Consider the following 55,042-nt stretch of genomic DNA (forward strand, 5'->3'; position numbering starts at 1 on the left):
GTTCGAACACCGCCATGAAGTCGCTGACGGTCTCAACCCTGGCGTTGGGGAACACCGATTTGTAGAAGGCGACGGCCTCCGGCACGTTGTTGTCGAACCAGAGAAACGGCGTGATGGAGGTCATGAACGGATATCCTTTTGCCTCGGGCGGGCGCGCGGCGGCGCGCCGATGTTCCAAGGACGAGGCAGGAGACAACGATCCGACATTGGCGGCGGGATTTTCTTGTAGCCCGGATGAGCGATAGCGACACCCGGGGCCGGCAGCTGCCCCGCATTTCGCTATCGCTCATGCGAGCTACGGGGTCCACGAAAACCCATTAACCTGTCGGAATCCATTCATTCCATTCGTCCTCCGAACGCAGAACGCGATCAACCCCGGAGCCCCTACATGCCCACCATCGCCGCCTTCGCAAGCTCACCCGACCGTGGCCGCGGACAAGCTCGCGACATGCGGGTGCGCTGGGCGCTCGAGGAGGTCAGCCAGCCCTACGACGTGCGTCTGGTTTCGTTCGAGGACATGAAGGCGCCCGCGCATCTCTCCCTGCATCCGTTCGGGCAGATTCCGACCTATGAGGACGGCGATCTCGCCTTGTTCGAGTCCGGCGCGATCGTGCTCCATATTGCCGAGCGCCATGCCGGGCTGCTGCCGACCGATCCGAACGCCCGGGCGCGCGCGATCGCGTGGATGTTTGCCGCGCTGAGCACGCTGGAGCCGCCGATCGTCGAGCTCGGGATGGCCATGCTGTTCGAGCGCGACAAGAGCTGGTACGCGGAGCGGCTGCCCATGCTCAGGGATCGCGTCCGTGTCAGGCTCGGCGAATTGTCCCGCCGCCTTGGCGAAGCCGACTGGCTCGACGGCGCGTTCAGCGCCGGCGATCTGATGATGGTGACGGTGCTGCGCCGGTTGAACGCGTCGGGCCTGCTGGACGACTATCCAGATATCGCCGCCTATGTCGCCCGCGGCGAAGCGCGGCCGGCCTTCAGGCGCGCTTTCGACGCTCAACTGGCGGTTTTCATCGCCGCATCGAAGAGCTGATAGCGTAGTTGGTAGGATGGGTAGAGCAAAGCGAAACCCATCAACTGGAGCAGCAGGGCGCGCCCGTTCGACCGCACCGAACACCACGCTGCCCGACCGCAAACCGGGCGATGGGTTTCGCTACGCTCTACCCATCCTACACACTAGAGATCGAAATTGGTCGGCAGCATCACCACGTCGCGAATTGTCATGCCGCGCGGCCGCGTCAACATGAACATCACGACCTCGGCAACTTCGCTGGCCTCCAGCAGGCTTCCCGAGTCCCGGGCTTCCTTCAGCTTCTCCGGCGGCCAGTCCGCGAGCAGGGCGCTGACGACCGGGCCTGGCGAGATCGAGCCGACTCGGATGCCGTGCTTGAAGACCTGGCGCCGCACCGTCTGGACGAAGCAATTGACCGCCCATTTGGACGACGCATAGACCGGCTCCCACGGCGTCGGAAAATGCGCCGCCAGCGAACTGGTGACGATGATGTCGCCGGTCCGGCGCGCGATCATGTGCGGCAGCACGTCGTGCACGTTTTTCATCACGACGTTGACATTCAGGTTCAGCATCCGGTCGATCGCCATGGTGTCGGCATCGACCAGATCGCCACCGACATACGTGCCGGCATTCGCATGCAGGATGTCGAGCTGACCGGCCTGCTCCAGAACGCGCGGCAGCAGCGTTGCGCAGTCTTTTGGGTCGAGCAGGTCGACCAGCAGCGGCATCACTGCGTCGCCGTGCTTGTCGCAGAGCGCCTTCAGCGCGGCCTCGTCGCGATCGACCATCACCACGCGCGCGCCCGCGGCCAGCATCGCCTCGGTGCTGGCCAATCCGATGCCCGACGCAGCCCCGGTCACGGCTGCAACCTTGCCTTCCAAGTCTCTCGCCATAGGGTCACCGTCGCTGACGTCACGGGGATGCGGAGTATAACAATCCCGGGTGGCGTTGTCGGGGCAAACCCGCGACGATGCCGATCGTCCGCCGAGGGAGGCGGCGCGCAAAGCGCGAGACTGTTGCAAGGGCGTCACTGCGGCGATACGACTTCAGCTTGAGGAGCGTGTCCCATGCTGACCCTCTATTCCTATCCAGAACTGTTCGGCGTCGCCGACAACAACGGTTACGGCCTCAAGGTCTATGCCTTCCTAAAGCTCGCCGGCGTGCCGTTCGTGCACGAGCATGTGTTCGATGCCGCCGCCGCGCCGCGCGGGCAGCTGCCCTATGTCGTCGACGACGGCGAGACCATCGGCGACAGCGAGACCATCATCGCGCACGCGATCGCGAAATATCGCCTGGGCATCGATGCGGCGCTATCAGCCGAGCAGCGGCGAACCAACCATTTCGTCACGCGCATGCTGGATGACCTCTACTGGGTGATGTCGTATTCGCGCTGGAAGGACGAACGTTATTACCCGGCGTTCCGCGACGCCTTCATGGCGCAGCACAAGCAGATCGACGCGGCGGGGTTCGAGAAGGCCAAGGCCTACAACGCGCAGCGCTATCACTACCAGGGCATCGGCCGCTACACGCCCGAGCAGGCCTACGCGCGGGGCCTCGCCGATCTGCAAGTGCTGGCGGAGATCGTGCCGGCGGCCGGCTTCGTCCACGGCGCGACGCCTGCCAGCATCGATGCCGGCATCTACGGCTTCATCGCCAACATCTATTACTTCCCCATCCCGACGCCGCTGAAGGCGTTCGTCGATGCGCAGACCAATCTCGTCGCGCATTGCGAGCGGATTCATGAAGCGGTAACGCCACGACCACAGACCTCATCCTGAGGAGATCGCGAAGCGATCGTCTCGAAGGATGGCTGCGGGCGACGCGGGCCTGCATGGTTCGAGACGGCGCTTGCGCGCCTCCTCACCATGAGGGTCTAACACGGCCAGGGTGGGCAACGACTTACGCGCCTTTGCCCACCTCACGCACAAGCCCCTACCGCATCGTGATCGCGAGCCCGCTGAGATCCGCGTTCGCCATCAAGCCGACCTGCGTGCCGGACAGCTCGAGCACGGCGCCCTTTTGGTTGGTCAGGACGATTGCACGCGCGCCGCGGCCCACTGCGATGCCGGCACCGGCGGCGCCGTAGACGCCGGCGATGTCGGAGGGCCGGTTGATGTTGGAGACGCGGCCGCGCAGCACGGTCTTGGAGCCGCCGAACACGAGGCCGTAGTCGAGCCCGCCGGTCGAGAGCGAATAGGCGCGACCGCGGAAGTTCATCACGCCAGAGCCGCCGGAGCCGCCGATGATCCAGCCCGCCTTGTAGATCGTCAGCACCACGGTGCCGCCGTCGGCCAGCGCCGAGGTCGAGAGCCCGGCCAGGGCGGCAATGCCGAGCAGCGCGGCGCGGAAGGTGGATGCGATCTTCATTTGTGGCTCCGGGGGCTATGTTCTGGGGAGGGAAACGAATCAGACGCGGCGAATGTATCCGATGCATCGCGGCGGCAACATGATGGGGTGGGCGTGAATCGCGGTCTGTAGCACACGCTCGACTGTCATCGTCCGGCTTGACCGGACGATCCAGTACTCCGAGACGGTTGTGATTCAATCGATGGGCCGCGGCGTACTGGATGCCCCGCCTTCGCGGGGCATGACGGCGGAGTTGGGCGCGATAAGACGCTCACCCGCCATCATGCCAATTCTGCCCCTGTTTTGCCCGACGGAGCAAGCGATAATTTTGCTTTTCCCGAAGCCAAAAAAACATCAATAATTCCCGCTGGATGCCTACTGTGCATGGGGTTGTTTTCGCGTTTTTTGTTGGAGGCGCCCCGGCCTGCCGCTACGCTTGCGCATCCAGCCGTCGATCCGAGGTGATCCATGCCGATCCAGCATTTCGCGCCCCCGCCGCACGTCAAGGCGCCGCCGCTGTCCTTTGCCACGCGCGCCGGCGATCTCCTGTTCGTCTCCGGCATTCCCGGCTTCGACGCCAATGGCGCGCTGCCTGACGGCTTCGAGGCGCAGTTCGCCAACGTGGTCGTCAACATCAAGCGCGTGCTGGAACAGGCCGGCGCTGGTGTCCGCGATCTCGTCAAGGTCAACGTGCTCCTGACCCGCGCCGCCGACGTCGCCGCCATGAACGCGCTCTATGCCGGCGCCTTCGGCCCGCCGCCCTACCCCGCCCGCACCACCTGCGTGGTCCAGGCGCTGCCCGATCCGAAGATGCTGATCGAGATCGAGGCGGTGGCCTCGCTGGCCAAAGGATAGACGAGGGATAACAGCGGGATACCAAGGGTCGTGCGAACGGCCGACAAACGGCTGACATATCCGTGAACGGCCGCCGCCCCGCTTGCCAGCCGCGCAGATTTGCCGCACCAGTTTCCTTCTCACGTTCCCATCAGGAGATATTTCATGCGTCGCGTTCTCGCCCTCTGTGCCGTTGCCGGCATCGCCACCTCCGTGTTCGCCGTGCCCGCCTCAGCGGCGGTCGGCTATTACGTGATCCGCTGGGACAACACCGGCATCTGCCAGGTCTGGAACGAGGACCTGAAGTACAAGCCGTTCCAGTGGGGCGTCTCGACCTACAAGGTCGTCAGCAAGCCGCTCCCGACCTTCACGGCCGCCTCGGAGCTCCAGATCAAGCTGCGCGCGGAGCGCCGCTGCACGCTCTAAGCCTTACGCGACAGATCATATTTTGAGGGCGGGTCGCGCAAGCGGTCCGCCCTTTTCTTTTGCAGCCACGGCCTCGGTTCCAGCCGCAAACGCGCGCGCGCACTTTGAACCTGACCGGCGAGTGGAACTACTCACATTTTGGCCGGCCACAGCCCTCCGACCACGCCCAAGTGTCAGCGCCATTGTGGCTGGTAAGAATTCGATCGGCGGACGACAAGGATCGGGCAAGGAAGCGATGCTAGCGTCCCTGCCCGATCTCTTTTTTGCCTCGCGACTTTGGAGCAGATCGATGCGTGCAACGACGACAGCAACGATTCTCGCCGCATCGCTCCTGCTTGCCGCAACGGCGCGTGCACAGGCCCCGCAATCCTTCCGCGTGATCTCGCCGGTCTTCGGCCAGCTCGTCAGCTTCACGATGCCGTCGAACTTTTCCGTGGTGGTCGAGAACACCGGGGACGGCCACTACATCCGCGAGGCCGTGCTGAAGGGCGAGACGCCCGAGCGCTGGACCGAGATGATCACGGTCACAGGCGAGAAGGGCATGACGCTGACGCCAGCCGCATCGCCCGACAAGTTCGCAGGCTCGATCGCGGGCGGCTTCAAATCGGCCTGTCCCGACAGCTTTGCGGCGAAGCCCTTCGGCGCCATGACATTCGGCCGCTTTGAAGGTTTCGCCGCCGTGATCGGCTGCGGCCGCGTCGACAGTGGCCCGACCCGCCACAGCGAGACCGCGCTGCTGATCACGCTGAAGGGCACCACGGACTATTACACCATCCAGTGGGCCGAACGCGGCCCCGAAAGCGACGAGCCGCCGGTGAATGACGACCGCTGGCAGGCCCGTTTGCGCGCGCTCAGCCCGATCGAGCTCTGCCCGATCGTACCGGGCGAAGCCGCGCCCTATCCGAGCTGCGTCAACAAGAGCTGAGCGGTTGCGATCTCACGCGTCCTTGTGCGCGCCGGGATGGATCAGGAGGTCGCGCGCGGCGGCGAGGTCGATGAACGCTTCCGCGCTGCCGCCCCGGTCGGGGTGCATGCCCTTGGCGGCGCGGCGATAGGCCTGGTTGATGTCCTCGCAGGTGAGCTGCACGGCGAGCGGCAGGCCGAGCACCTTGCGGGCGCGATCCTCGCTGGACAGTTTTTTCGGCATGGCGTTGCGGCGGCCGAAGCGCGGCGCGGTCAGGTCGTGAACGACATCGAGGACCACGCCGATGCGACGCCGGGCCGCCAGCGTGACGCTGTGATCGTCATTGTCCACGGCCTGGCGCAGCACCGGGAGCGCCTGCTCGGCCGCCTGGCGCAGCATGGTATCGGTGCTCATCCGCACGATCTCGGCCACGAGCCGGCCCGCCTCGGCCCAATCGTCGCCGTCCGCCGACCGCAGGCGCTCGAGTGCGAGTTTCCAGGATTCAAGCCGTTCCATCATGCGCGCAACGTTTAGCAATGAGGATCAGTATGCCAAGGCCGCCGTTTCCGACCCCTTAATTTCGGGTTAGCCTTTCATGAAACTTAGAAGCGAAAACGGGAGGAAATTGTCGTGGCATTCTCGCTAACCATATCGCCGTCGTCGGGTCACCCCGCCCGACACCGCCAAGCGACCCGGCACCGGTCAGTTGAACTGGTACGCGAGACCGAATGTCGCCACGTGGGTGCGCAGCGTGACGTCGAAAGTGTCGGTGGTGTTGGCTGGCGCGAAGGTCGACGTTCGGCTGATGGCGTAAGTCGACGTGCCGAGATCGGCGAAGCGGTATTCGGCGCGCGCCAGCCAGTGATGGCCGAGCGCCGTCTCTAGCCCACCGCCGAGGGTCCAGCCCAGTTTCGTCGTGGAGTTCGCGATCACGGACGGCGTGAGACTGAACGTGCGCCGACAGGGAGCGCTGCCGCAGGTCGAGGTCAGCTCGTCATGCTGCCAAATGGCGCCGCCGCTCGCGAACAGCAGCGTTTCCGGGGTCACCAGAAATCCAAACCGGACGCGCAGGCTCGCGTCCCATGTCGTCTTCAGCACAAGGGAATCGGCGCTCTCGTGGAAGGTGCCAAACGCCGGCGACACCGGGTATCCGCTCAGCGTGACGGTCCGGTCGGCAAAGCCGGCGTCGCCCTCGAGGCCGGCCACCCAGTTGGGAGCGAATTGCCAGTTGACGCCGGCATAGGGACTGGCGCGGAAGGCTGTGCCGTTGAACGGCACGGTGTTCTTCTCGAGCGGGATCAGTGCAATGCCAAACAGTTCCGACGTTGCCGCCGTATCCACCTGCTGCGCGCGGGCGCCGAAACCAAGACCAAGATAGGGGCCGGTCCATGACATCGCGATCGGAGGCGCCTTGGCAATCGGCGCTGTCTGCGCTCCCGCCACGATCGGGTCGCCAAACTTGTAGGCCACGCCGAACGAGGCGGTGTGAGTCTGCATCTTGAGATCGAAATTATCGGCGGTCGGATTGAAGCCCGAAGCGGGCATGGCGGTTCGAGCAATGGTGAACGGTGCAGCGCCAAAATCGGCATAGCGATATTCAGCGCGCGCGAACCAGTTGCCGCCGAGGGTAGTCTCGATGCCGCCGCCGACGGTCCAGCCGGCCTGAACGCGCGAAGCGGAAATCACGGCGGGCGAAAAGCCGAGGCCGAGACAACCGGTGCTGATGCAGCTCGAACTGATCTCGCTGCGTTGCCAGGCGACGCCACCGGTCGCATAGGCCAGGGTGGCGGGTGTGAGCAGGAAGCCAAGACGGGCACGCAGGCTGGCGTCCCAATCGGTCTTCGCGGTCAGGCTGTCGGTCGGCAAGGCAAAACGGAGAAAGCCGGGCGAGAAAGCCAGCGACTGGCGCGTGGTAGATTGATCGGCGAAGCCGACATCGCCTTCGAGACCCGCAATCCATTGCGGCGCCAATTGCCAGTTGAAGCCGGTAAAGGCACTGGTGCGGGCGCCGAGCCCGTCGAAGGACGCGCTTGTCGGCCGGCCGTCCGCCAGATTCTGCGGGGCGCCGGCGACCGTCTCCGACGTCGTCGTGGCGTCGGCGCGCGAAGCACGGAAGCCAAGTGCAAGACCGGCATAGAAGCCGCCCCAACTCGACGCCGCCGCCGATGGGGCCTTGTAGGCGGGCGCGGTCCCGATATCGGCAGCCAGGACAGGCCCCGCCACCGCCACTGCGATCAACGCCGCACTTCCGCAAATCACTTTCTTCATGCGCCCAATTTCCTCGTCGACACACGGAATCGCCGCTGCGAGACGAGATGTGAGGCCAACGGCTCCAAACTTCTTGGACACAGGCGACGACGAATTGGACAAGTACGAACTGGCGATCTTCGTGCCGGGCCGTGGCATCTTTGCCACATGCGCCGGGAGGCGCTGCGACGCCGCGATTGCATAAGTCGTGAGCGCTGCGCGACGTTTCCGTCGCTTGCGCTTTCAATTAGGCTTGCCGCCAACGCTTAGAACAAACGTCAGGGAAACGCCCATGCCTCTCCTCCAAGACCATATCGCCGTCGTCACAGGCGCCGGTTCCGGCATCGGCCGGGCCATCGCTTCCGGCTACGCCCGCGAGGGCGCGCGGATCGTGCTGCTCGACGTCAACGCCGACACGGTCGCGGAAGCCGCGCAGGAGATCCGGAAAGCAGGCGGCAAGGCCGAGAGCTTTGCGCTCGACGTGACCAAGCGTGAGGACTGCTTTGCGCTCGCCACGCAGGTCGCCGACAAGGTCGGACAGGTCTCGATCCTCGTCAACAATGCCGGCATCACCCGCCGCAACGCCTTCACCGCGGACACCGAGACGGTGGCGAAGGACTGGAACGACATCATCTCGCTCAACCTCAACGGCGTCTTCAACATGACGCAGGCGTTCCTCAGCCCCTTGCGCACCAGCAAAGGCCGCATCGTCAATATCGGCTCGATCCAGTCCTTCGTGCATCTGCGCACGCCGAGCTCGGCGGCCTACACCACCTCGAAGCACGGCGTGCTCGGCTTCACCAAGGCGCTCGCGGTCGAACTCGGCAAGGAGGGTGTGCGCGTCAACGCGATCGGGCCGGGCTTCATCGAGACCAACATCAACGCCAATGTGCGCGCGACCAATCCGGCGCTGGTGCAGGCCTTCGTCGATCACACCCCGCTGGCACGCACCGGCAAGCCCGAGGACATCGTGGGTCCCGCGATCTTCCTTGCGTCGGATATGTCAGCCTACGTCACCGGAACGATCGTGATGGTAGACGGCGGATACCGGACGGTGTGAGTGCGGGGCAGTCATCTATCGACATAGACGGTGTCATCGTCGGCGAAGGCGGACGATCAAGTACGCCGCGGCTTCTCGTGGGACGTCAGGCATCTCTGGAATACTGGATGCCCCGCCTTCGCGGGCCATGACAGCGAATTTGTCGAGCGAGATCGGCCCGCATCGCTATGCATCTCGTGCCAATCGCGGCGGCTTCGGGGTATTCCTGAGGTCAATTGGTGCGATCGCCCGCGATTAACCTTTCGTTAACCAAACCCGCCCACCGTAGATCTACGGCTTGGGGATCATTGGTTCTCGATCCGCTTCCAAAGACGGAAGCGGGCGTTGATCGGGAGGTGTGTTGATGACCACTGTTCATGTCGCTGCGTCCGAACCGGGCGCGCAATTCCTTGCTCCGAACCAGATCGTTCCGCTGCTGATCGGCGCGACCGTCGACGAGGTCGAGCGCGAGCTCGTGCTCCAGACGCTCGCACGCTGCGACGGCAACCGGACACGCGCGTCGCGCGTGCTCGGCCTGTCGGTGCGCACGCTGCGCAACAAGATCAGGATCTATGCGGCCTCCGGCATCGAGGTGCCCGCGTATCACGACTAGGGCGTGACGACGCGAGGACGATCCGTGCCGCCGAATGGTGTTGATCAAGCCCTGCGCGATGCCCGTGCGGAATTGCTGCTGTCGTCAAACGCCGCTAAGTAGCTTGCTTCCGCGAGAGGGAGCAGTGGCGTGGCAGACGAACAAAAGCGGCAAGGACCTCAGGGACCGCGCGGACGGCAGGGCGAACCGGGGCGGCCGGGACCGCAGGGTCATCCGGGCAAGCGGGGACCGGACGGCGGGCGCGGCAAGCCGGGACCTCAGGGCAAGCCTGGAGCGGCCGGAAAGGCCGGACCGCAGGGCAAGGTTGGCCTGCCGGGCAAGCCGGGCGAGGCCGGAGCGCGAGGAGCAGCAGGACCGCAGGGCCCCATCGGCCCGCAAGGCCCACGCGGCGAAGCCGGTCCCCCCGGCCAATTGCCCTCGATCGAACAAGTGTTGCCATGGCTCGATCAGCTTTTCGATGCCTGGGACGAACGCCGCCGCCAGCGCGAGCGTGAAGCTGCCGAGCGCGAGGCGCTGGAGGCCGCCGTGCAGGAGACCGACGAGGCGACCCTCGATGACGAGGACGACGGCAGCGAAGGCGACGATCACCGGAAAAAGAAGAAAAAGAAGAAGCACGGCCACAAGGAGTAGCGGTTACCTCGGTGCCCCGGACGCGGCGCAGCACGTAGTGATGCGCTGCTGAGCCGGGGCCCATGTTGCCGAGCGATGTGCGGCCGCAATTCCTGGGTCCGGGCTCTGCGGCGTTGCACCGCGTCCGGGACACGAGCCCGGATCAGGAAGCCCTCGACGCATCGTCTCTGCGCGGCAGCATGCCCATGCGCTCGAACTGCCAGCGCATGGCCCGGTACCAGAGATAACCGACTGCCGCGCCGCACAAGGCGAGGATCGCGACGTCCGCGCTCGAGAACGAGCCGCTCCACCACATCATCCACGCGGTCCATAGCAGCGTGAAGACGATGGCACCTGCTTTCAGGGGAAGAAGGGGGTGGCTCATGGTGGTTCTCCGGGTTGTCAAAACCCCGGCGAACAGCATCGCGCATTGAGACCGCTTTCACCGTGAGCCAGATCACGGAAGGGACGTTCGAGACGCCTAACCGAAACGCAGCCGCGAGCGTTCCTTCGCCTTTTCCGCCTCGACCTCACGGTCACGTGCCGGCGCGTGGGTATGCAGCGAGGTCAGCAGTTTTCGCGCGGCCTCCGAGACCTCCGCCACTGCGCGGTCGAAGGCCGCCTCATTGGCCTGCGACGGCTTGTTGAAGCCGGACAATTTTCGCACGAACTGGATCGCACTGGCATGGATCTCATCCTCCGTCGCCGGCGGCTCGAAGTTGAACAGCGTCCTGATGTTGCGGCACATGCAGTCTCTCCCGATGTTTCCCTCAAAGACGATCGGCGACAGCGAAATCCTACATCCTTCCGGACAGTTCTGCTAAGTTCCGTGCAACGCGGCCGAATACGAGCCGCATGGGGAGAGGAACATGAAAGCTTCTTGCGCGGCGCTGTCAGCCATCCTGTTGTCCGTCTCGTTGTCGGCCATCTCGACATCCGCATTGGCGGCCGACTACCCGGCGCCCAAGCAGGGCGACTGGATCGCCAGGGATTTCAAGTTCCACACCGGCGAGACCATGCCGGAGCTGAAGCTGCACTACACCACCATCGGCGAGCCCAGCGGCCAGCCGGTGCTGGTGCTGCACGGCACCGGCGGCTCGGGCGCGAGCATGCTATCGGCCGCCTTTGCCGGCGAGCTGTTCGGCGCGGGGGAGCCGCTCGATGCCTCCAAATATTACATCATCATCCCCGACAATATCGGCCATGGCAAATCGTCAAAGCCGTCCGACGGGATGAAGACGAGCTTCCCGAAATACGATTACGACGACATGGTCGAGGCGCAGTATCGCCTGGTGACGGAAGGGCTCGGGATCAAGCACCTGCGGCTCGTCATCGGCAATTCGATGGGCGGCATGCATACCTGGCTGTGGGGCGAGAAATATCCGAAGGCGATGGACGCGCTGATCCCGATGGCCTCGCAGCCGACGGAGATGGCGTCGCGCAACTGGATGCTGCGGCGGATCATGCTCGACACCATCCGCAGCGATCCCGACTACAATGGCGGCAACTACACCAGCCAGCCGCGCATGATGAAATACGCCATCACCGCCTATGGCATCGCGAGCATCGGCGGAACGCTGGCCTATCAAGCGCAGGCCCCGACCGCGGCCAAGGCCGACAAGATCGTCGACGAGCGGCTGGCCATGCCGATCTCGGCAGATGCCAACGACTTCGTCTACCAGTGGGAATCCTCGCATGACTACAATGCAGGCGAGACGCTGGAGAGAATCGAAGCGCCGCTGATCAATTCCGCCGACGACGAGCGCAACCCGCCCGAGACCGGCATCACCGACGCTGCGATGAAGCGGGTCAAGAACGGGCGTCTCTATCTGATCCAGGCAAGCACCGAGACGCGCGGCCACGGCACCACCGGCAATGCGAAATTCTACAGCGAGCAGGTCCAGCAGTTTCTCCAAACCGCGCCGCAGCGAACGATGTAGGATTGCCAAGCTCGCCGCCATATCGCGATGCATCATATGCGGCGTCCCGGCGCCGCATATTATTTGAGCATGCATTGCGCTGACAGCTCGGGCTTAATCCCCTCAACGTTACGAATCGAGGCGCGGGAAATCGCGCGCCGATGGCACGACACGCGATGAGGAGGATCGCATGTACAGGCTCGCATTTTGCGTTTGGCTGGCCGCGACGATAGCGCTGACGGGCGTCGCCTTCGCGTTCGACAACGGTCAGTATGACAACGTTCCGCCGGACATCCGCGCCTGGTTCAAGAGCGTGATGGCGCCGAATGGCGTTCCCTGCTGCGACATCTCCGACGGCCATCGCACCGAATACGACGTGCGCGACGGCGCCTATTGGGTGCCGATCGAGGGGCAGTGGATGGTGGTGCCGGATCGCGCCATCATCCGCGATAGCGGCAATCCGGTCGGCCAGGCCGTGGTGTGGTACGTCCACCACCGCGGCACCATCATCATCAGCTGCTTCGTGCCGGCGGATGCGGTGTAGCGCGCGATAGCGCCTCGGCGCCACGCATGCTAGTTCGGCCGATGGCTCCTGCAAACGACAGAACGCGCGCTGTGATGCGCTTTATGCTGGCGGCGTTTTACATCGCGGCTGGCATCGCGCATCTTCGGGTTCCCGACAAGCTGCTTGCGATCGCGCCGGCCTGGGTTCCGTTTGCAACGCAGGTCATCCTCATCACTGGCGTCTGCGAGCTGGCAGGCGCGATTGCACTGGTAACAAAGCCGCTGCGCTGGTGGGCGGGCGTCGCGCTCGCGCTCTATGCGCTTTGCGTATGGCCGGCAAACATCAAGCATGCCCTAGAGGGCATCGACCTTCCGCCCCTCCCCAACAGCTGGCTCTACCACGGACCGCGGCTGGCGCTTCAGCCGGTCCTGATCTGGTGGGCCCTCTACTGTGCTGGCGTGATCGACTGGCCGTGGCGGCGCGACAAGGGGGATAGCGATCGGGCCGAGAGATGATATTCTCAGGCATCCAATCAGGGAGACCTTCGTGACCGATCTTTGCGCCGAAGACCTCGCCACCCTCTATGCCCAGCCGAGCCCGCGCGTGATCGCGAAAGCGCGCCCCGCGATCGATACGCATGCGAAGAAATTCATCGAGATGTCGCCGTTCTGCGTGCTCGCGACATCGGGAGCGGACGGCAGCGTCGATGCATCACCGCGCGGCGGCGGCATCGGCTTCGTCCACGTCGCCGGCCCCAACCAGCTGCTGATGCCTGATCGCTCCGGCAACAACCGGATCGACAGTTTTCGCAATGTCGTCGAGGGCTCGGGCTTCGTGCATCTGCTGTTCTTCGTCCCCGGCATTGACGAGACGCTACGCGTCGGCGGCCGCGGCACGCTGTCGGCCGATCCGGATTTGCTCGCCGCGATGGTGGAATTCGGCAAGCCCCCGCGCGCGGTGCTGAACATCGCCGTCAGCGAAGTCTATTTCCACTGCGGCAAGGCGCTGATGCGCTCGAAGCTGTGGTCGCCCGAGAAAGTGCAGCGCTCGGTGATGCCTAGCATCGTCGAGGTGGTCTACGAGCAGACCGGCCTTGGGGAGCCGCAGAGTCAGGCGATCGTGGAAGAGCTCTACAAGACGCAGTTGTAGCTGACGTCTGCTCTGTCGACCCGGCCCCTCGTGCGCAATTGCGCACGAGGCCGGGACGAAACGGGAGTGTTGGCGGCGCTAACGCGCCAAATTAATGTCCCTCGCCCTCGAGGCCGCCGACGTGCTTCTGGGTGTAGAGCTCGAGGCCGATCCGGCCGATCAGGTCGAGCTGGGTCTCGAGGAAGTCGATGTGGTGCTCCTCGTCGCTCATCAGCTTCTCGAACAGATCGCGCGTGACGTAATCCTTGACGCCGTGGCAGTAGGTCGCCGCTTCCTGGTAGAGCGCCCGCGCGCTCATCTCGGCGGCGAGGTCGCACTCGATGATCTCCTTGACGTTCTGACCGATGCGCAAGGGATCGAGCACCTGCATGTTCGGGAAGCCGTCGAAGAACAGGATGCGCGCGGTGAGCTTGTCAGCGTGCTCCATCTCCTCGATGGACTCCTTGCGCCAGACCTTGGCCATGTCGAGGAGGCCCCAATTGTCGAGGAAACGATAGTGCAGCCAGTACTGGTTGATCGCAGTCAGCTCGTGACGCAGTGACTTGTTGAGATAGTCGATGACTTTTGCGTCGCCTTGCATGATGCACTCCAGATTTTGCGTCCAAATCGGACCTAACCGATTTTAGAATGCTTCTAAGTCAGTTTAAACACGAGGGCAACCGGCTACGGGGACGCAGCCGGGAAAAGCTCAGGCGAGGTTGCGGAAGTTTTCAGCAGGCCGCGAGAGCAAACTGGACGGGCTCGGCCGTCTCGTCATTGGCGGCCACAGTGTGGTTGTGCGGGCAGCCGGAGCAGCAGGACTGGGCACACGGGCCTAGCGCTTCGTCGATGATGGTCTTGATCGTCCGCGCGCAGCGGCCGCATTCGGCGCTACAGCCGAGACATCCATAGACCTGCTTGGCATGGCGCACGGCGTCGTCGGACTCGGCGACGGCGGCGCGGATGTCGTCATCGCTCAGCACGTTACAGGAACAAACGATCATGGAAGCGGCAGGCCCTTGGGTGATGCGCCATCATCGATATTTAAGCGGCCGGCCGGATGCAAAAGGAAAAAGCAGAATTTGAAGCTATTCCAAACTGGCCCGGGAACAGCCTAGAACGGCTCTAAAATAAGGTGTTGCGCTGGCTCAGGATCGCGCGGGACCTAATCGCCCCCACCACCATCGCCTCCGCCTCCGCAATCCCCGCCACTACTACCGCCATCGCTGCTGGAACAGCTGCCGCCGTCGGTCGAGCTCCCGGAACTGTCGCTGGAAAACCAGCTCCCTGGCGAGAAGCCGTCACTCGTGACCGTGGAGCTGTCACCGCCGCCGGCTCCGGCGCGGGAGCGCCGCTGGCCCCGGTTCTGCAGATGGACAATCCAGCCGTAGCCGATCGCGAAGACGATCCCAGCAGCAATCAATGCATTCATCATCGCGTTGCCCATCCTCGCCTCCCTGGCGACCGCGGTCGATACCAATTGGTCGTCACCGGCAAAGATGCCGTTCATTGATCATTCGAACGAAGTATGGAACTCTGTTACGAAAGAGTTCCGCGTGATTGTGCGAAAGGTCAAGCCAATGAAGAAGTCGCTCCTGGCGGTTGCTGCCGTCGCCATCCTGGCCCTGACGGCCGGTACACCAGCTCATGCGCAGCGCGGTGTCGCCGCAGGCGTGGCGGCCGGGATCGTTGGTGGCGCCATTGTCGGCGGTGCGCTGGCCTCCCCGTATTATTACGGACCTGGTCCCGGCTACGCACCGGGCTATGGCCCAGGTTACTACCCGCCACGCTATTACGCGCCTGGTCCGGGCTACGTCGCTGACGACTATTACGGAGACGGCTGCGTCTGGCAGAAGCAGCGCTTCTGGGACGGTTACGGCTGGCGCGTCCGTCGCGTCAGAGTCTGTGGCTGAGGCGCGCCAAGCCGGCTCATTCCGGATGCGCCGTTCATCTCGGGGCCTGAAAAAGACCGCTTTTTCTCGTCACAGCTCCGTGTGCGTTTACCGTGGATTGACCATTTGCGCGCTTCCTAGCTGCAAGGTCACTTCCATCAGCGTGTGCGTGAACCTTTGAAACCCGGGCGCCTCTAACAAGGGGAGCCCATCTCCCAGGAGAGCCAAGAGCATGAAGAAGACTTTAGTTGCCGCCCTCACGGTTGCGACGGTCGCCGGTTCGCTGGTCACCGCCACTCCGTCCGCGAAGGCCCATGACGGCGTCGGCGCCGGCATCGCAGCCGGCCTGATCGGCGGCGCCATCGTCGGCGGCGCCATCGCATCGAGCCGTCCGGCCTATGGTGGTCCGGTTTACGTCGCCGAGCCCCCGCCGCCCCCCTGCTACTGGCAGCGCCAGCGCTATTGGGATGGCTACGGCTGGGCCGTCCGCCCGGTTCGCGTTTGCTACTGATCTGATCGCATGGCGCTCATAAGCGCCGCGATCGAAGCCCGGCCGAGTCTCTCGGCCGGGCTTTTTCTTTTGACGCGCTATCGCGCCGCCTGGATCGAACGCAACACCTCTTCGCTCGGCCAGCAATCGACCTTCAAGCCCGCCGACTTCTGGTAGGTGCCGAGCGCAGCGCGCGTCTGCATGCCGGCCTTGCCGTCGATCTTGTCCTTGTAGAGCCCGGCGCGCGTCAGCCCACGCTGCATCGCCTCGACGTCCTTGGTACGCAGCTGCTTCGAGGCGGACCACGGCGTCGCGAACGACAGCGGGCTCGTCATGCGATCACTGAGATGGCCGACGAACAGCACGTAGAGGTCGGAGAAATTGTATTCCTTGATGACGAAGTAGTTCTTCGTGGTCAGGAAGGACGGGCCGTAGATGCCTTCCGGTTGCAGCAGCGAGGCCGGCTGCGCCTGCTCGGCGGCACTGAGCTTTTGTCCACGCACCGGCGCAAAGCCCTCGCGCAGCCATTGGCCGATCGGCTTCGTCACCTCGGGCACACCGCTGGTGCAATCGACCTTGGCCGGCGCCTGCACCTCGTAGGCCCAGCGCAGGCCGCTCTGCCAGCCCTTGTTGACGAGCTGCTGCGCGGCCGAGGCCAGCGCATCCGGCACCGAATGCCAGATGTCGATGCGGCCGTCATGGTCGAAATCGACGCCGTGCTTGTAATATTCGGAGGGCAGGAACTGCGTGAGCCCGGTCGCGCCGGCCCAGGACGAGCGCATGTCCTTGCGTGTCACCACGCCGTCGCCGAGAATTTTCAGCGAGAGGATGAACTCGTTGCGATAGGTGTCCTTGCGGCGGCCGACATAGGCCTGCGTCGCCAGCACGCGTACGAGATCGTAAGGCAGCGTGTAGCGGCCATAGTCGGTCTCGCGGCCCCAGATCGCCAGCATCACGGTGGCGGGCACGCCGGAATTTTTCTCGATCTCAGTCAATGCGGGCCGATATTTTTGCAGCAGCCGCTGCCCCTCGCCCGCAAGCCGCGCGATCGAGGCTTCCCTGACGTAGTCGGCCGGCACCTGCACGAACTCGGCCTGCGACGGCGCACCCGTTGCGGGCCGTCCCGGCAGGATCAGATCGGGCAGCTTGTAATCAGGCTCGAGCCCGCGCGTCTGTTGCTCAAACGTCGCGCGCGACACGCCGGCGGCCTGCGCTTCCGGCCATAGCGAGGCGATGAACTGCGTGAAGGCGGCATCGGTGGCGCGGGCGGGCGACAGGCCGCAGGTGATAGTAATCACCGCAGCTATGAGCGCTCGCCGCATCATGCCGAGGTCACCGCGTCAGCTTCTTGTACTTCACGCGGTGCGGAATGATGCTGTCCTGGCCGAGCCGGCGCATCTTGTCCTTCTCGTAATCCTGGAAGTTGCCTTCGAACCATTCCACATGGCTGTCGCCTTCGAAGGCCAGGATGTGGGTCGCGATACGATCGAGGAACCAGCGATCATGGCTGATGATGACGGCGCAGCCGGCGAAATCCTCCAACGCCTCTTCGAGCGCGCGCAGCGTGTCGACGTCGAGGTCGTTGGTCGGTTCGTCTAGCAGCAGTACGTTGGCGCCGGACTTCAGCATTTTTGCGAGATGCACGCGGTTGCGCTCGCCGCCGGAGAGCGCACCGACCTTCTTTTGCTGGTCGGCCCCCTTGAAGTTGAACGACGAGCAATAGCCGCGTGAATTGACTTCCCGCTTGCCCAGCAGGATCAGTTCGTTGCCGCCGGAGATCTCCTCCCACACGTTCTTGCTGCCATCGAGCGCGTCGCGCGACTGGTCGACATAACCGAGATGAACGCTCTCGCCGACCGTGATGGTGCCCTTGTCCGGCTGTTCCTGCTTGGTGATCATCTTGAACAGCGTGGTCTTGCCGGCGCCGTTGGCGCCGATCACACCGACGATGCCGCCGGGCGGCAGCTTGAAAGTCAGATCGTCGATCAGCATGCGATCGCCGAAACCTTTGCTGAGGGCCTCGAAGTCGACGACGTTCTGACCGAGGCGCTCGGCCACCGGAATCGTAATCTGCGCGGTCTGGGTCTGCTTTTCGCCCGCCTGTTTCAGCAGATCTTCATAGCGCTGATAGCGCGCCTTGGATTTGGCCTGGCGGGCTTTCGGCGAGGACGCGATCCATTCCTGCTCGCGGGCCAGCGTCTTCTGATGCGCAGCGTCCTCGCGGCCCTCCTGCTCGAGCCGCTTCTGCTTCTGCTGCAGCCAGGACGAGTAATTACCCTCGTAGGGAATCCCCTTGCCGCGATCGAGCTCGAGAATCCAGCTCGTGACGTTGTCGAGGAAGTAGCGGTCATGGGTGACGATCAGGATCGCGCCGGGATAGTTGCGCAAATGACCTTCCAGCCACGACACCGACTCGGCGTCGAGATGGTTGGTCGGCTCGTCCAGCAGCAGAAGCTCGGGCTGGTCGAGCAGCAGCTTGCATAGCGCGACGCGGCGGCGCTCACCGCCGGAGAGTTTCGACACGTCGGCATCGTCGGGCGGGCAGCGCAGCGCGTCCATCGCCTGGTCGACCTTGCTGTCGAGATCCCAGAGGCCCTGGGCCTCGATCTCGTCCTGCAGCTTGGTCATCTCGTCGGCAGTCTCCTCGGAGTAGTTCATCGCCAGCTCGTTGTAGCGATCGAGGATGGCCTTCTGCTTGGCGACGCCCAGCATGACGTTCTCGCGCACGGAGAGCGTGGGATCGAGATGCGGCTCCTGCTCGAGATAACCAACGCGGGCGCCCTGGGCGACCCAGGCCTCGCCGTTGTACTCCTTGTCGAGGCCGGCCATGATCTTGAGCAGCGTCGACTTGCCCGAGCCGTTGACACCGAGCACGCCGATCTTGGCGTCCGGATAGAACGACAGATGGATGTTATCGAGCACCTTGCGGGTCGGGTAGCTCTTGGTCAGGCCCTGCATAAAGTAGATGAACTGGCGCGCCATCGGTCCCGAATACCTTCGATTTGAGGAAATTTGCTTGCCGCCGATGTAGCGATCCCGCCCCCAAAGGGCAATGTTTTCCCTCCGTTCACCACGGATGAATACGGTGCGGATACCATCCGGCCGCCGATCCGGACAATTGAAACCATCTTTTAATAAATCAGGCCAAAGCTCGGTTTCGCGCGGAAACAGCGCCACCCGCTCAGAATGAACGGGAGCACAGCGAGACAGCGTCATGGCCATGATCGAGACCCACTCCATCGCCGTTCCTGCCAGTGCCGGGAACACGTCCGGACTCGTGTCCGAGGTCCGGGGCTTCTGGAAGCGCTTCTTCGCCACCGCCTTCAACCCCTACCGGCCCGAGCTGCATTACATGCGCGGCCCCGGCCCCGCCTGGCGCGCCAAGCACGGCATGAATGCGCCGTTCCGGCTCAAGCCCCGCGACCTCTGAGCCCTTATCGCCTATCGGATTTTTGAAGACGCGAACGGCTTGCGCACGGTCGGGATTGCGCGCAACCATGGCTTGGTTCCACCTCTCGCCATGGATGAACGCTGATGACGCGGCTGCGCTGTGCAATTCTCGACGACTATTTCAACCTCGCCCTTGATGTCGCCGACTGGCCGAAACTCTCCGACCGTATCGACGTCACCGTGTTCAGCCATCCCTTCGCTTCGGAGCAGGCCGCGGCCAGCGCGCTCGCCGATTTCGAGATCGTCTGCGCGATGCGCGAGCGCACCGCGTTCCCGAAGAGCCTGTTCGAGAGCCTGCCGAAGCTGAAGCTGCTGCTGACATCAGGCATGCGCAACGCCTCGATCGACATGGAGGCCGCGAAGGCGCGCGGCGTCACGATCGGCGGCACGCAATATTCGCGCGATCCGACCGCGCCGCTCACAATGGGCCTGATCCTGGAGCTGACCCGCGGCATCGGCCGCGAGAACGCGCGCATGCATGCGGGCGAGCCCTGGCAGAGCTTTGCCGGCGTCGAGATCGAGGGGCTGACGCTCGGCGTCGTCGGGCTCGGCAAGCTCGGCAGCAAGATGGCGGGCATTGCGAAAGCGTTCGGAATGAACGTGATCGCCTGGAGCCCGAATTTGACGCCGGAGAAGTGCAAGGAGGCCGGCGTGGGCTATGCCACCAAGGAAGAGCTGTTTGCCAAGGCCGACATCGTCACCATCCACGTGGTGCTGAGCGACCGCTCGCGCGGGCTGGTTGGCCGCGAAGATCTCGCGCGGATGAAGCCGACGGCTTTTCTCGTCAACACCGCGCGGGGGCCGATCGTGGACGAGCAGGCGCTGCTTGAAGCGTTGCAGCAGAGGAAGATCGCGGGCGCCGGCTTGGATGTGTTCGCGGTCGAGCCGTTGCCGGTCGACCATCCCTTCCGCAAGCTCGACAATCTCGTGCTGACGCCGCATCTCGGCTACGCCACCGAGGACGGCTTGCGCATCCATTACGGGCAGATGGTCGATGCGATCGATGCCTTCACCAGCGGTGGCGAGCTGCCGCGGAAGCTGGCCTGAAACGGAAAGGGCGTGCCGTCGGCACGCCCTTTCGCAATCTGAAACTTTCGCAATCAGCGTTTTCGCGAAGCGCCTAGCGCACGGTGACCGGTGCGGGCAGCGGCGGCACGACGGTCGGCTGTGTGCCCGGGACAGGACCAGCCTGCGCAGCCATCGGGGCCGGACCGGCGGCACCGGGCATGGGTGCAGCGGATGCGGTGGCCGTTCCCGGCGGCGGGCCGCCCGGCATCACCACCACACGGGTGCCGACCTTGACGCGATCGAACAGGTCCGAGACGTCCTCGTTCAGCATGCCGATGCAGCCGGACGAGACGAACTTGCCGATCGTCGAGGGCTGGTTGGTGCCGTGGATGCGGTAGACGGTCGAGCCGAGATACATTGCGCGGGCGCCGAGCGGATTGCCGGGACCGCCGGCCATGAAGCGCGGCAGATAGGGCTGGCGCTCGATCATTTCCGTCGGCGGATGCCAATCCGGCCACTCGGCCTTCCGGGTGATCTTCTGCACGCCGGTCCAGGTGAAGCCGTCGCGGCCGACGCGGACGCCATAGCGGACCGCACGGCCATTGCCGAGGACGTAATAGAGATAGGTGTTCGGGGTATCGACGATGAGCGTTCCGGCCGGCTCCTTGGTCGCGAGCGAGACTTCCTGACGGCGCAGGTTCTGCGGCAATTGCGCAGGCGCGGCGTCAGGCTGCTCCTCGGGCGGCAGCGAAGCGATCGACATCGGCCGACCATCGGCACCGACCGGGGGCTGGCCAGCCTGGACCGTTCCGGTCGCAGCGGGACCACCAACGGCCTCGGGCGGACGCAATCCGTCGCCGGCAGGGCCTTGGGCCGGACGGTCGGCGTAGATCACCGCGGGCGGGCCGGCGGGGCGACCGTAGCGAGGATCGTCGGGCGATGTCACGGGACCCTGCGGCGGCGCGGCTGAGTAGACGGGGGGACCTGCGGGACGCCCATAACGGGGATCATCCGGCGACATCACCGGGCCCTGCGGCGGGACAGCCGAATAGACCGGCGGACCAGCCGGACGGCCGTAGCGCGGGTCTGGACCGGGCGGCGGCAGCGACGCCTGCGGCATCGCGTCGTCGTCATCTTCCAGCGCGTCGAAATTCGGGGTGCGGTCGCCGGGCCGATATTCGGCCGGCGCGCCATAGCTCGGCGCCTGCTGGACCGGATAGCTCTGGGCCTGTGCGAGCGAGGTTCCCGCCGCAGCGACTGTTGCGGCAGCGCATATCGTCAGAAAATGTTTGATCATCATCGCTCTTGTATAGTCCCCGGGCCCCGTCCGGACCGTTAACGGCCAGATGACCGAAGATAGCGGCACATTCAAGACATGACAGGCTGATTTGTGCCTGATTTAGCGATTTGTGATGCAAGTGCACACAGTTGCCCCGTTGCATCACGGGAGCGGAAATCGCGTGACGCCGTAGATTGCCGGAGTCCTCGGCCCGAATTTTGCGGAACTGCGCGGAGACGTTGCGATATGGTCGAATCAGCCTGATTCGCCTCCTCTTTGTGCTCCGATCCCCGCGTGGCGAACGCGGCATGCAGTACCGTCACCGCGTTCAGATGGCTCTTGGGTCCCGGCCGCCACCCGCCGGGGCGGAAATTCGTACCCGTCCGATGCTTCCCGGCTTTCGCTTCCTGTTTGCCGCGATCCTGCTGTCAGCCTCCATCCTGGTGTTCGGCCTAGGCGCCACCGCGCTGCTGCGGGCGAGCCATGAGCAGTATGTCAGCAACCCCTCCTGGCGGAATGGCCCGCAGGAGCAGGTGTTTGCGCAAGCTGCCGAGCCGGCCCAGCCGGTGCTCGCGGCTCTCCGCGCCGAGCCGGAGGTGGCCGAGCCCAAACCGTCGCTGCGCGACCAGGTGCCGACGATCGGCTTGCCCGCGAGCGAGCCCGAGCAGGTGGCGGCACCGACGACCGAGGCCGACACGCTGGCCCAGCTCGCCACGCCCTATATTGACACCCCGGCCGCCGAACCCGCCAAGGTGGAGGAGGCCACAGCGCAAGCATCCAGCAACACGCTTACGCCGGCCGATACCACCGCATCCATCGCGGAGGCCAAGCCCGCGCTGATCGGTCCCGCGAGTAGACCCGCGCTTGCCGCCCCCAGCGCAGCCTCGTCCACTTTCGACATGGCGAGCGCGAAATTCGCCGCATTGAATGATCCGGCGACCACGGCCTGGAAGAATCCTCCGGCGAAGGCCAAGCCCGACAGCAGCGCATCCGACGGCAAGGCGATCAAGCGCCGGGCGAAGGCGAAGAAGCGGCACCGCGTCGTGCGACGTCCGCCGCCTCAGCAAGTGCAGCAGCAGCTTGATCCGTTTGGTCAACAGCAGACGCTGGCGACAACGGCCACGCGCGCGCGCCAGTAAGCTCACGCCGGCCCGGTCGCGACCGGCGGTCCCTTTTCTTGGCCCCATTCCGACCACGAGCCATCGTAGAGCGCGGTGTCGGTGATGCCGAGGCGATAGAGCGCCAATGTCAGCACGCCGGCAGAGACCCCGGAGCCGCAGCTCGTCACGATCGGCGCATCGAGCTTGACGCCGGCGCTCGCGAAGGCGGCGCGGAGATCGTCGAGCGGCTTCATCGTGCCGGTCGCGGCGTCGAACAGCTGATTGTAAGGCACGTTACGCGCGCCGGGGATATGGCCGGAGCGGATGCCCGCGCGCGGCTCGGGCGCGCGGCCCTCGAAGCGGTCGGCAGCGCGCGCGTCGATCACCTGCTCGGCACGGCTTTCGACGTTGGCGATCAGCTGCTGCATGCTGCGCACGCGTTTTGAATCGTAACTCGCCTTGAAGCTCGCCGGCTTCGGCTTCACCTCGCCGCTCTCGACCGGACGTCCTTCGGCGCGCCATTTCTTCAGGCCGCCATTGAGGATGCGCACATTGCTGTGGCCGAAGGCCAGGAACATCCACCACGCGCGTGGCGCCGCGACCCAGCCGCCGGCATCGTAGAGGACGACGGTGTCGGCATTGGAGATGCCGAGTTGGCCCGCGTCACGTCCGAACTGTTCGGCGCTCGGATACATGTGCGGCAGCGGGTTGGAATGGTCCGATACCGCATCGACGTCGAAGAACACCGCGCCCGGCAGATGCGCGGCGAGGTAATCATCCTTCGGCAGCGGCAGCACGCCCGGCAGCTTGAAGCTGGCGTCGAGCACCTTGACGTCGGCATCATTGATGTGGGCGGCGAGCCATTCGGTGGAGACGAGGGGGTCGGTGGGGGAGGTCATGAGATTTCTTCCTTGTGCGCAGCACGAGCGAGGTTGAAGCAGCGCGCATCAAACTCCGCTGTCATCGCCCGGCTTGACCGGGCGATCCAGTATCCGGAGGCGGTTGTGATTGAGCGGAGAGGCCGCTGGATTCCCCGCCTGCGCGGGGAATGACGCAGGAGATTGGAGCAACAGCGAAGCACCCTTCACCCCTTCTTCTTCGGCTCCCATTGCTGCGTCGGACCTCCGGCATCACGCCAGGCGGCGTAGCCGCCGGCGATGTGGGCAACGGGCTTGAGGCCCATGTCCTTCGCGGTCTTCGCCGCCAGCGCGGAGCGCATGCCGCCGGCGCAATGGAAGACGAACTTCTTGTCTTCCTGGAACACCGGCTTCGCATACGGGCTCTGGGGATCAATCCAGAATTCGAGCATGCCGCGGGTGCAGGCGAACGCGCCGGGGATGCGGCCGTCGCGCTCGATCTCGCGGGGATCGCGGATGTCGACGATGACCACGTCGCCGTTCTTGGAGATTTCGATGGCGTCCTTGGCGGTGAGCGTCTCGATCTCGGCATTGGCCTCGTCGATCAGCGCCTTGATGCCGCGGGTGATGTTTTGGGGCATGTGGTTTTCCCTCTTGTCGGCCACTGCGCGGCCGTCCGGACTGACGTTGCGTATAGCTAGTGCGTCAATTCCTTCATCGCACCTTCCAGACCCTCGATCGTGATCGGGTACATGCGATTGGCGAAGATGCGTTTGATGATGGTGGTGGATTCCGAATAGTCCCAGTGCTTCTGCTGCACCGGGTTCAGCCACACCGAATGCGGATAGGTGTGGATGATGCGGTCGAGCCACACCGAGCCGGGCTCCTCGTTGACGTGCTCGACCGAGCCGCCGGGCACCATGATCTCGTAAGGTGACATCGAGGCATCGCCGACGAACACGATCTTGTAGTCATGCGGATATTTGTGAAGCACGTCCCAGGTCGGCGTGCGGTCGGTGAAGCGGCGCTTGTTCTGCTTCCACACGCCTTCATAGAGGCAGTTGTGGAAGTAGAAATACTCCATGTGCTTGAACTCGCTCTTCGCCGCCGAGAACAGCTCCTCGACCTGCTCGATATGCGCATCCATCGAGCCGCCGATGTCGAAGAACACCAAAAGCTTCACCGCGTTGCGCCGCTCGGGGCGCATGTGGACATCGAGATAGCCGTGATTGGCAGTCTCGCGGATGGTGGTGTCGAGATCGAGCTCGTCGGGCGCGCCGGTGCGCGCGAACTTGCGCAAGCGGCGCAGCGCCACCTTGATGTTGCGGATGCCGAGCTCGACATTGCCGTCGAGGTCCTTGAACTCGCGCTTGTCCCACACCTTCACGGCGCGGTTGTTGCGGTTCTTCTCCTGGCCGATGCGGACGCCTTCGGGATTGTAGCCGTGGGCGCCGAACGGCGAGGTGCCGGCCGTGCCGATCCACTTCGAGCCGCCCTGGTGGCGGCCCTTCTGCTCCTCGAGGCGCTTCTTCAGCGTCTCCATGAGCTTGTCCCAGCCCATCGCCTCGATCTGCTTCTTCTCGTCGTCCGTCAGGTATTTCTCTGCGAGCTTCTTCAGCCATTCCGCGGGGATCTCGGCGCCTTCCATGGCGTCGAGCAGGCTTTCCAGCCCCTTGAACACCGTGCCGAAGACGCGGTCGAACTTGTCGAGGTTGCGCTCGTCCTTCACCAGCGAGGCGCGCGACAGATAATAGAAATTTTCGACCGTGTAGTCCGCGAGGTCGGCGTCGAGCGCCTCCATCAGCGTGAGGTATTCGCGCAGCGTCACGGGGACCTGCGCATCGCGCAGAGAAGTGAAGAATTGCAGGAACATGAGTGACAGATTGCCCGTCGGGGGCCGAACGTCAAGGGGCGGCACCTGGCCTCTTCCGCCAGCTCCCGGTCGCGATTGTCCGCGAGGCGGGATTGGCGCGGCGATTGTACTGCTCATCCTTTCGCTGGTAAAACGGGTCTGAAAGCCTGACCGAACCGGGAATAGCCGCCTCAACCGGCCCTTCCCTTCGCCGGACGGGGATTGCACCCCGGGCCGATCAACAAGGACGCGCGATGAAATTTACCGGCACCAAGGACTATGTTGCCACCGACGATCTCAAGGTCGCCGTCAATGCTTCGATCGTGCTGGAGCGCCCGTTGCTCATCAAGGGCGAGCCCGGCACCGGCAAGACGGTGCTGGCGGAGGAAGTGGCGAAGGCGCTGAACGCGCCGCTTCTGACCTGGCACATCAAGTCCACCACCAAGGCGCAGCAGGGCCTCTACGAATACGACGCGGTGTCGCGCCTGCGCGACAGCCAGCTCGGCGATGCCCGCGTGTCCGACATCAAGAACTACATCAAGCGCGGCAAGCTGTGGGACGCTTTCACCGCCGAGCAGCGCCCGGTGCTGCTGATCGACGAGATCGACAAGGCCGACATCGAATTCCCGAACGATTTGCTGCTCGAGCTCGACCGCATGGAATTCCATGTCTACGAGACCGGCGAGACGATCAAGGCCAAGCAGCGCCCGATCATGATGATCACCTCCAACAACGAGAAGGAGCTGCCGGACGCGTTCCTGCGCCGCTGCTTCTTCCACTACATCAAGTTTCCCGACGCCGACACCATGACCCGGATCGTCGACGTCCACTTCCCCGGCATCAAGAAGCGCCTGGTGGAAGAGGCGCTACGCATCTTCTTCGAGGTCCGCGAGGTGCCCGGCCTGAAGAAGAAGCCGTCGACGTCGGAGCTTTTGGACTGGCTCAAGCTGCTGCTCAACGAGGACATGAGCGTCGAACAGCTCCGTGAGCGCGACCCGCGAAAGCTGATCCCGCCCCTGCATGGCGCGCTGCTCAAGAACGAGCAGGACGTGCATCTGTTCGAGCGGCTGGCGTTTCTGAGCCGACGGGAAGTGTAGGGTCGCCGCGACGTCTTGTAGGATGGGTAGAGCGCAGCGAAACCCATCAGGCTCCTTCCGGGAAAAGCAAGTGATGGGTTTCGCAAGGGCTCTACCCATCCTACGGCATCACAGACACACCTTCGCATCCTCGCGGCGCATTTCGCCCGAGTTATGCTTGCTCCTTCGCACCTCTCAACAAAGAGGGCGCAGGGAAGGCCGGGTGCCGGCTGGCACCCACGGTCCGCTGTGCGCGGGTAGGGTAAATAACTGCACAGCGGCATACAGGTGAAGCCAAACACACGGCCTTCCCTGCGCAGTGGTTGGACGGCTTATGCCGTGCTCTCCCGGGAGCCGAGTTCCTTCTGGCCTCCCTCACTCCAGCGAAAGTCGCCGACACCGCGCCGGTTGACGCGAATGCCGCTTCCGCAAGAGCTTGACCGTAGCAACGACGGCCAGGACCACACGGTTTTGCCGTACGCACACAGCGCCGCTCGTCCGCACGACGCCTCGGGCTCACGGAGAGCAATCCGCCCTGCCCTTGACCTCTCGTACACGACGCTGCCGCGTCCACCGCAACCCGGCCCGCGTTTCGAACGACTCGCGAACCGCCCCTCTTCGTCGGGCCGGGCTGTTTCGACTTATGCCGCAATTCCGAATTTCGGTAAAGTGGAATATCTTTGAAGGGAGGGGTTGACAGGGTGACGAGGTGTTTTGCCCGACGGGCAGTCTTGTAGGATGGGTAGAGCGCAGCGAAACCCATCGCGCAGTCCGCGATGCTGCACGATGATGGATTTCGCTTCGCTCTACCCATCCTACGATTATCGCACTCAACTCGGTTCGCCAAAGTCAGCACCGCTCTCGAACTTTGAGAGATCACCAGCCCAGTCTGCCGGATATATGCCGAGCTCTACATGGCGATGGAACGACGAGTGACGCCAATCGCACACTCGTTTAACGAGGCCGTGCTTGATCGGGTTTATATGCACATAATCGATGTGCCGTTCATAGTCTTTTTCGTCCCGGATGGTGTGCCCCCAATAGCGGCGCTGCCAAATACCTCGCTCCCTTCTGGCCGCGCGGCTCAGCGAAACCGGTTCATCAAGCGCAAGATTGCGAGAGAACGCTGATTTTATCTGCCGCCAACGTGTCGCGAAATCGGCATCGCCCTCTGGCATCGCCCAGACAGTGTGAAGATGCTCAGGCAGAATCACGATTGCATCGATCGTGAATGGATGTCGCTCGCGTATCTCGCGGAAAGCTGCGCGCAATAGCTCGATATTCACCGTCAGAAGCGATTGCCGGCGATCAGCAAGGTTGACGGTGAAGAAGAAGCTTCCGCCGGGGACGAAGTTGCGCCGATAGGAGGTCATGCCTCATGATAGCACAACTTAAGATAAACATCGTGATCTTGTAGGATGGGTAGAGCGCAGCGAACCCATCGCGCCTTCAGATCTTGCGGCACGATGATGGGTTTCGCTTCGCTCTACCCATCCTACGCACCTCACGCCACCGCGGCGTCCGGAATGCGCGCGGCTTCCATCGGCGCCTTGCCGCGGATCAGGTCCGACGCGCGATCGGCGATCATCATGGTTGACGCATTCAAATTCGCCGAGATCATGCGCGGCATCACCGAAGCGTCGATGACGCGCAGGCCGTCCAGGCCGTGGACGCGGAGCTGGTCGTCGACCACGGCCCAGGTCGAATCCGCCGGGCCCATGCGGCAGGTGCAGCCGGGGTGGAAGGTGGTGGTGCCGCGTTCGGTGGCTGCCGCCAAAAATTCGTCGTCGGTGTTGATGTTGGGACCGGGGAAATCCTCGTAGGCGTAATAGGGCGACAGCGGCGCCGACTTCAGCAGGCGCCGCGCGAGCTTCATGCCGCCGACGATGACGCGGCGGTCGAGCTCGGCATCGAGATAATTGGTCTGGATGATCGGAGGGGCGAACGGATCAGCCGAGCGGATGCGGACATAGCCGCGGCTCTCGGGGCGCTGCTGCCAGGAAGCGACGGTCATGCCGGGCTCGTCCTCGAGCTGGCCCTGCACGCCTTCCTTGTAGGACGCCGGCGTGAAGGTGAGCTGCAGGTCGGAACTGTCAGCGCTTTCGCCGGAGTGCCAGAAGCAATAGACCATGGTCGGCGACAGCGACAGCAGGCCGCCGCGCGTCGTGGCCCATTTCAGCGCCTCGACCCACAGCGACAGGCCGCGGCGAAGCTCGTTGATGGTCTTGATGTCCTTGACGCGCGCCACCGTGCGCGGCGCATAATGGTCTTGCAGGCCCTCGCCGACCGGCAGCGCGTGACGCACCTGGATGCCGTGGGCGCCGAGCAAATCCGGCGAGCCGATACCGGAGAGCTGCAAGAGCTGCGGCGAGTTATAGGTGCCGCCGGACAGAATCACTTCCTTGTTGGCGCGCACCTCGACCGGCGTGCCGCGAGGACCGCCCTTCATGTAGCGCACGCCGACGGCGCGCTTGCCCTCGAAGATGATCTCGGTCGCATGCGCGTGCGTGTGCACATGCACGTTGGGCCGCTTCATCGCGGGTTTCAGAAATGCGGTCGAGGCGGAGACGCGCAGGCCTTTATTGATGGTGCGCTGGCAGTAGGACACCCCCTCCTGAATGGCGCCGTTGTAATCGGGGTTGCGGGGAATGCCGAGCGAGACCGCGCCTTCCATGAAGGCTTCGCAGAGCGGATCGCGCCAATCCATGGTGGTGACGGTGAGGCTGCCGTCGCGGCCGCGATAGGTGTCCTCGCCCTCGCCCACGCGTTTCTCCAGCCGCCGGAAGTAAGGCAGCACGTCGGCATAGCCCCAGCCGCGATTGCCCATCTGCGCCCAGGTGTCGAAATCCATGCGCTGGCCGCGATTGTAGATGTGGCCGTTGATCGAGGACGAACCGCCGAGCGTCTTGCCGCGCGGCGCGTAGATGCTGCGACCGCCGGTCCAGGGCCCGACCTCCTGCTGGTAGGCCCAGTTGATGCTCTTCATGTGGAAGGTCTTGATGAAGCCCGCCGGCAGATGGATGTAGGGATGCCAGTCGGAAGGGCCGGCCTCGAGCACGCAGACGCTGGTGTTGGGATCTTCGCTCAGCCGGCTGGTGAGCACGCAACCCGCCGAGCCCGCGCCGACGATCACATAATCGAATCTGTCCATCTTGCCTCGGCGCCGCTCAGCGCGGCTTGTCGTTGAGTTGATAATTCAAATGCGTCCGCACCGTCGGCCATTCGGCCGCGGTGATGCTGTAGACCACGGTGTCGCGCAGCGTGCCGTTCGGCGCGACCTGATGGCTGCGCAAAATGCCGTCCTGCTTGGCGCCAAGGCGTTCGATGGCATTGCGGCTCTGGTGATTGAAGAAGTGCGTGCGGAATTCGACTGCGATGCAGTTCAGCATCTCGAAGGCGTGGGTGAGCAGCAGCAGCTTGCACTGCGTGTTGAGCGGGCCGCGCTGCGCGCTCTTGCCATACCAGGTCGAGCCGATCTCGACGCGGCGGTTGGCGGCATCGATGTTCATGTAGGTGGTCTGGCCGACGATCTTGCCGCCGGCGTCGAACACGGTGAACGGCAGCATCGAGCCCGCGGCCTGCAAGGCCAGGCGACGGTCGATCTCCTTGGCCACGTTCTCCGGCGTCGGGATCGCGGTGTACCAGATCGTCGAGAGCTCGCCGTCCTTCACGGCCTCCACCAACCCCTCGCGATGCTGTTGCGACAGCGGCTCGAGACGGGCGTGCTGTCCACGCAGGGTGATGGGATCAGGCCAGGGCATAGAAAATCTCTCCTTGCGTCATTGCGAGCGAAGCGAAGCAATCCAGACTGCCTGCTCCTCATCCTGAGGAGCGCGTCTTCGCGCGTCTCGAAGGATGAAGGCCCCGCTGGTGGCCTCGCCCTTCGAGACGCGCGCGAAGGAGCGCGCTCCTCAGGGTGAGGGTCTGGGAGTTGCCTCGCCGTACAATGACGGCTTGGCTCACTTGTTTAAAAAATTCAACGGCAAACCGCCGCGCGGCCAGTCCATGGCGATCAGCTCGCCCTTGCCCGACAGCGTGATATAGGCGGTCTTCAGCTCGGGGCCGCCGAAGGCGATGTTGGTGGTGACGCGGTCGCCGGTCGGCACCTGCTCGACCAGGGTGCCGTCGGGCGCGATCACCGAGATGCAGCCGGAGACGAGGGTGGCGACGCAGACATTGCCGTTCGCCTCCACCGCCAGCGAGTCGAACATCTGGTAGCCGCCGAGGCCGCAGATCGGTTTGCCCCGCTCGCCGCGGTAGATCACGTCGCGCGGCTTGAGCGTGCCGGGCGCGGAGAGCTCATAGGCCCAGAGCCGGCCTGTCGGCGTCTCCGCGATGTAGACGGTGGCCTCGTCGGGCGACAGACCAATGCCGTTGGCCGGCAGCACGCCGTGCACGATCTCGACGATCTCGGTCATGCCGGGCTTGAGATAATACATGCCGCCGACATCCATCTCGCGCGCGCGGCGCTTGCCGAGATCGGAGAACCACAGGCCGCCCTGCTTGTCGAACACCAGATCGTTCGGCCCGCGCAGATCGTGCTCGCCGCACTTGGTCACGACGGTTTCGATTTGGCCTGATTGTAGATCGACGCGCTGGATCGAGCCGCCGAGATAATCGTCGGGCTGCGGGCCCGGCATGATCATGTTGCGGGTCGGAATCCAGGAGAAGCCGCCATTGTTGCAGATGTACATCTTGCCGTCGGGGCCGAGGGCCGCGCCATTCGGGCCGCCCGGAATCTTCGCGACGATCTCCTTGCGGCCGTCGGGGTGAACCCGGGTCAGGCGCTGACCGCGGATTTCCACCAGCACCACCGAGCCGTCCGGCATCACGACCGGCCCTTCGGGAAATTCGAGGTCGGTGGCGAGAACGCGGACGTTGGACATGTGGGGACCCTCCCGGCTGCTTGTTATGACTTGCGCGGGATGTCCGGCACGGGCCCCACACGCAAGATTTGCCCGTGGTTATGACAAAGTCACCGGGGCTTGCCAAGCAAGCGGGATGGTATGCCAGCGTTGCGCGCTACTCGCGCACCGGCACCCAGATTTCGAAGCCGCCATTGCCGGTCGCGGGATCGAACTTTTCGTCATAGCGCTCGAAGTTCGGCGCATCCGCGGCCTTCAGGCCGGACGCCGGCAGCCACTGATTCCAGATCGTATTGACGGTGCGGCGGATCGAGGCGACGTGCTCGGTGTGGGTGAAAACCGCATAGCGCTGCTCGGGAATGCGGATGCGACCGAAGCGCCGCGGCAAGTCGGAGAAATCGGCGACCTCGACGCCGGCGATGTAGTCGAAATTGCCGGCATCGTCGCCATTGCAGCAGACGCCGTAGGCGACGGGACCGACCCGCGCCGGAATGTCGGCGACCTCCTGGTGGAAGCGCTGCCACAGCCCCGGAATGGCGGCGCCGTTGTCGCAGGAGATGCGCTCGGCGGGACCGGCGACGAGGAAGGCCTTCGCGGTTTCGAAACGCGGGGCCTTGAGGTTGTCGAGCATGGTGGAGTCCATGAGGATCGGCTCCTGTAGCTGGAGATGGCTGACACATGTCGCGGCCCTGACAGCTTCGGGCGTGGTGCCGAACTGGTCGCGGAACGCGCGGGTGAATGCTTCGTGCGAGCCGTAATCCGCCTCCAGCGCCAGCGACAGAATGTCCGGCGCGCCTTCGGCAAGGCTGCGCGCCGCTTCCGTCAGCCGCCGCGCGCGCACGTACCGCATCACCGGACAACCGGTGGCAGCGGCAAACGCACGCACCATGTGGAACCGCGACACGCCTGATATCGCAGCGATCTCGTCGAGCGTCATCGGCTCGGCCAGATGGCTTTCGACGTACCAGAGCGCGCGCTGGGCTGGGTTCATGGCGGGTTGGCTCTCGTTCGAAGCGTGGCGATGATGCGCTGTCACCGCGCGCTTCGCTTGATCGGGATTGCTCTCGTGCCGCGGGCGCCGGACTCGTAGGGTGGATTAGCCGAAGGCGTAATCCACCAGCTTCGTCCCTCATTTGAGGAAGCATGGTGGGTTACGCCTTCGGCTAACCCACCCTACGGCATCCTACTTCGCATCCTTCGCCGGCGGCGCGTCCTGCTTCTTCTTCAGATCCTCCGCGATCTTGGCCTGCGCGGCCTGGAGATCGCCGAGCGTCTTCTGCAGGCCGGCGACACTCGTCTTCAACGCATCGATCTGGCGACCCGCGGCATCCAGCTTCTGCTGGTGATCGAGGCTCAGCTTGGTGATGGTCTTCTGGAGGAAATCGACGTTGCTCTGGAGGCAGCTGGTGCGGCGCTCCATGGTCTTCTCGACCGTGCAGATCTCGATGCCGGGCACGTCCTGCGCGCGGACCGGCGCGATCGCCAGCGTGGCGAGCAGCAACATCGCGAAACAGGCGCCGGCACTTCGAAGCAGCATGCGAGGTTCCTCGTCAAATCAATCACGGCAATGTGCGCTTTTTGCGCGCAGGCTGTTGAGGCTACCACACTCGTACCGCATTCTCGCGTTGAGCTTGGCTTGTTCCCTGGGACGGGGAGCGATGATCTGCACGCGGGGGAAGTGGGCGCTCTCTTCGCGGCTTTGTTTAGGGGAGATTTTTGGAATGGCAACGCGCGATAGACGACTGGCGGAGTTCGACGGCGCCGGAGAACCGCCGCCTGGTCTTGCAGTCGAAGTGCTGTGCGAGGACCACAGCGGAACGTATCAACTGCCGTTCGCCTGCCGCTATGTCGAGGGACGCTGGCAGAACCACGCGGCCGGCGTCGCGGTCGAAGCGACCGTCATCGGCTGGCGCGTGCCGCGCGTGAAGCACCACGGCGCGGCCTGAAGGCTGAAATCTGTCTCAAAATGCAACGGGGCCGCGTCCCACCTTAACGTTCGGAACGCGGCCCGAACGAATCACGTCCGAATCAGCCGAAAGGCCCCGTACGCGGCTGTTCACGGCTAGATGTCGCAACGCGCCGACGCATCGCTACAAGATCTGCGTAGAGGGTAGCAGGCTCCGGCCGGCGACGGCCCCCAAAAGTTAATGGCTTCAACGACTTCAAGGCGTTGGAGGCCGGCCGCGGCGGTTTGACCCTCGCCCCCAAAACAGGCAGGGCGGCCCCAAGCCTGCCTAATATTCGACCTCGAGCTCCTCGATCTCGGCCGGCTCTTCCCGCGCCGCCGCGATCCATTCCCGCATCTCGGGCATGGCCATGATGGTCTCGGCATAGGCCTTCAGAACCGGATCGAGCTTGACGTCATAGGTGACGAAGCGCGTCACCACGGGGGCGTACATCGCATCCGCCATGGTGCGCCGCTCGCCGAACAGGAACGGGCCGCCGGATTTCTCCAGGCAGTCGTGCCAGATCGCCCAGACCCGGTCGATGTCGGCCTGCGCGCGCGACCAGATCTTGAAGCTGGGGAAATGTCCCTTCAGATTCACCGGCAACGAGGCGCGCAGCGTGGTGAAGCCGGAATGGATTTCGCCGCAGATCGAGCGGCAATGGGCGCGCTGGACGCGATCATCGGGCAACAAGCCGGCATCGGGCATCGCATCGTTGAGATATTCGCCGATGGCGAGCGTATCCCAGACCGTGGCGCCATCGTGCCGCAGGCACGGCACCAGGATCGACGAAGACAGCAGCAGGATTTCCGCGCGCGCCGACGCGTCGTCCGGTGCGGTGACGATCTCCTCGAAATCGAGCCCGGAAAATTTCGTCAGCAGCCAGCCACGCAGCGACCAGGACGAATAGTTCTTGCTGCTGATGGTCAGTGTCGCCTTTGCCATATGGCCCTTCCCTCACGCCGGTACTGGCACCCCGCCCCGGTCCGACGAGGGTGCCCGCGACCTGTGCTTCCAGTATTCACCTGTTCACTCACCCGCTTCAACAGCAAGCAACGTGCCAATTTTCAGGGCGATTGACTCACGTTTGGCTTCGATATTGCATAGCAGCACGGGACAGGTGGGCGCTTCAGTATGATGTCGATGTTGTATCAGACCTTCCAGAACCATATGGACCTGACGGAGCCGTGGCGAACGGGAGCCTCGTCCGCGCTCAGATACCTCAATCTGGTGCCGCAGGGCATGTCGGATCAGGTGGTTGGCCGGCTCTCGGCGGCACTGGAGCTGATTTCTCGCTCCACCCTTACGTATCGCCGCCCGTCCTACGGCATCGACAGTATCATGGTGGGCAACCGCGAGGTTGCGGTGACCGAAGAGGTCGCCTACGCGACGCCGTTCGGCTCGCTGCTGCATTTCAAGAAGGAGGGCGTGGGCGAGCAGCCGCGCATGTTGCTGGTGGCGCCGATGTCCGGCCACTTCGCGACGCTGCTGCGCGGCACCGCGAAGACGCTGCTTCAGGACCACGACGTTTACATCACCGACTGGCACAATCCGCGCGATATTCCGCGCAGCGAGGGCCGCTTCGGGCTCGACGACTACACCGAGCATCTCATCGACTTCCTAGGCCAATTGGGCCCGCGCCCGCATATGGTAGCGATCTGCCAGCCGTCGGTCTCGGCGCTCGCGGCCGCCGCGATCATGTGCGAGGGCAACCATCCCTCGCGGCCGGCGACGCTGACGCTGATGGCGGGCCCGATCGACACGCGGATTCAGCCGACCAGGGTCAACGAGTTCGCCAAGAGCAGGCCTATCGACTGGTTCGAGAGCAATCTGATCAACTACGTGCCGATGCAGTGCCGCGGCGCGTTGCGCAAAGTCTATCCCGGCTTCGTGCAGCTCACCGCCTTCGTCTCGATGAATCTCGAGCGCCACATCAAGCAGCACATGGACCTCGCCAACCACATCGCCAAGGGCGAGAAGGAGAAGGCGGCCAGCATCAAGACCTTCTACGACGAATATTTCGCCGTGATGGACCTGCCCGCCGAGTTCTACATCGAGACCGTGCGCGACGTCTTCCAGGAACATCTGCTGCCGCAGGGCAAGCTGATGCACCGCGGCCGTCCCGTGGACACCAAGGCCGTCGGGCGCATGGGGCTGATGACGGTCGAGGGCGAGAAGGACGACATCTGCTCGATCGGCCAGACGCTCGCAGCCCAAGACCTCTGCAGCGGCGTGCGCGCCTATCGCCGGGTGCACCACATGCAGGCCGGCGTCGGCCATTACGGCGTGTTTTCCGGCAAGCGCTGGAATAACGAGATCTATCCGCTGTTGCGGGATTTCGTGCACGTGAATTCCTGAGACCTGATTGCATTGTCTTGCGAGCTGCCGTCGATCGTCGGACACGCTGTGCCGGGTCAAGTCGCCAAGGCGGGCCGCGCCTGCGACCTCCACCCGGCCCCGCTCAGGATCACACCTGACCGACTGAAAGGGGACGCGAGGAATCACGCCGATGGCGTCACTCGTCCCGGCCGCCCTCGGTTTCGCGGCGCCACGCGCCCGGACTGACGCCGACCATGGACGAGAACACCCGCGTGAAATGGCTCTGATTGGCAAATCCGGCCGAAATGGCAATCTCTGACAACGGCAGGTCGCGGACCGTCATCAGTTGCTTGGCCGCCTTCACGCGCTGTTGGAGCAGCCATTGATGCGGCGGCAGGCCGGTGGAGATCCGGAATGCGCGCGAGAAGTGGCTGACCGAAAGTCCGAGCTCGGTCGCGATCTGCTGCAACGCGATCTTGCCTGTGAGATCGGAATCGAGCCGGTCACACGCGCGCTTCACCTGCCACCGCGCGAGACCGCCGCGGGTCGGTTCTGCGGCCGACTTCAGCCCGCCATAGGTCTGGGCGACGTGGGCGGTCAGCGCGAGCATCATGTGATCGACGAAAAGCTGGTTGGTCTCATCGGGCCGCCGCAATCCCTGCCGCAACGAGGCGCCAAGATGTCGAATGACCCCGTCGTCATGACCGACGCCCGGCTCGTAGCTGAGCTCGCCAATGCGCGGCCCGCCGGGCTGCCTGGCGATGTCGCGCAGCGCCGAGCGGGGCAAATAGAAGAACAGCGAGTGAAACGGCTTGTCGATCACATAGCGGGGGTCGCGCTTGAGGTCGTACAGATAGGTCGCGCCTGCGCGAACATCCGTCTTGGTGACACAGCGGCCCTCCTCCCAGCATTCGCAATCCGGATAGTCGCGGAATTTCAGGCTGACGAGATAGGCATCCTCCGCAGGCAAGGAGCCGGAAAGATCCGGCGTCGGATCGTCGTTGCGGACTTCGGTGACCGCGAGCTTGGCGCTGTGCAGCGAACGCGTGACCAGGACCGGTGCCTGCTTCAAGTGAAAGCCCTGCCCGAGCTTCTGTCCGTAGACGCCTGCTTGTGTCATGTCGATAAACCCATCCGTAAAGGCACGTCTTCGCCGGCCTTCCGAGGTCCGCGCATTATCGGAGATCGCCGGTCGGCGGTCCAGCGACACCGCCTAACACGAAGCTGTCGTGGCGGGGCCCCGGAGCGGATCGCGACGCGATGATTTCATTGTGATTTCAGCGTGATGTCACAGGCCCGGCATCGCCAAGCACAACGCCGTTGACCTGCTCTGCAGGTCACTGCGCGATTTCATCGTGCGTTCTCGAAACGGTTCGCGATCGAAGGTGCGCTCGCCGCCTGCGCGTCAGGCGGACCATTCCTCGCCCCAGACCTGGACGACGTGGCCCGGAGACACTTCGCGATATTGCCGAATCGGCGGCTGGTAGTCGGGCGCGCGAACCGGGCTTCTGATCTCGTCGTTCGAGGCCTCGCGCCTGGTGCCGCGGCGCGCTGGATCGGGCACCGGCACGGCCGCCATCAGCTTCTTCGTATAGGGATGCTGCGGATTGCCGAACAATGCCGCGCGCGGGCCGATCTCGACGATCTCGCCGAGATACATCACCGCGACGCGGTGGCTCATGCGCTCGACCACCGCTATGTCATGGGAAATGAAGAGGTACGCGAGGCCCATGCTGGCCTGAAGGTCGAGCATCAGGTTGACGACCTGCGCCTTGACCGAGACGTCGAGCGCGGAAACCGCCTCGTCCGCGACGATCAGCTTCGGTCCGAGCGCGAGCGCGCGGGCAATGCAGATGCGCTGGCGCTGGCCGCCGGAGAATTCGTGCGGAAAACGCGCGGCCATGTCGGCGGTGAGACCCACGCGCACGAGCAAATCGGCGACCTTCTCCCGCGCCTGCGACGCCGTGGCGAACCCGTTGGCCAGCAGAGGCGCTGCAATCGCCGTCCCCACCGACATGCGCGGATTAAGGCTCGCGAACGGATCCTGAAACACGATCTGCATCTGCTTGCGGAAGCTGCGCAAGGTGCGGGCATTCATCGCCAGCACATCCTGACCGTCGATCAGAACGGTGCCGCTGTCCGGCTCCGTCAGCTTGAGAATGGAGCGGCCGGTGGTCGACTTGCCGCAACCGGACTCGCCGACCAGCGCCAGTGTCTCGCCGGCGCGCAAGGTGAAGGAGACGTTCTCGACGGCATGCACCCGGCCCGAGACCTTGCCGAACAGGCCCGAGCGGATTGGAAAGCGCGTGGTGAGGTTGGCGACTTCGAGCAGCGGTCGCTCGGCGATCGAGACCGTATCGGGCGTTTCCGCCGGCTCGTCCGAGGTCCCCATCACCTTGTCGACGATCGGAAAACGCATCGGCCGCGTCCGCCCGTCCATCGAGCCGAGGCGTGGCACGGCCGCGAGCAGTGCCCTTGTATAGGGATGCGAGGGTGCCGCGAAGATGCGCGCGGTCGCGTCGGTCTCCACCGCCTGCCCGCCATACATCACCACGGTGCGATCCGCGATCTCGGCGACCACACCCATGTCGTGGGTGATGAAGAGGATCGACATCCCCTCCTCCTGCTGCAGCTCCTTCAGAAGCTCCAGGATCTGGGCCTGAATGGTGACGTCGAGCGCGGTGGTCGGCTCGTCCGCGATCAAAAGCTTCGGCTTGCAGGCCAGCGCCATCGCGATCATCACGCGCTGGCGCATGCCGCCGGAGAAGCGATGCGGGTGCTCGTGGAAGCGTGATTTCGCCGCAGGGATCCGCACGCGGTCGAGCAAGCGGACGGTTTCCGCCTCCGCCGCCGCGCGCGACAGGCCGCGATGCTGGATCAGCGCTTCCGCGATCTGGAAGCCGATGGTCAGCACCGGATTGAGGCTCGTCATCGGCTCCTGGAAAATCATGGCGACATCGTTGCCACGGATATCGGTCATGCTCGGCTCGGGCAGCGTCAGCAGATCCCGGCCCGCCAAGGTAACGCGGCCCTCGATGCGGCCGCTCGCCTTCGGAATGAGCCGCATGATGGAGAGCGCGGTGACGCTCTTGCCCGATCCGGACTCGCCCACGATCGCGACGGTTTCTTTGGGGGCGACGTCGAACGACACGTTGCGGACGACGGGAATCCATTGCCGCTCGCGCATGAAGGACGTGGTCAGGCCCGCGACCGACAGGACGGGGGCATGCGCCTCGGCAACGACTTGGTTGGGTACGCTTGCGCTGATGGTCATGCGAACGCCCTAATAGCCACGGTCACGGTCGACACGCCCCGGCAAATCCTCGCTGCGGCGGTGGCGTGCGATGGTATCGAGCACGTAGTCGACCGCCGTCTCCGGCTTGGTCGTGCTGGCAATGTGCGGCGTCAGAAGAATCCGCGGATGGCTCCAGAACGGATGGCCCGCAGGCACCGGCTCGGGCTCGGCGACGTCGAGCACGGCAGCCGACAGCGTGCCGCTGTCGAGCGCCGCGATCAGATCGGCCTCGACCAGATGCCCGCCCCGCCCGACATTGAGCAATCGCGCGCCGCGCGGCAGACGTGCAAACAGCTTCGCATCGAGGATACCGCGCGTCTCCGATGTCAGCGGCAGCAGGCAGACGAGAATGTCGGTCTGCCCCAGAAAATCCGGCAGTGCATCCTCGCCCGCATAGCAGGTGACGCCCGCGATGCTGCGCGGCGAACGATTCCAGCCGAGCAGCGGAAAGCCGAATGATTTGAGTCGCTCGAGCAGGGCCTGCCCGAGCAGGCCGAGCCCCATGACCCCGACACGCCGCTCTGCAGTATAGGTGGCGGGGAGCTCGCGCCAGACCTGCTCCCGCTGCTGGGCGATGAACTGCACGAGATCGCGATGCAGCGCGAGCACGGACATGCAGGCATATTCGACCATGCGCTCGGTGATTCCAGGCTCCAGCATGCGGATCAGCGGCACATGCGGCGGAAGTTTTGTGATGTCGAACTGGTCGACGCCGGCGCCGACCGAGAAGGCCAGCTCGAGATTGGGGAACGTCGTCGCAATGTCGTCCGGCGGCGTCCACGCCACCAGATAGCGCACCTGCGCGGGATCGCCGATGTCGGGCCAGAGCCGGAACGGCAGCTCAGGCGCGCGCTCCGCAAAAAGACGCGCCCATTCGGCGCCGCGAACCAGATTGGCCTTGTAGAGGAAGGTCATCTCGCCGACCGCCGCTGCTAAAACGGGCTGACCGGCGCGAGCCGGCGGCCGTCGATCATGCGCTTATGGCTGTAAGCCGCGGGATCGACCAGCGGCGTCGCGCCGGTCACGAGGTCGGCAGCGAGCTTACCTGCCGCAGGACCGATTCCGAAGCCATGGCCGGAGAAGCCGGTGGCGAGGAAAAAGCCCGGCAAGGCGTCGACCGGCGAGATCACCGGAATGGTATCCGGCGTGCAGTCGATCGTGCCGCCCCAGGCCTCCGCGATCTCGATGTCCTTCAATTCAGGATTGGACTTGATCAGCGCGGCGAGCGCCGCATTGACCAACGACATGTCAGGCGCAGGATCGCGCACGCGCTCGGTCTCGAACGGCGACGGCTTGTCCAGGCCCCAGTTGGTGCCGCGCATCATCTGATCGAAGAAGGACTTGCCGAACGACAGTTTCAGTCCGTTGCGGCGGTGCAGATAGATCGGCCAGAACGTAAGCGCATAGCGGAACAGATCGGGCGACAGCTCGACCGTACCGCGGTTGCGCAGCGCCAGCGTAAAGCCGCCGTCGAGGCGGCGGCGGATGCAGTAGAAATCGGTGCCGAGCGCGCCGGAGGTGATCTCCGGCCCCGGCGTGGTCCGGCATGCGGTGGCGTTGACGAGGCCGATCGGCAGCTCGATGCCGTGGCGCCGACAGAACAGCGACGACCACGCGCCGCCGGACAGCAGCACCGATTGCGTGCGAATGGTCCCCTTCTCGGTGACGACGGCGCTGACGCGCCCGCCCTGCGTTTCGAGCCCGCGCGCGGCGCAGCCTTGGTGAATGGTGACGCCATGTTTTCGCGCGGCGGTGGCGAGCGCGGGCACGGCCATCGACGGCTCGGCGCGTCCGTCGCTCGGCGTGTGCAGGCCGCCGACCCATGTCTCGGAATTGCCGGGCAGGCGCTCGGCGACCTCGGCCGACGTCAGCACGGTCGAGTGGACCTGCATCTCCCGCGCCATCGCAGCCCAGCGCTCCCAGCTGGCGAGCTCGTCCTTGCTCTTGGTCAGGAACAGCACGCCGGTGCGGCGGAAGCCGGCGTCCACACCCGCGTCGTTCTGCATGTCCTCCCAGAGCCGCAGCGCCTCGCGGGCCAGCGGAATCTCCTCACGCGCGCGGCCCTGCTGGCGGCACCAGCCCCAATTGCGGCTCGACTGCTCGCCGCCGACATGGCCCTTCTCGACCAGGGCGACGGAGAGGCCTTTCTTCGCCAGATGATAGGCCGCGGACACGCCGATGACGCCGCCGCCGATGACGACGACGTCCACCTGCGCCGGCAGGCATTCGTCGCTGCTTATACGGGTGAGCGGCGGGGACATGGGGCACTCCTGTACTTCAGCCTGGTCATCAGTTCGATCGAGGTCTTGCTCGTCATGGGACGTTTCATGGGATGTTCATTCGCGGATCGAGCGCGTCGCGCAAGCCGTCGCCGAGGAAGTTGAAGCTCGTCACCGCGAGCGTGATGGCGACGCCCGGCGCAATCGCGAGCCAGGGCGCGCTTGTGAGATAGATCTGAGCGTTGTTGAGCATGTTGCCCAGGCTCGCGGCCGGCGGCTGGATGCCGTAGCCGAGATAGCTGAGATAGGATTCCAGCAGGATCGCCTTGGCGACGTTCAGGGTCGCTGCCACCACGATCGGCGCGATGGCGTTGGGCACGAGCTCGCGGAACATGATCCGCAGGTTCGACGAGCCGAAGGCGAGGGCCGCGACCGCAAACTCGCGCTCACGCAGCGAACGCACCTGGGCCTCGACGACGCGGGCCACCCACATCCAGGCGGTCGCCGCGATCAGCACGGTGGTGGTGACGAGGCCGGGCTCGGTGAGCGCCGCCAACGCGATCAGCAGAAAGATCGTCGGAAAGCACAGCACGGCATCGACGAGCCGCATCAGGACCGCACCGACGACGCCGCCATAGAAGCCGGCGAAAGCGCCGACGACGATGCCGACGGCCATCGCCATCACCATGGCGACGATGCCGATCGAGAGCGAGACGCGCGCGCCCATCATCAGCCGCGCCATCACGTCGCGGCCGAGCTCGTCGGTGCCGAGGATGTGCGCCCCGGACAACGGCGGCGCAAACCGCTTCATGATGTCGATATAGGTGTCGTCGAACGGCAGGAGGTAAGGACCGAGCACCGAGCCGAGGACGAGGATCAGGATGGTCGCGGCGCCGGCGAGCGCCAGGCGGTGCCGGCGGAAGCGCCGCCAGGCGGCCTGGCCGGGCGCGGGCTGAACGGTGGAGAAAGTGGCATCCGTCATGCGCCTAGCCCACCCGGATGCGCGGATCGACGACGGCATAGAGGATGTCGGCAAGCAGCGAGCCGATCAGCACCATGATCGCCGAAAACATCAGGATGCCCATCACCACGGGATAGTCGCGATAACCGATGGAATCGAGGAACAGCCGGCCCATACCCGGCCACGTGAACACGGTCTCGGCGACCAGCGCACCGCCGAGCAGCGTCGGAAACTGGAGGCCGGCGACCGTGATCATCGGCAGCAGCGCGTTGCGGAGGCAGTGCACGGTGAGGATACGCCATTCCGGCAGGCCCTTGGCGCGCGCGGTGCGGATGTAGTCCTGGTTGATGACTTCGAGCATGGAGGAGCGCATGAAGCGGCCCCACATCGCGGTCTCGACCAGCGCAAGCACCAGCGCCGGCGCGATCAGATGATGCAGCAGGTCGAGGAAGGAGCCGTCGCCGACGGTCTCGCGATTGCCGGCCGGCAGCCAGCCGAGCTTCACCGAGAACACGTAGATAGTGACGAGGCCGAACCAGAAGGTCGGGATCGACAGCGCGATCATGGCGCCGACGGTGGCGAGCGTGTCGAACAGCGAATAGCGGCGCAATGCCCCTAACACGCCGATCCAGCACCCGAGCAGCACGGCGATGATGGTCGCCGTTGCCATCAGCTCCAAGGTCGCGCCGAGATGCGAGGAAATCACCTTCAGCACCGCCTCGCCGTCGCGATAAGACTTGCCCCAATCGCCTTTAAGCATGCGGCCGAACCAGTCGAGGTACTGGATCGGCAGCGAACGATCGAGGCCAAGCTGCCTGGTGACGCGATCGAGGTCCTCCTGCGTCATCTGGGCGGAGGCCGCGAATTGCGACAGCGGACCGCCCGGTGCCAGATGCAGGATGGCGAAGCCGATCGCGGAGACGATCACGAGCAACATGATCGCCTGCGCCAGGCGATTGGCGACGTAACGGGCCATCTCAGATGATCTCGCGGGCGAGGCACATCAGGCCCAGTACCATTCGCGGACGTTCCAGCAATTGATCGACATGTTGATGTTGGGGCGGAAACCCTGCAGCCCTTCCTTGACGCCTTCGGCGATGAAACCCTGGAACAGCGGCAGGATGGCGAGGTCGTTGCGGATCAGCTTTTGCAGATCGCCATAGGTGGTCTTGCGCTGGCTGAGATCGAACTGTTTTGCACCTTCGGCAAGCAGACGATCGGCATCCGGGCTCTGATACTGGTAGGTGTTGTAGCCGCGGCCGCCCTTGGCGGGAATGGCGCCCGAGCCGAAGCGCGGCGTGACGTCGGGATCGCTGCCGAGCATGAAGTTCACGCCCACGATCACCGAGTTGAACTTCGACTGCTGCCAAAAATCGCCCCAGATCACGGCCGCCGGCATGTTGTTCACGCGCATGGCAGCACCGATCGCACGCCAGTCCTGGATCAGGAGCTGCTGGGTCTGCTCGCGCACCGCGTTGCCTGACGTCGTCGAGTTGGTGAATTCGAGCTTGACGCCGCCCTTCTCGCGCACGCCGCCGGAGCCGCGAACCCATCCCGCCGCATCGAGCAGCGCGTTGGCTTTTGCGGGATCGTATTTGTGCTGCGGCAGCCCCTGCTGGAATGACCAGGCCTGCTGCGGCACGAAGCTTTCTGTCGGCAGCGGCAGACCGTAGTTCAGCGCATCGATGATCGCCTGCTTGTTGATGGCGAGATAAAGCGCTTCGCGCACCGTGCGGTCGGTGAAAGGGCCGAAGTCCAGATTGGGCGCGATGTGCTCGACCGAGGACGTCGAGGAGACGAAGATCTTGCGCCCCTTCAGCGTCTTCGCCTCCTGCACGAAGTTCGGCAAAATGCCTTGCAGGCCGGTGTAATCGACCTGGCCGGTGCGGAACTGCGTGTAGAGAACGGTGAGATCCGGGATGTATTTGAAGACCACGCGTTCGAGGTAAGGCCCCTTGCCGTGGTAGCCGGTATGGGCATTCAGGAGGATGTGGTCGCCCGGCACGCGCTCGCCCCAGCGGAACGGTCCGGTCCCGACCGGCGCGTTGTGGAACGGCGAGGCATTCGGATCCGACACCTTCTCCAGGATGTGCTTGGGCACGATGAAGGTCAGCGCCCCCAGGATCGACATATAGGGCGAATAGGCAGCTTCCATCCGCCAATGGATCTCGTCGGGCGCGACGACCTTGATGTCCTTGACGAGGCTGTGGCCGACGCGGCTGCGGGCGCGGAAATCGGGATTGTTGATCAGGTCGAGCGAGAACTTCACGTCCTCCGCCGTGAATGGCGTGCCGTCGTGCCATTTCACGTCGCTGCGCAGCTTGATCTTCCAGGTCAGGCCGTCGGCCGACAGCCCGCCATTCTCGATGGTCGGGACTTCGCTCGCGAGGTCAGGAACGAACTTGCCGTCGGGATCGATGAACCAGAGCGGCGAGAACACCTGCCACCAGATGCCCTGGTCGACCTCGATGCCGGGCATCAGGGGATGAAAGACGGTCGGCTCCTGCGACAGCGCCGCGACCACCTGGCCGCGCGGCTTGTCCGGCGGATTGGAGGGACGTTCGGTCTGGGCGAAGGCGTTGCCCGAAAACGACCATCCCGCCGCGGCGCCCGCGCCGAGCTGGAAGAATTGACGGCGATTCGGAATGCCGCGATGCAGTGCCCCAACGCCGAACTTGCCGGTGTCGTCCGCCATGACCACTCTCCGTTGTCGCACGCGGCACCGTCTCCCGCGCCCCGAGACCCCGGCAAAGGGACAGGAGTGGGCTTTAGTGCTTCTAAATTTTTCTATCAAAATTTCATCACGACTAAATACAGCTGTCAATCACATTGCTAGGATGCGCGACCTTTTCACTCCGACTGAAGCCCGGACTCATCGTGGTCAGGGGCTGAGATGATGCATGGGAGAGCGACATGGATGGTCGCGGCGAGACGAACGGTTCGAAGGACGCCCCGGCGATCGAGGCTGACGATGCGGTCGACCAGCGCCTCGGCGAGACCGTGCGGCTGCTCCGCCAGCGCGCTGGCCTCTCGATCCAGGACGTCGCCAACAAGACCGGCCTCTCCAACGGCATGATCAGCCAGCTCGAACGTGCACGCGCGATGCCGTCGATCCGCACGCTGCGGCTGCTCAGCATCGCGCTCGACGTTCCCATCTCCTATTTTTTCGAGACCAGCGATCCCGCCGACGTGCAGCGCTACATCGTGCGCAAGAACAGCCGGCGCCTGCTGCGGCTCACCGCCAGCGGTGTCGTCAAGGAAGCCCTGACCCCGGAAGACAAAGGCCAGCTCGAGCTCTACGAGCTCACGCTCAATCCCGGCGCCTCGTCCGGCACCGACTTCCTGCAGCACACCGGCGAGAAGGCGGGCTACATCCTGTCGGGCAGCCTGCGGCTGTGGCTCGATAACCAGGCCCATCTGCTCGAGGCCGGCGACAGCTTTCGCTTTCCGAGCATCGTGCCGCACATGTTCGACAACCCGACCCAGCAGACGGCGCGCGTGATCTGGGTGACGACGCTGCGCCAGACCGATTCGCCGGCAGGTTGAAGCGCCGCCTACCCGGCACCACCGCAAATTGCCCCTCGACGCCGCCGCGCGGAATCTGTAGCTCACATCAGCTCACGTGGAGCCGGACATTGACAGGGCGGACATGGGGGTCCGCGACTGACGCGTTGGTGTGAGACCATGAAACTCAGGGGGCTTCTGACACTCGCGATGGTCGCGCAGGTCATCGTGACCGCGGCGGCTCTCCTCGTCTCCTATGCCGCGACCGGAGCCGGGTTCGGCATTGCCCAGATCGTCGCCCTGCTCGCAAGCGGCGCCATTGCGGTCCTGCTCGCACGCCTGTGCGCGCGCGCGATCGAAACGGCGCAGGCAAAACGCGCCGCCGCGCTACTGACCGAGCAGGCGCGGGCCAGCGCACAGATGACGCAAGCCGTCATCAAGACCGCGCTCGACGCCTTCATTCAGACCGACCAGAACGGCATCGTGCTGGAATGGAGCCTTCAGGCCGAGGCCCTGACCGGATGGACGCGCAAGGAGGCGCTCGGCACCGACGTCGTCAACCTCCTCATCGCCGAGCCGCTGCGCGACGGCTTCAGGCAACGCATGATGCGGCTTTTGCCGGAACTGTCGGATACGCCGATCGGCATCCGGTTCGAAGCGACCCTGCTGCACCGGAACGGCGACGAGATCCTGATCGAGGCCTCCAGCACGGCGCTCCAGCTCGGCGGGCGCACCCTCATCAACAATTTCGTCAAGGACGTCACCCAGAAGCGCGCCGCCGAGGAGCTGTTGATCCAGGCCCAGAAGATGGAGGCGGTCGGCCAGCTCACCGGCGGCATCGCGCACGAATTCAACAACATGCTCACCGTGATCACGGGCACGATCGAGATCCTCTCCGATGCCGTGAAGGACAATCCGCCGCTTTCGACCATCACCAAGCTGATCAGCGACGCCGCCGACCGCGGTGCCGCGCTGACGTCGAGCCTGTTGTCCTTTGCCCGCAAGCAGGCGCTGCAGCCGGCCGAGATCGACGTCAATGAACTGCTTGAAGAGCTCGCAAAGCTGCTGCTGGCGACCTTCGACAAGAAGATCGAGATCGTGACCAGGCTCGACGGCAACGTCTGGCTCGCTTTCGTCGATCGCGGCCAATTGAGCTCGGCGCTGCTCAACCTCGCGATCAACGCCCGCGACGCGATGCCGGATGGCGGCAGGCTGACGTTGACGACGCGCAACGTCGTGTTCGGCGTGCGGGAGGCGGTCGCGGTCGCCGCCGGCTATGCCGGCGACTATGTCGAGATCGAGATCGCCGACGACGGCACCGGCATTCCACGGGCCCTTGTCGAGCGGATCTTCGATCCCTTCTTCTCGACCAAGGACGTCGGCAAGGGCACCGGGCTCGGGCTCAGCATGGTGTTCGGTTTCGTCAAGCAGTCCGGCGGCGGGATCAAGGTCGCTTCGGAAGAAGGACGCGGCACGATTTTCACGATCTACCTGCCGAAGGCGGCGGCGAGCACGCTTCGCCCGGCCGGCTTTGACGAACGCAAGGTAGTTGGCGGAACGGAAACCATCCTTTGCGTCGAGGACGACCGCGATGTCCGCCAATATGTCACGGTCCAGCTCGAAAGCCTCGGTTACAAAGTCATCCCGGCCGCCAATGCGACCGAGGCGCTCGCCATCGCTGCCGAGGGCACGCCGTTCGATCTGCTCTTCACCGACATCGTGATGGCGGGCGGCATCAACGGACGCGAGCTCGCCGAGCAGATGGTGGCGGCGCGGCCCTCGCTGCGGGTCCTGTTCACGTCAGGCTATGCCTACGATTCGCTGCATGCGCAGGGCCGCGCCACCATGGGCGCGCCGCTTCTGACAAAACCCTACCGCAAGGCCGAGCTGGCGCGGATGCTGCGCCGCAGCCTCGACACCGCCGTGGACGCCGCGGGCGATGCGATCCCGACACCGTATTCGGTGCAGGCCGATGTCGAAGGCTTTCTGCGCAGGCAGGCCGCCGAGCGCGAGGGGCGCTAGCGAGAGTCTGGCGGATGGACTCCGCCGCCTGGCTGCGCAAAACTCCGCGCCATCAGAATTCCATCGGAGGCGAGCCATGACTGCACTCGAAAAGGGCATTACCGCTGCCGGCACGGGCTATGGCGGCAAGAGCTGGAACATCCTGGGCCAAGTCTATTTCCCCAAGGCCGTCACCGAGTCCACCTTCGCCTTCGAGACCAACAGCGAGCCAGGCCAGTTCGTGCCGGTGCATATCCATCCGACCCAGGACGAATTCATCCTGGTGCAGGAGGGCACCCTCGACCTCAAGCTCGACGGCCAATGGGTCAAGGCCCATGCCGGCGATCTCGTGCGCCTGCCGCGCGGCATTCCACACGGCTATTTCAACAAGTCCGACAAGCCGGCCCGCGCGCTGTTCTGGGTCTCGCCGATGCAGAAGCTGGAGGCGCTATTCAACCAACTCCACGACCTGACCGACCCGGCCGAGGTCGTGCGCATCTCGGCCCAGCACGAGGTCGACTTCCTGCCGCCGGAGGCCAACGACTAGGCTACGATCCCCCGACCGACGAATCGTTGGGGGAACCGGCCATGCCTGCAAGACGTCCTGCCATTGCAACCATCGCGGCGCTTGCGCTGATCCTCGCGACGTTTGCTGTCGGCCAGGCGCAAACGCTGACGGCGAAGCAGTCGGAAGCACTGGCGACCTATGACCGCGCGCTCGGCGATTTCAAATTCATCCTTGCCGAGCGGCGCCGCCAGATCGACGCGAAGGAGCCACTGCCGAACCTGCCGGGCCAGGCCATCTATCTGGCACGCGTCGCTGTCATCAGCAGCTACAAGGATCTCACCGACGCCATGCCGTCGCGGATCGGAAGGCCAAACAAGTTCGAGATACCACCAGCCTATTTCGATGCCGATATCGAGCCCCTGATCGACGAATACGGAAAGCTGTTCGACATCATGGAGGCGCCGCCGGCCGGCGCACAGAACTCGGCGACGCCGTTCAAGGACGTGGTCGATCTCGCCGGCGCGATCGCGCGCGCCAAGGGACTTGCGCCGATTCATGCCGAAGCCGCGGGCCGGATCAGCCTCGGGCTGTTCTTTGCCGAGACCAACGGCAAGCAGAATGTCCGCAACGGGCGCTCCAACACCTATATGGGCAGCTTCCAGACCGGCCCGTCCGAGGACCGCAACGGCCGCAGGAAATGGGAGGCCATCAAGGGCGAGATCGCGGCGGCCGATCCAGAGCTGAGCCCGCGCGACGACAGGGAAGAGGCGCGCGCCCGCGGCACCGATCTTCGCTTCAATCACTGGACCAACGTGCGCGACGGCCTGATGAACGCGCACGCGGATGTCTTTCGAGAGATCCCGGCAATCGTGAAGACGCTGCCCGACCCGATCGACCAGATGAAGCTGTTCGAGCTGATCCAGATCATCCCGACGCCGACGCGGTCTGCGCTCAAGTCCGGCGATCTCCTGAACTACAGGGTGTCCAGTCCGACGATCATGAAGCACCTGCGCAACAACAGCATTTTTGCTTTTGGACAAGCTGACCGGGCGCGGACGTCGGCCAGCTTCCGCGAGATTCTCGCGGCGATGTGGCTGTTCAAGCGCAAGTTCGAGAAGGCGATGGCGAAATATGCGGAGATCAAGCCGCGTTGAGGGGCTAGTGGCTCGCCGCGCGGCACGCGGGTGAGAGGCAAGCGCTAGCTCACCGCCTTGTGGCCTCCGGCTAGCGTCTTCAAAGGCAAAACGGTCGCCGCATGGTTGTTGCGTCCTGCGCCCGGTGCATTTAGCTTCCCCGGACAAGAACACATGTCGGGGGGAAACATGACAGCCGCTTTTCGCAAGCGCACGCACCGTGCCGCATGCGCTTTGATCGCAACGTCGCTGGCGGGCCTCGCCAATTTCGCCGCGCATGCCGAGATCGTCGTCACTGCCAATGACGGCAAGATGGTGCTGGAGAACGGCAACGCCGTGGTACGCAAGCAGCCACTGCCGGACACGGTGAGCGTCATCGACTTCACCGACGGTGCCTTGAAACTTCTTGGCGAAGTGCCTGCCCCGGCCAGCGTCGTCGGCCCCCCGCCGAGCGTGGCAATTGCGCCGGACGGTGCGTTCGCCCTCGTCACCGGCGCGATGAAGCTCGATCCTGCGGATCCGGCCAAGACGGTGCCCGACGACAAGGTCTCTGTCATCGACCTGAAATCCACTCCGCCCAAAGTGCTGGCGACCTTGCAGGCCGGCGCGGGCGCTGCCGGCGTTTCGATCAACCGCGCGGGTACGCTGGCCCTGGTTGCGAACCGCAGCGAAGGCACGGTCTCGGTCTTCACGATCAGCGGGGGCACGCTGGCGCCCGCCGGCAAGATCCAGCTTGGCGATGCCAAATCAGGACCCAGCCACGCCGTCTTTTCCCATGACGGCGCGACCGCGCTGGTCACCCGCGACGGCGACAGCAAAATCTCCCTTCTGACCGTGGACGGGAGCAAGGTCGAGTACGCCAAGCGCGACCTCTCTGCGGGCATCCGCCCCTACGACATCGACCTCACCGGCAGCGCCGTCGCCATCGTCGGCAATGTCGGCGCCAGCAGCGGCGACAACGACTCGATCAGCCTGATCGACCTGACGGCGAAGCCGGTCCGCGTCGTGACGACGGTGAGCGTCGGCCAGACGCCGGAAGCCGTGAAGATGTCCCCGGACGGCAACTACGTCGCTGTGACCGTCATGAACGGCTCGAACAAGCCGCCAAGCTCGCCGTTCTTCAACGATTTCGGCCTGCTCAAGGTCTACAGGATTTCAGGCACCGAGCTCGCGCCGGTTGCGGAAGCGAAGATCGGCCATTGGTGCCAGGGCATGGTGTGGTCCAAGGACTCCAAGCATCTGGTCGCCCAGTGCATGGTCGAGAGCGAACTCATCGCCTTCTCGTTCAACGGCACCGCGCTGAACAAGACGTCCACGCTGAAGATGCAGGTGAGCCCCGCGGGCATCCGCACCGCGGAGCCGTAGGAACGAAGCGCGGCGCAGTCATCCTGCGCCGCTTGCCCTACTCGGTCCTTATCGGCGTGTCCTTCAGACCGTTGTTGTCATAGGCCTTGCGCAAGGTGCCGTTGGTCGTCGCTTCCGTCATGAACTTGCTGACGAACGCCAATGCCTGGCTGTGGCCGATCGGAACCGCAACGGCGGTCACCGTCTTCTTGAAGGTCTCGTCCAGCACCTTCGTCCCCGGAATCTTCTGCGCCATCTTGTTGAGCTGGTCGCGCGACAGCGCGAAGGCGTCGATCTCGCCGCTCTTGAGAAGACCGAAGATCTCGTCATAGGTCTGGTAGCCCGTGACTTTCGCGTTCTTCAGATGCGCGACCGCGCCGCGCATCGTGGTCGTGGCGTTGACAGCCGCCACCTTGATGCCGACCTGATCGAGCGCGGCGAAATTGGTGACGCTTGATCCCGCCTTGACGATGTAGGTGGCGTCCGCGACCTCGTAGATCGGGCCGAACATCATCCTGGTCTCGCGCTCGGGATCCTTGGGCAACCAGGTGACGTCCCAAGCACCTTTTTCAAGAGTGCTCTTGCCGGCCGCGTCGGTGATCTGCCCGGAATTCTGGTGCACGACATATTCGACGGGAACGCCGAGCTGGGCGGCCATCTCCCTGCCGAGATCGACGGGAACGCCGGCATAGCCGGCCTCGGTCTTGGTCGACCAGAACGCGCCGCCCGCGGGGCTGATCGCGATCGCGACCCGCAGCTTGCCGGTCGGGGCGATGTCGTCCTTCAAACCATCGGCTAGCGCGGGCATGGCAAGCACTGCAGCAAGAGCGAGGCCGGCAAGGGCCGACTGGCGAGACGTGGGCATGTCATGATCTCCTGACCTTTTCTTCTTCTCTTGTTCTCTTCCGCTCTTGTTTATCCCGACCGCTTTGCGCGCCGTCGCTGGGCCATTGACATAATTCTCTTCGATCGTGCGCGCGATGAAAAGCGGTTTGTCACGGCAAAACTGTCAACGGCCACGGCGCGGTTTGCAGTGCAAGGCCCATGACCGCTACCCGATGGGTGTCATCCGAGGCTGCCACCCGACCACTGCCATGGCTATGGTGTTCCACGGCCGGGCATTTGTTGGTAGCCTCCCGCCCCGATAGACAGCAACCGGGGGGCCACCGAATGACCTGCGCGAACTCCGCTCGTTCCGCACAGCGCAACGGAGCGTGGAGACATGTCAGGCGGGTACTGGCCGCCGCGATGGCCGTGGCCGCGCTCACCGGCTGCGAGGACAAGAACACTTTCGTCGCCCCGCCGCCGCCCAAGGTGGACGTCGCCGCGCCCGTGCAGCGCGCGGTGACACGCTATGTCGAGGCCACCGGCAACACCGCGCCGATCAAGAATGTCGATCTCGTCGCGCGCGTGCAGGGCTTCCTGCAATCCATCGACTACCAGGACGGCGCCTTCGTCAAACAGGGCACCCAGCTGTTCACGGTCGAGCCCGAGACCTACAAGCTGAAGCTCGATCAGGCGCAGGCGGCCGAGGCCGGCGCGCAGGCCTCGCTCAAGCAGGCGGAGGCCGACTACAAGCGGCAGGCCGAGCTGGTGCAGCGCCAGGCGGTCTCGCAGGCCACGCTCGATACCTCGACATCGACGCGCGACAACGCGCAGGCCAATCTCCAGCAGGCCCAGGCCAATACCAGGCTCGCCCAGGTCAATTACGGCTACACCAACGTGGCCGCGCCGTTCGACGGCATCGTCAGCGCCCACATGGTCTCGGTCGGCGAGCTCGTCGGCGTTTCCTCCCCGACCCAGCTCGCGACCATCGTCGCGATGGACCCGATCTATGTGAACTTCACCGTCAACGAGCAGGACGTGCTGCGCATCCGCGCCGAGGCCGCCCGACGCGGGCTGACCGCCGCCGATCTGAAGCAATTTCCGATTCAAATGGGCCTGCAGACCGAGGCCGGCTATCCGCACGAAGGCAAGCTCGACTACGTCGCGCCGACGATCAACCAGTCGACCGGCACGCTCGCGGTGCGCGGCCTCGTGCCCAACGACAAGCGGGTGCTGCTGCCCGGCTATTTTGTCCGCGTCCGCGTGCCCTTCACCCAGGAGAAGGACGCCCTCCTCGTCCCCGACACCGCGCTCGGCAGCGACCAGGGTGGTCGCTATCTGCTCGTGGTCAACGGCGACAACACAGTCGAGCAGCGCAAGGTGCAGATCGGCCCCATCGACAACGGCCTGCGCGTGATCGAAAGCGGCCTGAAGCCTGATGACCGCGTGGTGATCGCGGGGCTGCTGCGGGTGATCCCGGGGCAGAAGATCGACCCGCAGGTGACGAAGATCGAGCAGCCGCAGGCGGCGAAGTAAGATCTGCAAATAGGAGCCGCCGGCCATGATCTCAAAATTCTTCATCGAGCGGCCGGTCCTCTCGAACGTCATCGCGCTGCTGATGATCCTGATCGGCGGCGTCGCACTGTTCAACCTGGCGATCGCGCAATATCCCGATGTGGTGCCGCCGACCGTGCAGGTGACCACGCGCTATCCCGGCGCCAGCGCCAAGACCGTGATCGACACGGTCGCCTTGCCGATAGAACAACAGGTCAACGGCGTCGAGGACATGCTCTACATGCAGTCCTACAGCGGGTCCGACGGCACCTATACGCTCACCGTGACCTTCAAGATCGGCACCGACCTCAACTTCGCGCAGGTGCTGGTGCAAAATCGCGTCTCCAGCGCACTGTCGCAATTGCCGACGTCGGTGCAGAACCAGGGCGTCACCGTGCAGAAGCGGTCGACCTCGATCCTCTTGTTTGTGACGCTGACCTCACCGGACAGGACTTTCGACAGCCTCTATTTGAGCAACTACGCCACCATCAATTTGCGCGACGAGCTCTCCCGCCTGCCCGGCGTCGGCAATGTCACGGTGTTCGGCGCCGGCCAATATTCGATGCGGGTGTGGCTCGATCCGAACAAGCTGCAAGTGCGCGGACTGGTGCCGCAGGACGTCATCCAGGCGATCCAGCAGCAGAGCCAGCAGGTTTCCGCCGGCCAGGTCGGCGCGCCGCCGACGCCGTCGGGCCAGGCGTTCCAGTACACGCTCAACGTCAATGGCAGGCTCGACGACACCACCCAGTTCGAAAACATCATCGTCAAGACCGGCACCAGCGGCGACGTCACGCGGGTGCGCGACGTCGGCTGGGTCGAATTGGGCGCGCAGACCTACAGCCAGATCTTCTCGCTCAACAAGCAGCCGGCCACCGGCATCGGCGTGTTCCAGTCGCCCGGCGCCAATGCACTCCAGGTCGAGCAGGCCGTCGAGAAGAAGATGGCGGAACTCGCAAAGGCCTTCCCGCAAGGCATGAAGTACGACACGCCGTTCGACACGACCAAATTCGTGCAGGCCTCGGTGCACGAGGTCTACATGACGCTGATCGAGGCCGGCCTGCTGGTGCTCGTCGTGATCCTGGTGTTCCTGCAGGACTGGCGCGCGATGCTGGTGCCGGCGACGACGGTGCCAGTCACCATCATCGGCGCCTTCGCCGCGATGGCGGCGCTCGGCTTCACCATCAACATGTCGACCTTGTTTGCGATCGTGCTCGCGATCGGCATCGTCGTCGACGACGCCATCGTCGTGGTGGAGGGCGCTGCTCACAACATCGAGCAGGGCATGAACGGCCACGACGCCGCGATCAAGGCGATGGATCAGCTGTTCGCGCCGATCGTCGGCATCACCCTGGTGCTGATCTCGGTGTTCCTGCCGGCCTCGTTCCTCGCCGGCCTCACGGGCCGCATCTATTCGCAATTCGCGCTGGTGATCGCCGCGACCGCGCTGTTGTCCGCCATCAACGCGGCGACGCTGAAGCCGACGCAATGCGCGCTCTGGCTGCGGCCGACGGTGCCGCCCGAGCAACGCAATTTCTTCTACCGCGGTTTCAACGCGGTCTATAACCGTGTCGAGCGGGGATATATCCGGCTCATCGGCTTGCTGTGCAGGAACAGCACGATCTCGGTCGCATTCGCGCTGGTGCTGATCGGGATCGGCGGCTACGGCCTGTCGAGGGTGCCGACCGGCTTCCTGCCGATCGAGGACCAGGGCTATCTGATCGCCGCCGTGCAACTCCCCGACGGCGCCGCGCTGGAACGGACCCAGAAGGTGCTCGACAGAGCGAGCGAGCTGATCAAGGACACGCCCGGCGTCCAGCAGGTCATCACCATCGCCGGCATCTCGGCGCTGGACAACAGCGCCAGCCTTGCCAATGCCGGCGTCGCCTACATCATCCTGAAGGATTGGGACGCCCGCAAAGGACCGGGCGAGGATTTGCGCTCGCTGGTCTACGGGCTGAACGACAAGCTCGCGGTCATCA

General features: G+C 64.5%; 58 protein-coding genes and 1 pseudogene (2 of these 59 running past the window's edge). 28 read left to right on the forward strand and 31 right to left on the reverse strand.

The features are described from left to right. On the reverse strand, positions 1-124 hold the beginning of the coding sequence (locus tag IVB31_RS27125; RefSeq protein ID WP_247330073.1) for a VOC family protein. Its footprint begins 314 nt before the window's first position; 124 of the gene's 438 nt are visible here — the first part of the coding sequence; it begins with the start codon at positions 122-124; the stop codon falls past the left edge of the window. A 264-nt stretch (positions 125-388) separates the two neighbouring features. Here IVB31_RS27125 and IVB31_RS27130 point away from each other — a divergent pair, with 264 nt between their 5' ends. Beyond that, on the forward strand, positions 389-1,036 hold the full coding sequence (locus IVB31_RS27130) for a glutathione S-transferase family protein (RefSeq protein WP_247330075.1): 648 nt from the start codon (positions 389-391) through the stop codon (positions 1,034-1,036). Positions 1,037-1,179: 143 nt separating this feature from the next. Here the strand turns inward: IVB31_RS27130 and IVB31_RS27135 are convergent, their stop codons facing one another. Beyond that, positions 1,180-1,908: an SDR family oxidoreductase gene (locus IVB31_RS27135; protein WP_247330077.1), complete on the reverse strand. Its 729-nt coding sequence runs from the start codon at positions 1,906-1,908 to the stop codon at positions 1,180-1,182. A gap of 174 nt (positions 1,909-2,082) precedes the next feature. On the opposite strand from IVB31_RS27135, the gene IVB31_RS27140 reads away from it, so the two are divergent. Continuing rightward, a complete protein-coding gene (locus IVB31_RS27140) occupies positions 2,083-2,793 on the forward strand; it encodes a glutathione S-transferase family protein (protein ID WP_247330080.1) in 711 nt (236 codons plus the stop codon). Positions 2,794-2,947: 154 nt separating this feature from the next. Here IVB31_RS27140 and IVB31_RS27145 read toward each other — a convergent pair whose 3' ends face one another. After that, entirely contained in the window at positions 2,948-3,382 is a 435-nt protein-coding gene (locus tag IVB31_RS27145; protein ID WP_247330082.1) for a hypothetical protein, read from the reverse strand. Between the two features lie 447 nt (positions 3,383-3,829). Here IVB31_RS27145 and IVB31_RS27150 point away from each other — a divergent pair, with 447 nt between their 5' ends. From IVB31_RS27150 to IVB31_RS27160, 3 genes are all read left to right on the forward strand, one after another. Further along, positions 3,830-4,216: a RidA family protein gene (locus IVB31_RS27150; protein ID WP_247330084.1), complete on the forward strand. Its 387-nt coding sequence runs from the start codon at positions 3,830-3,832 to the stop codon at positions 4,214-4,216. Between the two features lie 144 nt (positions 4,217-4,360). After that, positions 4,361-4,621: a hypothetical protein gene (locus IVB31_RS27155; protein ID WP_007613673.1), complete on the forward strand. Its 261-nt coding sequence runs from the start codon at positions 4,361-4,363 to the stop codon at positions 4,619-4,621. Positions 4,622-4,910: 289 nt separating this feature from the next. Next, on the forward strand, positions 4,911-5,546 hold the full coding sequence (locus tag IVB31_RS27160) for a hypothetical protein (RefSeq protein ID WP_247330086.1): 636 nt from the start codon (positions 4,911-4,913) through the stop codon (positions 5,544-5,546). A gap of 12 nt (positions 5,547-5,558) precedes the next feature. On the opposite strand, the gene IVB31_RS27165 is transcribed toward IVB31_RS27160, so the two are convergent. Both IVB31_RS27165 and IVB31_RS27170 read right to left on the reverse strand, forming a co-directional pair. Further along, positions 5,559-6,044: a J domain-containing protein gene (locus IVB31_RS27165; protein WP_247330088.1), complete on the reverse strand. Its 486-nt coding sequence runs from the start codon at positions 6,042-6,044 to the stop codon at positions 5,559-5,561. 183 nt (positions 6,045-6,227) lie between these two features. Then, positions 6,228-7,793, reverse strand: coding sequence for an outer membrane beta-barrel protein (locus IVB31_RS27170; protein WP_247330091.1), 1,566 nt, complete (start codon positions 7,791-7,793; stop codon positions 6,228-6,230). Between the two features lie 271 nt (positions 7,794-8,064). Here IVB31_RS27170 and fabG point away from each other — a divergent pair, with 271 nt between their 5' ends. The 3 genes from fabG (at position 8,065) to IVB31_RS27185 (ending at position 10,054) form a co-directional block, all read left to right on the forward strand. Next, positions 8,065-8,832 (forward strand): 3-oxoacyl-ACP reductase FabG, encoded by a 768-nt coding sequence (gene fabG / locus IVB31_RS27175; protein ID WP_247330094.1) that lies wholly within the window; start codon positions 8,065-8,067, stop codon positions 8,830-8,832. 343 nt (positions 8,833-9,175) lie between these two features. After that, positions 9,176-9,424, forward strand: coding sequence for a helix-turn-helix domain-containing protein (locus IVB31_RS27180; protein ID WP_247330096.1), 249 nt, complete (start codon positions 9,176-9,178; stop codon positions 9,422-9,424). 129 nt (positions 9,425-9,553) lie between these two features. Continuing rightward, on the forward strand, positions 9,554-10,054 hold the full coding sequence (locus IVB31_RS27185) for a collagen-like protein (RefSeq protein ID WP_247330098.1): 501 nt from the start codon (positions 9,554-9,556) through the stop codon (positions 10,052-10,054). Between the two features lie 142 nt (positions 10,055-10,196). Here the strand turns inward: IVB31_RS27185 and IVB31_RS27190 are convergent, their stop codons facing one another. Continuing rightward, positions 10,197-10,418, reverse strand: coding sequence for a hypothetical protein (locus IVB31_RS27190; RefSeq protein WP_247330101.1), 222 nt, complete (start codon positions 10,416-10,418; stop codon positions 10,197-10,199). Between the two features lie 96 nt (positions 10,419-10,514). Further along, on the reverse strand, positions 10,515-10,781 hold the full coding sequence (locus IVB31_RS27195; RefSeq protein WP_247330103.1) for a DUF2277 domain-containing protein: 267 nt from the start codon (positions 10,779-10,781) through the stop codon (positions 10,515-10,517). Positions 10,782-10,902: 121 nt separating this feature from the next. On the opposite strand from IVB31_RS27195, the gene IVB31_RS27200 reads away from it, so the two are divergent. The 4 genes from IVB31_RS27200 (at position 10,903) to IVB31_RS27215 (ending at position 13,606) form a co-directional block, all read left to right on the forward strand. Continuing rightward, complete coding sequence (locus IVB31_RS27200; RefSeq protein WP_247330105.1) at positions 10,903-11,973, forward strand: alpha/beta fold hydrolase; 1,071 nt, start codon at positions 10,903-10,905, stop codon at positions 11,971-11,973. A gap of 169 nt (positions 11,974-12,142) precedes the next feature. Further along, entirely contained in the window at positions 12,143-12,496 is a 354-nt protein-coding gene (locus tag IVB31_RS27205; protein ID WP_247330107.1) for a hypothetical protein, read from the forward strand. A gap of 41 nt (positions 12,497-12,537) precedes the next feature. Then, complete coding sequence (locus tag IVB31_RS27210) at positions 12,538-12,972, forward strand: DoxX family protein (RefSeq protein WP_247330109.1); 435 nt, start codon at positions 12,538-12,540, stop codon at positions 12,970-12,972. Positions 12,973-13,003: 31 nt separating this feature from the next. Then, positions 13,004-13,606, forward strand: a complete 603-nt coding sequence (locus tag IVB31_RS27215) for an MSMEG_1061 family FMN-dependent PPOX-type flavoprotein (protein ID WP_247330112.1) — start codon at positions 13,004-13,006, stop codon at positions 13,604-13,606. A 91-nt stretch (positions 13,607-13,697) separates the two neighbouring features. On the opposite strand, the gene bfr is transcribed toward IVB31_RS27215, so the two are convergent. From bfr to IVB31_RS27230, 3 genes are all read right to left on the reverse strand, one after another. Continuing rightward, positions 13,698-14,186 (reverse strand): bacterioferritin, encoded by a 489-nt coding sequence (bfr, locus tag IVB31_RS27220; RefSeq protein ID WP_045002178.1) that lies wholly within the window; start codon positions 14,184-14,186, stop codon positions 13,698-13,700. A gap of 130 nt (positions 14,187-14,316) precedes the next feature. Beyond that, entirely contained in the window at positions 14,317-14,589 is a 273-nt protein-coding gene (locus IVB31_RS27225) for a (2Fe-2S)-binding protein (protein WP_247330114.1), read from the reverse strand. 161 nt (positions 14,590-14,750) lie between these two features. Further along, positions 14,751-15,032 carry a hypothetical protein gene (locus IVB31_RS27230; RefSeq protein ID WP_247330595.1) on the reverse strand — a complete coding sequence of 94 codons (282 nt, stop codon included), beginning with the start codon at positions 15,030-15,032 and terminating at the stop codon, positions 14,751-14,753. Positions 15,033-15,165: 133 nt separating this feature from the next. Here IVB31_RS27230 and IVB31_RS27235 point away from each other — a divergent pair, with 133 nt between their 5' ends. Together IVB31_RS27235 and IVB31_RS27240 are read left to right on the forward strand one after the other, a co-directional pair. After that, on the forward strand, positions 15,166-15,498 hold the full coding sequence (locus IVB31_RS27235) for a hypothetical protein (protein ID WP_247330116.1): 333 nt from the start codon (positions 15,166-15,168) through the stop codon (positions 15,496-15,498). 211 nt (positions 15,499-15,709) lie between these two features. Next, positions 15,710-15,988 (forward strand): hypothetical protein, encoded by a 279-nt coding sequence (locus tag IVB31_RS27240; protein WP_247330118.1) that lies wholly within the window; start codon positions 15,710-15,712, stop codon positions 15,986-15,988. A 77-nt stretch (positions 15,989-16,065) separates the two neighbouring features. Here IVB31_RS27240 and IVB31_RS27245 read toward each other — a convergent pair whose 3' ends face one another. Continuing rightward, on the reverse strand, positions 16,066-17,292 hold the full coding sequence (locus IVB31_RS27245) for a lytic murein transglycosylase (RefSeq protein WP_247330120.1): 1,227 nt from the start codon (positions 17,290-17,292) through the stop codon (positions 16,066-16,068). 7 nt (positions 17,293-17,299) lie between these two features. Next, positions 17,300-18,949 carry an energy-dependent translational throttle protein EttA gene (gene ettA, locus IVB31_RS27250; RefSeq protein ID WP_247330123.1) on the reverse strand — a complete coding sequence of 550 codons (1,650 nt, stop codon included), beginning with the start codon at positions 18,947-18,949 and terminating at the stop codon, positions 17,300-17,302. Positions 18,950-19,181: 232 nt separating this feature from the next. Here ettA and IVB31_RS27255 point away from each other — a divergent pair, with 232 nt between their 5' ends. Both IVB31_RS27255 and IVB31_RS27260 read left to right on the forward strand, forming a co-directional pair. Then, positions 19,182-19,397, forward strand: coding sequence for a hypothetical protein (locus IVB31_RS27255; RefSeq protein ID WP_247330127.1), 216 nt, complete (start codon positions 19,182-19,184; stop codon positions 19,395-19,397). Between the two features lie 104 nt (positions 19,398-19,501). Continuing rightward, positions 19,502-20,464, forward strand: a complete 963-nt coding sequence (locus IVB31_RS27260; protein ID WP_247330129.1) for a D-2-hydroxyacid dehydrogenase family protein — start codon at positions 19,502-19,504, stop codon at positions 20,462-20,464. A 73-nt stretch (positions 20,465-20,537) separates the two neighbouring features. Here IVB31_RS27260 and IVB31_RS27265 read toward each other — a convergent pair whose 3' ends face one another. Beyond that, a complete protein-coding gene (locus IVB31_RS27265) occupies positions 20,538-21,722 on the reverse strand; it encodes a L,D-transpeptidase (RefSeq protein WP_247330132.1) in 1,185 nt (394 codons plus the stop codon). A 368-nt stretch (positions 21,723-22,090) separates the two neighbouring features. Here IVB31_RS27265 and IVB31_RS27270 point away from each other — a divergent pair, with 368 nt between their 5' ends. Next, a complete protein-coding gene (locus tag IVB31_RS27270) occupies positions 22,091-22,843 on the forward strand; it encodes a hypothetical protein (RefSeq protein WP_247330597.1) in 753 nt (250 codons plus the stop codon). A 2-nt stretch (positions 22,844-22,845) separates the two neighbouring features. Here IVB31_RS27270 and sseA read toward each other — a convergent pair whose 3' ends face one another. The 3 genes from sseA to IVB31_RS27285 all read right to left on the reverse strand — a co-directional run bounded on the left by sseA (position 22,846) and on the right by IVB31_RS27285 (position 25,534). Next, complete coding sequence (gene sseA / locus IVB31_RS27275) at positions 22,846-23,703, reverse strand: 3-mercaptopyruvate sulfurtransferase (protein WP_247330136.1); 858 nt, start codon at positions 23,701-23,703, stop codon at positions 22,846-22,848. 185 nt (positions 23,704-23,888) lie between these two features. Further along, positions 23,889-24,302, reverse strand: a complete 414-nt coding sequence (locus IVB31_RS27280; RefSeq protein ID WP_247330138.1) for a rhodanese-like domain-containing protein — start codon at positions 24,300-24,302, stop codon at positions 23,889-23,891. Between the two features lie 56 nt (positions 24,303-24,358). Then, on the reverse strand, positions 24,359-25,534 hold the full coding sequence (locus tag IVB31_RS27285; protein WP_247330600.1) for a VWA domain-containing protein: 1,176 nt from the start codon (positions 25,532-25,534) through the stop codon (positions 24,359-24,361). 233 nt (positions 25,535-25,767) lie between these two features. On the opposite strand from IVB31_RS27285, the gene IVB31_RS27290 reads away from it, so the two are divergent. After that, entirely contained in the window at positions 25,768-26,610 is an 843-nt protein-coding gene (locus tag IVB31_RS27290) for a MoxR family ATPase (RefSeq protein ID WP_007600695.1), read from the forward strand. 809 nt (positions 26,611-27,419) lie between these two features. Here the strand turns inward: IVB31_RS27290 and IVB31_RS27295 are convergent. From IVB31_RS27295 to IVB31_RS27320, 6 genes are all read right to left on the reverse strand, one after another. Further along, positions 27,420-27,962: a transposase gene (locus IVB31_RS27295; protein WP_247330140.1), complete on the reverse strand. Its 543-nt coding sequence runs from the start codon at positions 27,960-27,962 to the stop codon at positions 27,420-27,422. Positions 27,963-28,093: 131 nt separating this feature from the next. Continuing rightward, complete coding sequence (locus IVB31_RS27300; protein ID WP_247330142.1) at positions 28,094-29,740, reverse strand: GMC family oxidoreductase N-terminal domain-containing protein; 1,647 nt, start codon at positions 29,738-29,740, stop codon at positions 28,094-28,096. A gap of 16 nt (positions 29,741-29,756) precedes the next feature. After that, a complete protein-coding gene (locus IVB31_RS27305; RefSeq protein WP_247330145.1) occupies positions 29,757-30,350 on the reverse strand; it encodes a GNAT family protein in 594 nt (197 codons plus the stop codon). Between the two features lie 198 nt (positions 30,351-30,548). Next, on the reverse strand, positions 30,549-31,475 hold the full coding sequence (locus IVB31_RS27310) for an SMP-30/gluconolactonase/LRE family protein (RefSeq protein ID WP_247330148.1): 927 nt from the start codon (positions 31,473-31,475) through the stop codon (positions 30,549-30,551). A gap of 136 nt (positions 31,476-31,611) precedes the next feature. Next, positions 31,612-32,445, reverse strand: coding sequence for an AraC family transcriptional regulator (locus tag IVB31_RS27315; RefSeq protein ID WP_247330150.1), 834 nt, complete (start codon positions 32,443-32,445; stop codon positions 31,612-31,614). A 192-nt stretch (positions 32,446-32,637) separates the two neighbouring features. Further along, on the reverse strand, positions 32,638-32,991 hold the full coding sequence (locus tag IVB31_RS27320; protein WP_247330152.1) for a hypothetical protein: 354 nt from the start codon (positions 32,989-32,991) through the stop codon (positions 32,638-32,640). Between the two features lie 184 nt (positions 32,992-33,175). Between IVB31_RS27320 and IVB31_RS27325 the strand changes: the two genes are divergently transcribed. After that, a complete protein-coding gene (locus IVB31_RS27325; RefSeq protein WP_247330154.1) occupies positions 33,176-33,400 on the forward strand; it encodes a hypothetical protein in 225 nt (74 codons plus the stop codon). A gap of 288 nt (positions 33,401-33,688) precedes the next feature. On the opposite strand, the gene IVB31_RS27330 is transcribed toward IVB31_RS27325, so the two are convergent. After that, positions 33,689-34,345 (reverse strand): glutathione S-transferase family protein, encoded by a 657-nt coding sequence (locus IVB31_RS27330; RefSeq protein ID WP_247330156.1) that lies wholly within the window; start codon positions 34,343-34,345, stop codon positions 33,689-33,691. A 189-nt stretch (positions 34,346-34,534) separates the two neighbouring features. Here IVB31_RS27330 and phaZ point away from each other — a divergent pair, with 189 nt between their 5' ends. Both phaZ and IVB31_RS27340 read left to right on the forward strand, forming a co-directional pair. Next, a complete protein-coding gene (gene phaZ, locus IVB31_RS27335) occupies positions 34,535-35,758 on the forward strand; it encodes a polyhydroxyalkanoate depolymerase (RefSeq protein ID WP_247330159.1) in 1,224 nt (407 codons plus the stop codon). Positions 35,759-35,761: 3 nt separating this feature from the next. Then, positions 35,762-35,866, forward strand: a pseudogene (locus tag IVB31_RS27340) (hydroxymethylglutaryl-CoA lyase); the annotation flags it as partial. A 49-nt stretch (positions 35,867-35,915) separates the two neighbouring features. Here the strand turns inward: IVB31_RS27340 and IVB31_RS27345 are convergent. The 7 genes from IVB31_RS27345 to IVB31_RS27375 form a co-directional block, all read right to left on the reverse strand. Then, the gene (locus IVB31_RS27345) at positions 35,916-36,839 is read right to left on the reverse strand and encodes an AraC family transcriptional regulator (protein ID WP_247330162.1); all 924 of its coding nucleotides are present in this window, start codon (positions 36,837-36,839) and stop codon (positions 35,916-35,918) included. A gap of 285 nt (positions 36,840-37,124) precedes the next feature. Continuing rightward, the gene (locus IVB31_RS27350) at positions 37,125-38,993 is read right to left on the reverse strand and encodes an ABC transporter ATP-binding protein (RefSeq protein ID WP_247330164.1); all 1,869 of its coding nucleotides are present in this window, start codon (positions 38,991-38,993) and stop codon (positions 37,125-37,127) included. A gap of 9 nt (positions 38,994-39,002) precedes the next feature. After that, entirely contained in the window at positions 39,003-39,929 is a 927-nt protein-coding gene (locus tag IVB31_RS27355; RefSeq protein WP_247330166.1) for a glyoxylate/hydroxypyruvate reductase A, read from the reverse strand. 17 nt (positions 39,930-39,946) lie between these two features. After that, positions 39,947-41,275 carry an FAD-binding oxidoreductase gene (locus IVB31_RS27360; protein ID WP_247330168.1) on the reverse strand — a complete coding sequence of 443 codons (1,329 nt, stop codon included), beginning with the start codon at positions 41,273-41,275 and terminating at the stop codon, positions 39,947-39,949. A 64-nt stretch (positions 41,276-41,339) separates the two neighbouring features. Next, positions 41,340-42,215: an ABC transporter permease gene (locus tag IVB31_RS27365; RefSeq protein WP_247330170.1), complete on the reverse strand. Its 876-nt coding sequence runs from the start codon at positions 42,213-42,215 to the stop codon at positions 41,340-41,342. Positions 42,216-42,219: 4 nt separating this feature from the next. Continuing rightward, positions 42,220-43,170, reverse strand: a complete 951-nt coding sequence (locus IVB31_RS27370) for an ABC transporter permease (protein ID WP_247330172.1) — start codon at positions 43,168-43,170, stop codon at positions 42,220-42,222. Positions 43,171-43,197: 27 nt separating this feature from the next. After that, positions 43,198-44,889 (reverse strand): peptide ABC transporter substrate-binding protein, encoded by a 1,692-nt coding sequence (locus tag IVB31_RS27375; protein WP_247330174.1) that lies wholly within the window; start codon positions 44,887-44,889, stop codon positions 43,198-43,200. Positions 44,890-45,107: 218 nt separating this feature from the next. On the opposite strand from IVB31_RS27375, the gene IVB31_RS27380 reads away from it, so the two are divergent. The 5 genes from IVB31_RS27380 to IVB31_RS27400 all read left to right on the forward strand — a co-directional run bounded on the left by IVB31_RS27380 (position 45,108) and on the right by IVB31_RS27400 (position 50,705). Then, positions 45,108-45,740 carry a cupin domain-containing protein gene (locus tag IVB31_RS27380; RefSeq protein WP_247330176.1) on the forward strand — a complete coding sequence of 211 codons (633 nt, stop codon included), beginning with the start codon at positions 45,108-45,110 and terminating at the stop codon, positions 45,738-45,740. A 138-nt stretch (positions 45,741-45,878) separates the two neighbouring features. After that, the gene (locus IVB31_RS27385) at positions 45,879-47,720 is read left to right on the forward strand and encodes an ATP-binding protein (protein ID WP_247330178.1); all 1,842 of its coding nucleotides are present in this window, start codon (positions 45,879-45,881) and stop codon (positions 47,718-47,720) included. Between the two features lie 76 nt (positions 47,721-47,796). Continuing rightward, positions 47,797-48,246 (forward strand): cupin domain-containing protein, encoded by a 450-nt coding sequence (locus IVB31_RS27390; protein ID WP_247330181.1) that lies wholly within the window; start codon positions 47,797-47,799, stop codon positions 48,244-48,246. Between the two features lie 41 nt (positions 48,247-48,287). Then, positions 48,288-49,361 (forward strand): hypothetical protein, encoded by a 1,074-nt coding sequence (locus IVB31_RS27395; protein ID WP_247330184.1) that lies wholly within the window; start codon positions 48,288-48,290, stop codon positions 49,359-49,361. 168 nt (positions 49,362-49,529) lie between these two features. Continuing rightward, positions 49,530-50,705, forward strand: coding sequence for a beta-propeller fold lactonase family protein (locus IVB31_RS27400; RefSeq protein WP_247330186.1), 1,176 nt, complete (start codon positions 49,530-49,532; stop codon positions 50,703-50,705). A 37-nt stretch (positions 50,706-50,742) separates the two neighbouring features. Here the strand turns inward: IVB31_RS27400 and IVB31_RS27405 are convergent, their stop codons facing one another. Beyond that, complete coding sequence (locus IVB31_RS27405; protein WP_247330189.1) at positions 50,743-51,549, reverse strand: ABC transporter substrate-binding protein; 807 nt, start codon at positions 51,547-51,549, stop codon at positions 50,743-50,745. Positions 51,550-51,854: 305 nt separating this feature from the next. On the opposite strand from IVB31_RS27405, the gene IVB31_RS27410 reads away from it, so the two are divergent. Together IVB31_RS27410 and IVB31_RS27415 are read left to right on the forward strand one after the other, a co-directional pair. Further along, positions 51,855-53,045, forward strand: a complete 1,191-nt coding sequence (locus IVB31_RS27410; RefSeq protein ID WP_247330191.1) for an efflux RND transporter periplasmic adaptor subunit — start codon at positions 51,855-51,857, stop codon at positions 53,043-53,045. Between the two features lie 25 nt (positions 53,046-53,070). Further along, positions 53,071-55,042, forward strand: the 5' portion of a protein-coding gene (locus tag IVB31_RS27415; RefSeq protein ID WP_247330193.1) for a multidrug efflux RND transporter permease subunit. 1,187 nt of this gene lie beyond the right edge of the window; the window shows 1,972 of its 3,159 coding nt (coding positions 1-1,972); the start codon lies at positions 53,071-53,073; its stop codon lies off the right edge, out of view.

The sequence above is a fragment of the Bradyrhizobium sp. 21 genome, assembly GCF_023073335.1.
GTDB lineage: Bacteria > Pseudomonadota > Alphaproteobacteria > Rhizobiales > Xanthobacteraceae > Bradyrhizobium.

Bases quoted from the DNA above. Each gene is read 5' to 3' on its own strand.
- IVB31_RS27130 (WP_247330075.1), top strand. From the start codon at position 389: ATGCCCACCATCGCCGCCTTCGCAAGCTCACCCGACCGTGGCCGCGGA.
- IVB31_RS27135 (WP_247330077.1), bottom strand. From the start codon at position 1,908: ATGGCGAGAGACTTGGAAGGCAAGGTTGCAGCCGTGACCGGGGCTGCG.
- IVB31_RS27140 (WP_247330080.1), top strand. From the start codon at position 2,083: ATGCTGACCCTCTATTCCTATCCAGAACTGTTCGGCGTCGCCGACAAC.
- IVB31_RS27145 (WP_247330082.1), bottom strand. From the start codon at position 3,382: ATGAAGATCGCATCCACCTTCCGCGCCGCGCTGCTCGGCATTGCCGCC.
- IVB31_RS27150 (WP_247330084.1), top strand. From the start codon at position 3,830: ATGCCGATCCAGCATTTCGCGCCCCCGCCGCACGTCAAGGCGCCGCCG.
- IVB31_RS27155 (WP_007613673.1), top strand. From the start codon at position 4,361: ATGCGTCGCGTTCTCGCCCTCTGTGCCGTTGCCGGCATCGCCACCTCC.
- IVB31_RS27160 (WP_247330086.1), top strand. From the start codon at position 4,911: ATGCGTGCAACGACGACAGCAACGATTCTCGCCGCATCGCTCCTGCTT.
- IVB31_RS27165 (WP_247330088.1), bottom strand. From the start codon at position 6,044: ATGATGGAACGGCTTGAATCCTGGAAACTCGCACTCGAGCGCCTGCGG.
- IVB31_RS27170 (WP_247330091.1), bottom strand. From the start codon at position 7,793: ATGAAGAAAGTGATTTGCGGAAGTGCGGCGTTGATCGCAGTGGCGGTG.
- fabG (WP_247330094.1), top strand. From the start codon at position 8,065: ATGCCTCTCCTCCAAGACCATATCGCCGTCGTCACAGGCGCCGGTTCC.
- IVB31_RS27180 (WP_247330096.1), top strand. From the start codon at position 9,176: ATGACCACTGTTCATGTCGCTGCGTCCGAACCGGGCGCGCAATTCCTT.
- IVB31_RS27190 (WP_247330101.1), bottom strand. From the start codon at position 10,418: ATGAGCCACCCCCTTCTTCCCCTGAAAGCAGGTGCCATCGTCTTCACG.
- IVB31_RS27195 (WP_247330103.1), bottom strand. From the start codon at position 10,781: ATGTGCCGCAACATCAGGACGCTGTTCAACTTCGAGCCGCCGGCGACG.
- IVB31_RS27200 (WP_247330105.1), top strand. From the start codon at position 10,903: ATGAAAGCTTCTTGCGCGGCGCTGTCAGCCATCCTGTTGTCCGTCTCG.
- IVB31_RS27205 (WP_247330107.1), top strand. From the start codon at position 12,143: ATGTACAGGCTCGCATTTTGCGTTTGGCTGGCCGCGACGATAGCGCTG.
- IVB31_RS27210 (WP_247330109.1), top strand. From the start codon at position 12,538: ATGGCTCCTGCAAACGACAGAACGCGCGCTGTGATGCGCTTTATGCTG.
- bfr (WP_045002178.1), bottom strand. From the start codon at position 14,186: ATGCAAGGCGACGCAAAAGTCATCGACTATCTCAACAAGTCACTGCGT.
- IVB31_RS27225 (WP_247330114.1), bottom strand. From the start codon at position 14,589: ATGATCGTTTGTTCCTGTAACGTGCTGAGCGATGACGACATCCGCGCC.
- IVB31_RS27230 (WP_247330595.1), bottom strand. From the start codon at position 15,032: ATGGGCAACGCGATGATGAATGCATTGATTGCTGCTGGGATCGTCTTC.
- IVB31_RS27235 (WP_247330116.1), top strand. From the start codon at position 15,166: ATGAAGAAGTCGCTCCTGGCGGTTGCTGCCGTCGCCATCCTGGCCCTG.
- IVB31_RS27240 (WP_247330118.1), top strand. From the start codon at position 15,710: ATGAAGAAGACTTTAGTTGCCGCCCTCACGGTTGCGACGGTCGCCGGT.
- IVB31_RS27245 (WP_247330120.1), bottom strand. From the start codon at position 17,292: ATGATGCGGCGAGCGCTCATAGCTGCGGTGATTACTATCACCTGCGGC.
- ettA (WP_247330123.1), bottom strand. From the start codon at position 18,949: ATGGCGCGCCAGTTCATCTACTTTATGCAGGGCCTGACCAAGAGCTAC.
- IVB31_RS27255 (WP_247330127.1), top strand. From the start codon at position 19,182: ATGGCCATGATCGAGACCCACTCCATCGCCGTTCCTGCCAGTGCCGGG.
- IVB31_RS27260 (WP_247330129.1), top strand. From the start codon at position 19,502: ATGACGCGGCTGCGCTGTGCAATTCTCGACGACTATTTCAACCTCGCC.
- IVB31_RS27265 (WP_247330132.1), bottom strand. From the start codon at position 21,722: ATGATCAAACATTTTCTGACGATATGCGCTGCCGCAACAGTCGCTGCG.
- IVB31_RS27270 (WP_247330597.1), top strand. From the start codon at position 22,091: ATGCTTCCCGGCTTTCGCTTCCTGTTTGCCGCGATCCTGCTGTCAGCC.
- sseA (WP_247330136.1), bottom strand. From the start codon at position 23,703: ATGACCTCCCCCACCGACCCCCTCGTCTCCACCGAATGGCTCGCCGCC.
- IVB31_RS27280 (WP_247330138.1), bottom strand. From the start codon at position 24,302: ATGCCCCAAAACATCACCCGCGGCATCAAGGCGCTGATCGACGAGGCC.
- IVB31_RS27285 (WP_247330600.1), bottom strand. From the start codon at position 25,534: ATGTTCCTGCAATTCTTCACTTCTCTGCGCGATGCGCAGGTCCCCGTG.
- IVB31_RS27290 (WP_007600695.1), top strand. From the start codon at position 25,768: ATGAAATTTACCGGCACCAAGGACTATGTTGCCACCGACGATCTCAAG.
- IVB31_RS27295 (WP_247330140.1), bottom strand. From the start codon at position 27,962: ATGACCTCCTATCGGCGCAACTTCGTCCCCGGCGGAAGCTTCTTCTTC.
- IVB31_RS27300 (WP_247330142.1), bottom strand. From the start codon at position 29,740: ATGGACAGATTCGATTATGTGATCGTCGGCGCGGGCTCGGCGGGTTGC.
- IVB31_RS27305 (WP_247330145.1), bottom strand. From the start codon at position 30,350: ATGCCCTGGCCTGATCCCATCACCCTGCGTGGACAGCACGCCCGTCTC.
- IVB31_RS27310 (WP_247330148.1), bottom strand. From the start codon at position 31,475: ATGTCCAACGTCCGCGTTCTCGCCACCGACCTCGAATTTCCCGAAGGG.
- IVB31_RS27315 (WP_247330150.1), bottom strand. From the start codon at position 32,445: ATGAACCCAGCCCAGCGCGCGCTCTGGTACGTCGAAAGCCATCTGGCC.
- IVB31_RS27320 (WP_247330152.1), bottom strand. From the start codon at position 32,991: ATGCTGCTTCGAAGTGCCGGCGCCTGTTTCGCGATGTTGCTGCTCGCC.
- IVB31_RS27325 (WP_247330154.1), top strand. From the start codon at position 33,176: ATGGCAACGCGCGATAGACGACTGGCGGAGTTCGACGGCGCCGGAGAA.
- IVB31_RS27330 (WP_247330156.1), bottom strand. From the start codon at position 34,345: ATGGCAAAGGCGACACTGACCATCAGCAGCAAGAACTATTCGTCCTGG.
- phaZ (WP_247330159.1), top strand. From the start codon at position 34,535: ATGATGTCGATGTTGTATCAGACCTTCCAGAACCATATGGACCTGACG.
- IVB31_RS27345 (WP_247330162.1), bottom strand. From the start codon at position 36,839: ATGACACAAGCAGGCGTCTACGGACAGAAGCTCGGGCAGGGCTTTCAC.
- IVB31_RS27350 (WP_247330164.1), bottom strand. From the start codon at position 38,993: ATGACCATCAGCGCAAGCGTACCCAACCAAGTCGTTGCCGAGGCGCAT.
- IVB31_RS27355 (WP_247330166.1), bottom strand. From the start codon at position 39,929: ATGACCTTCCTCTACAAGGCCAATCTGGTTCGCGGCGCCGAATGGGCG.
- IVB31_RS27360 (WP_247330168.1), bottom strand. From the start codon at position 41,275: ATGTCCCCGCCGCTCACCCGTATAAGCAGCGACGAATGCCTGCCGGCG.
- IVB31_RS27365 (WP_247330170.1), bottom strand. From the start codon at position 42,215: ATGACGGATGCCACTTTCTCCACCGTTCAGCCCGCGCCCGGCCAGGCC.
- IVB31_RS27370 (WP_247330172.1), bottom strand. From the start codon at position 43,170: ATGGCCCGTTACGTCGCCAATCGCCTGGCGCAGGCGATCATGTTGCTC.
- IVB31_RS27375 (WP_247330174.1), bottom strand. From the start codon at position 44,889: ATGGCGGACGACACCGGCAAGTTCGGCGTTGGGGCACTGCATCGCGGC.
- IVB31_RS27380 (WP_247330176.1), top strand. From the start codon at position 45,108: ATGGATGGTCGCGGCGAGACGAACGGTTCGAAGGACGCCCCGGCGATC.
- IVB31_RS27385 (WP_247330178.1), top strand. From the start codon at position 45,879: ATGAAACTCAGGGGGCTTCTGACACTCGCGATGGTCGCGCAGGTCATC.
- IVB31_RS27390 (WP_247330181.1), top strand. From the start codon at position 47,797: ATGACTGCACTCGAAAAGGGCATTACCGCTGCCGGCACGGGCTATGGC.
- IVB31_RS27395 (WP_247330184.1), top strand. From the start codon at position 48,288: ATGCCTGCAAGACGTCCTGCCATTGCAACCATCGCGGCGCTTGCGCTG.
- IVB31_RS27400 (WP_247330186.1), top strand. From the start codon at position 49,530: ATGACAGCCGCTTTTCGCAAGCGCACGCACCGTGCCGCATGCGCTTTG.
- IVB31_RS27405 (WP_247330189.1), bottom strand. From the start codon at position 51,549: ATGCCCACGTCTCGCCAGTCGGCCCTTGCCGGCCTCGCTCTTGCTGCA.
- IVB31_RS27410 (WP_247330191.1), top strand. From the start codon at position 51,855: ATGACCTGCGCGAACTCCGCTCGTTCCGCACAGCGCAACGGAGCGTGG.